The sequence below is a fragment of the Actinoplanes italicus genome (assembly GCF_003001815.1).
In the GTDB taxonomy this organism is placed as follows: domain Bacteria; phylum Actinomycetota; class Actinomycetes; order Mycobacteriales; family Micromonosporaceae; genus Actinoplanes; species Actinoplanes italicus.
This window is the reverse complement of record NZ_PVMZ01000013.1, coordinates 115,343-171,652: the sequence shown is the minus strand read 5'-3', so window position 1 is coordinate 171,652 and position 56,310 is coordinate 115,343. Positions and strand designations below refer to the sequence as shown.

The 56,310-nt window shown below is 71.0% G+C and carries 53 protein-coding genes and 1 tRNA gene (1 of these 54 running past the window's edge); 23 read left to right on the top strand and 31 right to left on the bottom strand.

What is annotated here, in order from left to right:
• Window positions 1-1,785, top strand: the 3' portion of a protein-coding gene (rph, locus tag CLV67_RS29135) for a rifamycin-inactivating phosphotransferase (RefSeq protein WP_106324001.1). 624 nt of this gene lie to the left of the window's left edge; 1,785 of the gene's 2,409 nt are visible here — the last part of the coding sequence; its start codon lies off the left edge, out of view; its stop codon occupies window positions 1,783-1,785.
• A gap of 28 nt (window positions 1,786-1,813) precedes the next feature.
• Here rph and CLV67_RS29130 read toward each other — a convergent pair whose 3' ends face one another.
• Together CLV67_RS29130 and CLV67_RS29125 are read right to left on the bottom strand one after the other, a co-directional pair.
• Complete coding sequence (locus CLV67_RS29130; protein WP_170154044.1) at window positions 1,814-2,263, bottom strand: hypothetical protein; 450 nt, start codon at window positions 2,261-2,263, stop codon at window positions 1,814-1,816.
• A gap of 19 nt (window positions 2,264-2,282) precedes the next feature.
• Window positions 2,283-2,876 (bottom strand): DUF6461 domain-containing protein, encoded by a 594-nt coding sequence (locus tag CLV67_RS29125; RefSeq protein WP_106323997.1) that lies wholly within the window; start codon window positions 2,874-2,876, stop codon window positions 2,283-2,285.
• 141 nt (window positions 2,877-3,017) lie between these two features.
• On the opposite strand from CLV67_RS29125, the gene sigK reads away from it, so the two are divergent.
• From sigK to CLV67_RS53615, 4 genes are all read left to right on the top strand, one after another.
• Window positions 3,018-3,632: an ECF RNA polymerase sigma factor SigK gene (gene sigK / locus CLV67_RS29120; protein WP_106323995.1), complete on the top strand. Its 615-nt coding sequence runs from the start codon at window positions 3,018-3,020 to the stop codon at window positions 3,630-3,632.
• Window positions 3,632-4,366: an anti-sigma factor gene (locus CLV67_RS29115; RefSeq protein WP_106323993.1), complete on the top strand. Its 735-nt coding sequence runs from the start codon at window positions 3,632-3,634 to the stop codon at window positions 4,364-4,366. Before sigK ends, CLV67_RS29115 begins: the two co-directional genes overlap by 1 nt.
• 62 nt (window positions 4,367-4,428) lie before the next feature.
• Entirely contained in the window at window positions 4,429-5,817 is a 1,389-nt protein-coding gene (locus tag CLV67_RS29110) for a serine/threonine-protein kinase (protein WP_106323991.1), read from the top strand.
• On the top strand, window positions 5,814-7,133 hold the full coding sequence (locus CLV67_RS53615) for a class F sortase (RefSeq protein ID WP_239166562.1): 1,320 nt from the start codon (window positions 5,814-5,816) through the stop codon (window positions 7,131-7,133). Before CLV67_RS29110 ends, CLV67_RS53615 begins: the two co-directional genes overlap by 4 nt.
• Here the strand turns inward: CLV67_RS53615 and CLV67_RS29100 are convergent.
• The 5 genes from CLV67_RS29100 to rpmB form a co-directional block, all read right to left on the bottom strand.
• A complete protein-coding gene (locus CLV67_RS29100) occupies window positions 7,094-8,032 on the bottom strand; it encodes an Imm1 family immunity protein (protein ID WP_106323989.1) in 939 nt (312 codons plus the stop codon). The two genes, CLV67_RS53615 and CLV67_RS29100, sit on opposite strands and share 40 nt — an antisense overlap.
• Entirely contained in the window at window positions 8,022-8,153 is a 132-nt protein-coding gene (locus CLV67_RS54335; RefSeq protein ID WP_275414925.1) for a hypothetical protein, read from the bottom strand. The genes CLV67_RS29100 and CLV67_RS54335 overlap by 11 nt, the downstream gene beginning before the upstream one ends.
• A 195-nt stretch (window positions 8,154-8,348) precedes the next feature.
• On the bottom strand, window positions 8,349-10,058 hold the full coding sequence (locus CLV67_RS29090) for a galactose-binding domain-containing protein (protein WP_106323985.1): 1,710 nt from the start codon (window positions 10,056-10,058) through the stop codon (window positions 8,349-8,351).
• Between the two features lie 264 nt (window positions 10,059-10,322).
• A complete protein-coding gene (rpmG, locus tag CLV67_RS29085) occupies window positions 10,323-10,490 on the bottom strand; it encodes a 50S ribosomal protein L33 (RefSeq protein ID WP_106323983.1) in 168 nt (55 codons plus the stop codon).
• Window positions 10,490-10,717, bottom strand: a complete 228-nt coding sequence (gene rpmB / locus CLV67_RS29080) for a 50S ribosomal protein L28 (protein WP_106323981.1) — start codon at window positions 10,715-10,717, stop codon at window positions 10,490-10,492. Before rpmB ends, rpmG begins: the two co-directional genes overlap by 1 nt.
• Before the next feature lie 44 nt (window positions 10,718-10,761).
• Here rpmB and CLV67_RS29075 point away from each other — a divergent pair, with 44 nt between their 5' ends.
• Window positions 10,762-12,000, top strand: a complete 1,239-nt coding sequence (locus CLV67_RS29075) for a CobW family GTP-binding protein (protein ID WP_106323979.1) — start codon at window positions 10,762-10,764, stop codon at window positions 11,998-12,000.
• A gap of 111 nt (window positions 12,001-12,111) precedes the next feature.
• On the opposite strand, the gene CLV67_RS29070 is transcribed toward CLV67_RS29075, so the two are convergent.
• Together CLV67_RS29070 and CLV67_RS29065 are read right to left on the bottom strand one after the other, a co-directional pair.
• Window positions 12,112-12,933, bottom strand: coding sequence for a hypothetical protein (locus CLV67_RS29070; protein ID WP_106323977.1), 822 nt, complete (start codon window positions 12,931-12,933; stop codon window positions 12,112-12,114).
• The gene (locus CLV67_RS29065) at window positions 12,930-13,427 is read right to left on the bottom strand and encodes a SigE family RNA polymerase sigma factor (protein ID WP_106323975.1); all 498 of its coding nucleotides are present in this window, start codon (window positions 13,425-13,427) and stop codon (window positions 12,930-12,932) included. Before CLV67_RS29065 ends, CLV67_RS29070 begins: the two co-directional genes overlap by 4 nt.
• A 198-nt stretch (window positions 13,428-13,625) precedes the next feature.
• Between CLV67_RS29065 and CLV67_RS29060 the strand changes: the two genes are divergently transcribed.
• Window positions 13,626-14,600 (top strand): glycosyltransferase family 2 protein, encoded by a 975-nt coding sequence (locus tag CLV67_RS29060; protein ID WP_106323973.1) that lies wholly within the window; start codon window positions 13,626-13,628, stop codon window positions 14,598-14,600.
• Window positions 14,588-15,784: a mannosyltransferase family protein gene (locus CLV67_RS29055; RefSeq protein ID WP_106323971.1), complete on the top strand. Its 1,197-nt coding sequence runs from the start codon at window positions 14,588-14,590 to the stop codon at window positions 15,782-15,784. The genes CLV67_RS29060 and CLV67_RS29055 overlap by 13 nt, the downstream gene beginning before the upstream one ends.
• Window positions 15,785-15,789: 5 nt before the next feature.
• Here the strand turns inward: CLV67_RS29055 and CLV67_RS29050 are convergent, their stop codons facing one another.
• Window positions 15,790-16,725, bottom strand: coding sequence for a DUF1295 domain-containing protein (locus CLV67_RS29050; RefSeq protein ID WP_106323969.1), 936 nt, complete (start codon window positions 16,723-16,725; stop codon window positions 15,790-15,792).
• Between the two features lie 151 nt (window positions 16,726-16,876).
• Here CLV67_RS29050 and CLV67_RS29045 point away from each other — a divergent pair, with 151 nt between their 5' ends.
• Window positions 16,877-17,212, top strand: coding sequence for a hypothetical protein (locus tag CLV67_RS29045; protein WP_106323967.1), 336 nt, complete (start codon window positions 16,877-16,879; stop codon window positions 17,210-17,212).
• Between the two features lie 14 nt (window positions 17,213-17,226).
• Here the strand turns inward: CLV67_RS29045 and CLV67_RS29040 are convergent, their stop codons facing one another.
• Complete coding sequence (locus CLV67_RS29040; protein ID WP_146169333.1) at window positions 17,227-17,751, bottom strand: hypothetical protein; 525 nt, start codon at window positions 17,749-17,751, stop codon at window positions 17,227-17,229.
• A complete protein-coding gene (locus CLV67_RS29035; RefSeq protein WP_106323963.1) occupies window positions 17,748-18,683 on the bottom strand; it encodes a helix-turn-helix transcriptional regulator in 936 nt (311 codons plus the stop codon). The genes CLV67_RS29040 and CLV67_RS29035 overlap by 4 nt, the downstream gene beginning before the upstream one ends.
• A gap of 62 nt (window positions 18,684-18,745) precedes the next feature.
• Between CLV67_RS29035 and CLV67_RS29030 the strand changes: the two genes are divergently transcribed.
• Window positions 18,746-19,168, top strand: coding sequence for a VOC family protein (locus CLV67_RS29030; protein WP_106323961.1), 423 nt, complete (start codon window positions 18,746-18,748; stop codon window positions 19,166-19,168).
• Here the strand turns inward: CLV67_RS29030 and CLV67_RS29025 are convergent.
• From CLV67_RS29025 to CLV67_RS29015, 3 genes are all read right to left on the bottom strand, one after another.
• On the bottom strand, window positions 19,158-19,949 hold the full coding sequence (locus CLV67_RS29025) for a sigma 54 modulation/S30EA ribosomal C-terminal domain-containing protein (protein WP_106323959.1): 792 nt from the start codon (window positions 19,947-19,949) through the stop codon (window positions 19,158-19,160). The genes CLV67_RS29030 and CLV67_RS29025 overlap by 11 nt on opposite strands.
• A 138-nt stretch (window positions 19,950-20,087) precedes the next feature.
• Window positions 20,088-22,367, bottom strand: coding sequence for a putative bifunctional diguanylate cyclase/phosphodiesterase (locus CLV67_RS29020; protein ID WP_106323957.1), 2,280 nt, complete (start codon window positions 22,365-22,367; stop codon window positions 20,088-20,090).
• Window positions 22,364-23,248, bottom strand: coding sequence for an alpha/beta fold hydrolase (locus CLV67_RS29015; protein ID WP_239166561.1), 885 nt, complete (start codon window positions 23,246-23,248; stop codon window positions 22,364-22,366). The genes CLV67_RS29020 and CLV67_RS29015 overlap by 4 nt, the downstream gene beginning before the upstream one ends.
• A gap of 36 nt (window positions 23,249-23,284) precedes the next feature.
• Here CLV67_RS29015 and CLV67_RS29010 point away from each other — a divergent pair, with 36 nt between their 5' ends.
• Complete coding sequence (locus CLV67_RS29010; protein WP_106324245.1) at window positions 23,285-24,532, top strand: low temperature requirement protein A; 1,248 nt, start codon at window positions 23,285-23,287, stop codon at window positions 24,530-24,532.
• Here CLV67_RS29010 and CLV67_RS29005 read toward each other — a convergent pair whose 3' ends face one another.
• Both CLV67_RS29005 and CLV67_RS29000 read right to left on the bottom strand, forming a co-directional pair.
• A complete protein-coding gene (locus CLV67_RS29005) occupies window positions 24,533-25,015 on the bottom strand; it encodes a GNAT family N-acetyltransferase (protein ID WP_106323955.1) in 483 nt (160 codons plus the stop codon).
• 126 nt (window positions 25,016-25,141) lie between these two features.
• Window positions 25,142-25,966 (bottom strand): helix-turn-helix transcriptional regulator, encoded by an 825-nt coding sequence (locus tag CLV67_RS29000; protein WP_106323953.1) that lies wholly within the window; start codon window positions 25,964-25,966, stop codon window positions 25,142-25,144.
• Window positions 25,967-26,071: 105 nt separating this feature from the next.
• Between CLV67_RS29000 and CLV67_RS28995 the strand changes: the two genes are divergently transcribed.
• Genes CLV67_RS28995 through CLV67_RS28985 form a run of 3 tightly spaced genes read left to right on the top strand, consistent with a single transcriptional unit; the run spans window position 26,072 to window position 28,313 of the window.
• Window positions 26,072-27,100: an SDR family oxidoreductase gene (locus CLV67_RS28995; RefSeq protein ID WP_106323951.1), complete on the top strand. Its 1,029-nt coding sequence runs from the start codon at window positions 26,072-26,074 to the stop codon at window positions 27,098-27,100.
• Window positions 27,101-27,135: 35 nt separating this feature from the next.
• A complete protein-coding gene (locus CLV67_RS28990) occupies window positions 27,136-27,714 on the top strand; it encodes a dihydrofolate reductase family protein (protein ID WP_106323949.1) in 579 nt (192 codons plus the stop codon).
• Window positions 27,711-28,313, top strand: a complete 603-nt coding sequence (locus tag CLV67_RS28985; RefSeq protein WP_203737335.1) for a GNAT family N-acetyltransferase — start codon at window positions 27,711-27,713, stop codon at window positions 28,311-28,313. The genes CLV67_RS28990 and CLV67_RS28985 overlap by 4 nt, the downstream gene beginning before the upstream one ends.
• A 394-nt stretch (window positions 28,314-28,707) precedes the next feature.
• On the opposite strand, the gene CLV67_RS28980 is transcribed toward CLV67_RS28985, so the two are convergent.
• Complete coding sequence (locus CLV67_RS28980; RefSeq protein ID WP_170154043.1) at window positions 28,708-28,926, bottom strand: hypothetical protein; 219 nt, start codon at window positions 28,924-28,926, stop codon at window positions 28,708-28,710.
• 2,394 nt (window positions 28,927-31,320) lie between these two features.
• On the opposite strand from CLV67_RS28980, the gene CLV67_RS28975 reads away from it, so the two are divergent.
• The 6 genes from CLV67_RS28975 (at window position 31,321) to CLV67_RS28945 (ending at window position 39,131) form a co-directional block, all read left to right on the top strand.
• Window positions 31,321-32,490, top strand: a complete 1,170-nt coding sequence (locus CLV67_RS28975; RefSeq protein WP_146169331.1) for a sensor histidine kinase — start codon at window positions 31,321-31,323, stop codon at window positions 32,488-32,490.
• Window positions 32,487-33,146, top strand: a complete 660-nt coding sequence (locus tag CLV67_RS28970; protein WP_106323941.1) for a response regulator — start codon at window positions 32,487-32,489, stop codon at window positions 33,144-33,146. The genes CLV67_RS28975 and CLV67_RS28970 overlap by 4 nt, the downstream gene beginning before the upstream one ends.
• Window positions 33,147-33,229: 83 nt before the next feature.
• The gene (locus CLV67_RS28965) at window positions 33,230-33,631 is read left to right on the top strand and encodes a hypothetical protein (protein ID WP_106323939.1); all 402 of its coding nucleotides are present in this window, start codon (window positions 33,230-33,232) and stop codon (window positions 33,629-33,631) included.
• Entirely contained in the window at window positions 33,631-34,353 is a 723-nt protein-coding gene (locus CLV67_RS28960; RefSeq protein ID WP_106323937.1) for an ABC transporter ATP-binding protein, read from the top strand. Before CLV67_RS28965 ends, CLV67_RS28960 begins: the two co-directional genes overlap by 1 nt.
• An 8-nt stretch (window positions 34,354-34,361) precedes the next feature.
• Complete coding sequence (locus CLV67_RS28955; RefSeq protein ID WP_239166560.1) at window positions 34,362-36,965, top strand: ABC transporter permease; 2,604 nt, start codon at window positions 34,362-34,364, stop codon at window positions 36,963-36,965.
• 753 nt (window positions 36,966-37,718) lie between these two features.
• On the top strand, window positions 37,719-39,131 hold the full coding sequence (locus CLV67_RS28945) for a phenylacetate--CoA ligase family protein (RefSeq protein ID WP_106323933.1): 1,413 nt from the start codon (window positions 37,719-37,721) through the stop codon (window positions 39,129-39,131).
• On the opposite strand, the gene CLV67_RS28940 is transcribed toward CLV67_RS28945, so the two are convergent.
• The 5 genes from CLV67_RS28940 to CLV67_RS28925 all read right to left on the bottom strand — a co-directional run bounded on the left by CLV67_RS28940 (window position 39,128) and on the right by CLV67_RS28925 (window position 44,312).
• Complete coding sequence (locus CLV67_RS28940; protein WP_106323931.1) at window positions 39,128-40,654, bottom strand: class I SAM-dependent methyltransferase; 1,527 nt, start codon at window positions 40,652-40,654, stop codon at window positions 39,128-39,130. The two genes, CLV67_RS28945 and CLV67_RS28940, sit on opposite strands and share 4 nt — an antisense overlap.
• 72 nt (window positions 40,655-40,726) lie before the next feature.
• Window positions 40,727-40,936 carry a dodecin gene (locus tag CLV67_RS28935; protein ID WP_106323929.1) on the bottom strand — a complete coding sequence of 70 codons (210 nt, stop codon included), beginning with the start codon at window positions 40,934-40,936 and terminating at the stop codon, window positions 40,727-40,729.
• Between the two features lie 47 nt (window positions 40,937-40,983).
• Window positions 40,984-43,122 (bottom strand): TerD family protein, encoded by a 2,139-nt coding sequence (locus tag CLV67_RS28930; protein WP_106323927.1) that lies wholly within the window; start codon window positions 43,120-43,122, stop codon window positions 40,984-40,986.
• Window positions 43,123-43,146: 24 nt separating this feature from the next.
• Window positions 43,147-43,277 (bottom strand) — tRNA-OTHER (locus tag CLV67_RS52110).
• A 654-nt stretch (window positions 43,278-43,931) separates the two neighbouring features.
• Window positions 43,932-44,312, bottom strand: coding sequence for a hypothetical protein (locus CLV67_RS28925; protein WP_146169330.1), 381 nt, complete (start codon window positions 44,310-44,312; stop codon window positions 43,932-43,934).
• A 452-nt stretch (window positions 44,313-44,764) separates the two neighbouring features.
• Here CLV67_RS28925 and CLV67_RS28920 point away from each other — a divergent pair, with 452 nt between their 5' ends.
• Window positions 44,765-45,475 (top strand): SDR family oxidoreductase, encoded by a 711-nt coding sequence (locus CLV67_RS28920; RefSeq protein WP_106323923.1) that lies wholly within the window; start codon window positions 44,765-44,767, stop codon window positions 45,473-45,475.
• Window positions 45,476-45,523: 48 nt separating this feature from the next.
• On the opposite strand, the gene CLV67_RS28915 is transcribed toward CLV67_RS28920, so the two are convergent.
• Window positions 45,524-46,321, bottom strand: coding sequence for a calcium-binding protein (locus CLV67_RS28915; protein WP_106323921.1), 798 nt, complete (start codon window positions 46,319-46,321; stop codon window positions 45,524-45,526).
• 211 nt (window positions 46,322-46,532) lie between these two features.
• On the opposite strand from CLV67_RS28915, the gene CLV67_RS28910 reads away from it, so the two are divergent.
• Window positions 46,533-49,664 carry an AfsR/SARP family transcriptional regulator gene (locus CLV67_RS28910; RefSeq protein WP_106323919.1) on the top strand — a complete coding sequence of 1,044 codons (3,132 nt, stop codon included), beginning with the start codon at window positions 46,533-46,535 and terminating at the stop codon, window positions 49,662-49,664.
• 40 nt (window positions 49,665-49,704) lie between these two features.
• On the opposite strand, the gene CLV67_RS28905 is transcribed toward CLV67_RS28910, so the two are convergent.
• The 5 genes from CLV67_RS28905 to CLV67_RS28885 all read right to left on the bottom strand — a co-directional run bounded on the left by CLV67_RS28905 (window position 49,705) and on the right by CLV67_RS28885 (window position 54,215).
• A complete protein-coding gene (locus CLV67_RS28905; protein ID WP_170154042.1) occupies window positions 49,705-50,202 on the bottom strand; it encodes a calcium-binding protein in 498 nt (165 codons plus the stop codon).
• Between the two features lie 168 nt (window positions 50,203-50,370).
• The gene (locus tag CLV67_RS28900; RefSeq protein ID WP_146169328.1) at window positions 50,371-50,811 is read right to left on the bottom strand and encodes a hypothetical protein; all 441 of its coding nucleotides are present in this window, start codon (window positions 50,809-50,811) and stop codon (window positions 50,371-50,373) included.
• Window positions 50,812-51,202: 391 nt separating this feature from the next.
• Window positions 51,203-52,516, bottom strand: coding sequence for a lipase family protein (locus tag CLV67_RS28895; RefSeq protein WP_106323913.1), 1,314 nt, complete (start codon window positions 52,514-52,516; stop codon window positions 51,203-51,205).
• Between the two features lie 124 nt (window positions 52,517-52,640).
• Window positions 52,641-52,832, bottom strand: coding sequence for a hypothetical protein (locus CLV67_RS28890; RefSeq protein WP_106323911.1), 192 nt, complete (start codon window positions 52,830-52,832; stop codon window positions 52,641-52,643).
• Between the two features lie 117 nt (window positions 52,833-52,949).
• The gene (locus tag CLV67_RS28885) at window positions 52,950-54,215 is read right to left on the bottom strand and encodes a glycosyltransferase family 39 protein (protein WP_239166559.1); all 1,266 of its coding nucleotides are present in this window, start codon (window positions 54,213-54,215) and stop codon (window positions 52,950-52,952) included.
• 171 nt (window positions 54,216-54,386) lie between these two features.
• Here CLV67_RS28885 and CLV67_RS28880 point away from each other — a divergent pair, with 171 nt between their 5' ends.
• Window positions 54,387-55,643: a multidrug effflux MFS transporter gene (locus CLV67_RS28880; RefSeq protein ID WP_106324241.1), complete on the top strand. Its 1,257-nt coding sequence runs from the start codon at window positions 54,387-54,389 to the stop codon at window positions 55,641-55,643.
• Here CLV67_RS28880 and CLV67_RS28875 read toward each other — a convergent pair.
• Both CLV67_RS28875 and CLV67_RS28870 read right to left on the bottom strand, forming a co-directional pair.
• On the bottom strand, window positions 55,617-55,919 hold the full coding sequence (locus CLV67_RS28875) for a hypothetical protein (protein WP_146169327.1): 303 nt from the start codon (window positions 55,917-55,919) through the stop codon (window positions 55,617-55,619). The genes CLV67_RS28880 and CLV67_RS28875 overlap by 27 nt on opposite strands.
• Window positions 55,920-55,970: 51 nt before the next feature.
• The gene (locus CLV67_RS28870) at window positions 55,971-56,279 is read right to left on the bottom strand and encodes a hypothetical protein (RefSeq protein WP_106323907.1); all 309 of its coding nucleotides are present in this window, start codon (window positions 56,277-56,279) and stop codon (window positions 55,971-55,973) included.
• Window positions 56,280-56,310: the final 31 nt, after the last annotated feature.

Here is a 56,310-nt window from a genome sequence, read left to right as displayed (position 1 = left end):
GACGAGCAGGTGGTACGCCTCGTCGCGCTCGGCCGGCGCATCGAGGAGCACTTCGGCCGCCCGCAGGACATCGAGTGGTGCCTGACCGGCGACGATTTCCAGATCGTGCAGAGCCGGCCGATCACCACGCTGTACCCGGTCCCGGCGGCGGCGGGCGACGGCGGGAACCACGTCTACGTCTCGGTCGGCCATCAGCAGATGATGACCGACGCCATGAGGCCGCTCGGCTGGTCGATGTGGCAGCTCACCGCCATGGCTCCGATGATCGAGGCCGGTGGGCGGCTGTGGGTCGACGCCACCCGGAATCTGACGAACCCGGCGATCAGGGACGGGTTCCTGGAGATGCTCGGCAAGGCCGAACCGCTGGTCCGGGACGCGCTGGAGACCCTGCTGGACCGGGACGGGTATCTGCCCGCCGGCCCGGCGGTCGGTCCCGGCAAACCACCGCCCGGGTGGCAGCCGCCCGTCCCGCTCGAGACGGACCCGGCCATCGTCACCGGTCTGATCGAAAGCAGTCAGGCGTCGATCGAACAACTGCGGCAGGACATCAGCGGGAAGACCGGGACCGATCTGTTCGGCTTCCTCCTCGAAGCGTTCGAGGAACACAAGCGCATGCTGCGGGACCCGGTCAGCATTCAGGCGATCATGGCGGGGATGGACGCCACCTGGTGGCTCAACGAGAAGCTGCTCGACTGGCTGGGCGAGAAGAACGCGGCCGACACGCTCACCCTCTCCGCACCCGGCAACATCACCTCGGAGATGGGGCTCGCGCTGCTCGATGTCGCCGACGTGATCCGGCCCCACCCGGAGGTCGTCGCGTTCCTGCGGGGCGTGGACGGTGACTTCCTGGACGAGCTCGGGAAACTGCCGGGCGGAGCCGAGGCGCGCGAGGCGATCACCGGATACCTCGACAGGTACGGCATGCGCTGCGTCGGGGAGATCGACATCACCCGGCCGCGGTGGAGCGAGCAGCCCGCCACGCTCGTACCGCTGATCCTCGACAACGTCCGGATGTTCGAGCCGGGCGCGGGCGTCCGGCGCTTCGAACAGGGCCGGCAGACCGCCCTCGCCAAACGGGACGAGCTGCTGCAACGACTGCGGGAGCAGCCGGACGGCGAGGAGCGCGCCGCCGAGACCGAGCGGATGATCGACCGGGTCCGGACGTTCATCGGTTACCGGGAGTACCCGAAGTACGCGATCATCTGCCGCTACTTCCTCTACAAGCAGGCGCTGACGGGCGAGGCCGGGCGACTCGTCCGGGCCGGAGTGCTCGAGACGGCGGAGGACGCCTACTACCTGACCTTTCAAGAGCTTCACGATGTCGTACGCACGGAGCGGCTCGACAGCGGCCTGATCCGGCAGCGCCGTGAACAGTTCCGGACATACCAGGCCCTCACGCCGCCGCGGGTGCTCACCTCCGACGGCGAGGCGCTCGACGGGGCCTACCGGCGTGACGACGCACCGGCCGGGGCGCTGGTCGGATTGCCGGTCTCCGCCGGAACGGTCGAGGGCCGTGCCCGCGTCATCCTCGACATGGCCGACGCCGACCTCGAACCCGGCGACATCCTGGTCACCGCCTTCACCGATCCGAGCTGGTCACCGCTGTTCGTGGCGATCGCGGGCCTGGTCACCGAGGTGGGTGGCCTGATGACGCACGGCGCCGTGATCGCCCGCGAGTACGGTCTGCCGGCCGTGGTCGGGGTGGTCGGCGCCACCCGGACGATCGCTGACGGGCAGCGGATCCGGGTGAACGCCACCGACGGTCACGTCGAGCTGCTGTCCTGACCGGCCGGGTGGTTCTGAGCCGGACGGCTCAGAACTCGTCGACACGGCCACGCTGCTCGAAGCAGGTGGTGTCGATCGCCAGCTTGACCAGCTCACGCGCGGTGACGTGATCGGTCGCCTCGGCGTCGAGCGTGCCCAGGGTGCGGGTCACGTCGACGATGGCGTCCGCGCTCTTCTTCGAGGCCAGGCCGTCGCAGGCGGTGTCGGCGATCGCCTGCAGGTCGGTGTCGGTGCGGCCCTCGGCGATCTCCGGCAGCTTGTCGCGGACGATGCGGGGGAACTCGCTCATCCGCGTCGAGGTCGCCGTCGCGGTCGCCGTGGGCTTGACGGTCACCTTCGTGGTCTTGGCGGGTGTCGCCTTCCTCGTCGTGGTCGTCTTGCCGGATGTGGAGGACGACGCGGACGATCCGGACGACGTGCAGCCGGCCAATCCGCACACAACGGCCACGAGGGCCACAACCGGCCACTTCTTCGACATCTATACGCCTTTCAGCTGGTCAACAGCCCATGAGGTTAGCGGGCATGCGCACCAACGCGAATTCATTTCCGGTCATGACGCTTTCGGTCAGCCGCATTCCCGTCAGGTGCTCCACCAGCGTGAACGCCCGAGCGGACGCGTCCTCGTCGTAAGAGAAGTCCAAACCGTCCGGATCGTCCTCGGTGAGGTTGAACCCGAGTGTCGTCAACACGTCAATCAGAGCGTCGGGGTCGCTGCCCTCCCGGTACCACGCGTTGCCGTAGTCGAAGTCCGACCTGATCTCACCGTCGACCGCCCAGATGAAGCGCGCGTCGTTGGCCTGCGAGTGGTACACGGTCGCGACGGCGGCGCCGCCCGCGGACAGCGCCCCGCCGGTCTTCTTCTTCAGGCCGAGCGTGCTGTACGCCTCGGCGATCAGAACACCGCCGTCGAGCTCGGTCACCGCCGTGATGTCGAACATCGCGTGTTCGTACATATCCGAGATGCCCTTGATTCTCCCGATGGTTTCGCCGCCGAGAATCCGCATCACCGCATCGACGTCGCGGCCCCTGACGAACGTCAGGCAGGAGTCCAGCGCCGCACCGTGATCCTCGAACCATCCGTAGTCGTCCACGAGAGCGGATCTTGCACGATCGCCGGTGCTGGCCACGAGCGGCCGGACGGGTGAAAAATGAGCCGTGGGAATCACCCATCCGCGACCGGCACGGCTCCGAAACCCAGCCGGACTTTCTCGACGCGCAGTGGATGGAGAGCGATGGCGGAGCATGGCATCGGTGACCGGCCGGAGTACCTGACTCCGGTGCCGGCCCAGGAGACGGTGCCGGATGCCGGTTTGCTGCTGGCCGCGGTGGCCCGCGGCGAGGAGAAGGCGTTCGGCCGGCTGTACGACCTGGTCGCCCCACGCGTGTACGGCCTGGTCCGCCGCGTGCTGAGGAATCCCGCGCAGGCCGAGGAGGTCGCGCAGGAGGTCCTCGTCGAGGTGTGGCGCACGGCGACCCGGTGGGATCCGCAGCGCGGCTCGGCGACCGCCTGGATCTTCATGATCGCGCACCGCCGGGCCGTCGACCGGGTGCGCGCCGAGCAGGCCGCCGGCGACCGCACGGTCCGGGCCGGGGTCGCCTCGGTGGACACGCCCTACGACGAGGTCGCCGACGAGGTGGCGGTGCGCCTGGAACGCCAGCAGGTGCGGCACTGCCTCGACGTGCTGACCGAGGTGCAGCGCCAGGCCGTGACACTCGCCTTCTATCAGGGCCACTCCTATCCACAGGTGTCCGAGCTGCTCAGAGTTCCGTTACCCACGATCAAGAGCCGGATGAGGGACGGCTTGATCCGCCTGCGCGACTGCCTCACGCCGGAGGTGGCGGCCTGATGACCGATGACGTGCACTCCCTGATCGGCGCCTATGTGCTCGACGCGCTCGACGACATCGACCGGGCCGCGTTCGACAGGCATCTGCGTGACTGCGACGTCTGCCGGCTGGAGGCCGACGAACTGTTCGAGGTGACCGCCCGGCTCGCCGACGGCGCCTGGTCCGTGCCGCCGCCGAGACTTCGCGACAACGTGATGGCCGAGATCACCAACACCCGCCAGCTTCCGCCGGCGATCCCGCCACGCCCGCAGCAGAGGAGCCGGCGCGGTCTGCGCCTGGTCGCCGCGGCCGCCGCGGTGGTCACCGCGGCCGGAGCGGCCGGGGTGGTCTATCAGATTCAGGATCAGCGGGTACGCGAGACGCAGTCCCGCCTCGAGGCCGCGCGAGCGAGCGAGGCCCGCGTGCGGTCGATCCTCGGCGCACCGGACGTGCAGACGCGCTCGGAGCAGCTCAAGAGCGGCGGTCAGGTCACGGTCGCCAGTTCCCGCCTGCAGAACGCCGGTGTGATCCTGCTGGCGGCCGACAGCGCACCCGGCCCCGGACGGGTCTACCAGATGTGGACCATCCAGGCCGGCGCACCGGCCTCGGCGGGCGCGCTCGGCGTGGGCCAGGCCGCGGCCGTGCAGGTCGTCGAGGGTCTACCGGGCATGTCGAACGTGGGCGTCACCATCGAGAACGCGCCCAGTTCCGCCACACCGACCGCACCGCTGGACGCGCTCGTGAATCTCGCCTGATCCTCCACCCATCCGCGGGCCCGGCCGCTCCGAACCCCCTGTGACGTGAAGGGGGTCCGGGGATGGCCGGGGAGCTGGGTGGCCGCTATCGGTTGCTCGAGGTGATCGGGGCCGGCGGCATGGGCCGGGTCTGGCGGGCCGACGACACGCTGCTGCAACGCACAGTCGCGATCAAGGAACTCATCACACCGACCAGCCCGGTACGCGAGGCGCGTGCCGCCGCCCGCCTCGACCATCCGGGTGTGGTGAAGGTCTACGACGTTCTCACCACCGAGGAGCGCGCGTGGATCGTGATGGAGTACGTGCCGTCCCGGTCCCTGCACCGGGTCGTGACCGAGGACGGCCCGCTGGCACCGGCCGACGTGGCCCGGCTCGGGCTGCGGATGCTGGCGGCGCTGCGGTCGGCACACGGGGCCGGGGTCCTGCACCGCGACGTCAAACCGGACAACGTGCTGCTCACCACGGACGGACGGGCGGTGCTGACCGATTTCGGACTGGCCACCATCCGGGGTACGGACGGCCCCGATCCGCGGCTCGGATCGCCCAGCTACATCGCCCCGGAGCGGCTGCTCGCGCGCGAGGCCGGGGTGCCCGGGGATCTGTGGTCGCTCGGCGCGACGCTGTACTTCGCGGTGGAGGGGCGGCCGCCGTACACGCGCGGCGACGGCGGGGCCGCGCTGCGGGCGCTGATCAGTGAGCCGCCGGACCCGCTGGTGCTGGCCGGGCCGCTGTCATCGTTGCTGCTCGGGCTGCTCGGCAAGGATCCGGCGCGGCGGCCGGCCCTCGACGATACCGAGGCCCGCCTGCGGGAGATCCTCAAGCCGCCGTCCCGGTCTCCTCTCCGGGCGCGGCTGGCCCTGGCCGGTGGCGCGGTCCTGCTGGCGGTCACCTCCGGCGCGGCGCTGGCCGCGGTGAACGCGTCGTCGCGTCCGGCCGTACTGGTGCAGCCGTCGAGCCGGCCGCCCGCGGCGCTGATGTCCTTCTCCGTGGACGCCTGCGGGCTCGGGGCCGTGTCGGAGCCGGTCACGGCCGCCACCGACGACGTGCCGGCCGGTCTGCCGGACGGCTGGGTGTGGTTCCGGGACGCGACCGGGTTCGCGCTGGCCCTGCCCTCCGGCTGGCGGCGGTCGATCAGCGGCAACGTGGCGCCGATCGTCACCGCCCGGCCGCTCGACTACTGGCAGGGCAGGGAGAGGGCCTCGCTGTCACGCGGCGACCTGCCCGGTTACCAGCGGATCAGCATGGGCCTGCTGCTGCTCGACCGTGGCGGCGCCGACTGGGAGTACACGTGGCGACCCGGATCGGACTCGGTGCGCCACGAGCGCCGGGTGCTGGTCGCGGTCGACGACAAGCGGTCCTACCTGCTGCGGTGGACGGTCGCCGACACCGGCTGGGCCGCGAGCACCGGCCTTCAGAGACAACTCGTCGAACTGTTCGGATCCCGGAGATGACCATGAGAATGCGCTGGGTACTGGCCGTGGCCGCAATGGCGCTGGCGGTCGCGCCGTCGCCCGCGTACGCCGACGAGAGCGTCCACGTGCGGCTGCTCGAACTCAACTCCTCGGGAGCGTCCGGGACCGCGGTGCTGACCGCTCTGCCCGGCGGTGACCTGCGGATCCGGGTCACCGCCTCCGGGCTCGTCCCGGGCGTGGTGCACGTTCAGCACCTGCACGGGTCGGTGGACGGGATGAACTTCCACTGCCCGCCGCCGTCGGCCGACCGGGACGCCGACGGCTGGATCAGCACCGAGGAGGGGCTGCCCTCGTACGGGGCGATCTTCGTGGCGCTGACCACCTGGGGCGACGTCTCGCGGGCGAGCGGGCTCGCGATGGACCGGATGCCGGTGGCCGACGCGTCGGGGACGGTTCGCTTCGACCGTACGATCGCGGCCGCCGACCTGCCGCCCGGAACCGTCGAACACCTGAAGGACCTGCACGTCGTCCAGCACGGTGTCGACGCGAACGGCAACGGGAAGTACGACCTGGGCACACTCGGTGAGTCGACGCTCGCGAAGTCGGCGGGGTTGAGCGGCATCCCGCAGGAGGCGACCCATCCGGCGACCTGCGGCATGATCGCGGGCGCGGCGGCCGGTTCGGTGCCGGTCGGCGGGGTGGCGACCGGTGACGGCAGCAGCCTGGCCTCGGTCTCGCCGTGGCCGACGTTCGGTGCGCTCGCGCTGGTGGGCGTCCCGGTCGCCTGTCTTGTCGCGGTCGCCGTCGCCCTTCGCCCGGCCGCGGAGCCGCCCTCTCCCCCGGCCCCTGCGAGCGCCGGAGCCCCGGCGGCTCCTCCGGCCACCCCGGCGCTCACCCGTGGTGGCCTCCTGCCCGCCTCGCCGCCGACGCGGTTGACGATCTCCGCCTTGAACATCGACGTGCCGTTGACCGGCCTCGGCCTCCGTCCGGGCGGCGCCATGGAGGTACCGGACGACGCCAGAACCGTCGGCTGGTTCACCGGGGCACCGACGCCCGGGTCGCTGGGTCCGGCGATCCTGGCCGGTCATGTCGATTTCAAGGGCACCGCCGGGACGTTCGCCCGGCTGTCCGCACTGCGCCCCGGCGACGAGGTACGGGTGTCCCGCCGCGACGGCACGGCAGCGGTCTTCGCCGTCACCGAGGTGGGCCGCTACCCGAAGGACCGCTTCCCGACCGAGAAGGTGTACGGCCCGATCGACCACGCCGGACTACGGCTCATCACGTGCGGCGGAGACTTCGACCGTCGCACCGGCCACTACGAGGACAACGTCGTCGTGTTCGGCGCGGCGGCCTGAACCCGCACCCGCCGGAACACCTTACGCGGATCCGCACCGGACAGCAGCGCCCGCAGCTCCATCAGCCGCGCGGCCTCCTCCGCGTCGCGCATCTCGCGAGCCAGGTCCCAGGCGCGCTCCTCGGGTTCGAGGCCGGACTTCAGGACGGCCTGGTGCGCCACCGACCAGAAGGCACAGGTTCCGAAGTCGACCGAACGAAACAGGGCGTCGGGATCGTCCTCGCGGGCCAGGTCCAACGCCACCTGCACCGCTGCCATCAGGGTGTACTCGGTGCAGTCGAGCCGCTGGAGCGTACGCACCGGGCCGTCGAGCGGCCGATCCGCTCCGCCGCCGCGTACCTCGCAGATCCCGGTGATGGCTGCGGCCGGGGACCCGTCGGACGTGGGGAGCAGCGGCACCATCCGCAGGACCCGCAACGCTCCGAGGACCCGCAGCCGGACCGGGTCGGTCACCATGGCCAGGCGCAACGCCTCGTTGGTGTCGCCGTGGAACCGGTCGGTCGCCTCGTCGTCGCGCCGGCCGTCCAGGTTCCCGGGAACCCAGCCCACGCACCGGGGACGGGCACCGGTGCGGCAGAACTCGGCCACCGCGGCGCGGACCTCCGTGACCGGCAGCAGGCTGCGGGGGTCGAACGTGGAGGGGGCATCGTTCGCGATGACCATCGGATCGAAGTCCGGTGGATCCGAGGCGTCGGAGATCCAGCACGGCGGGCTGTCCGCGGTTGCGTGCGACTCGTACCAGATCAGGCCGCCGTAACCGGTGAAGGTGTTGACGTGCACCTCGAGTCGGCTGTCGCCGGTGAGCAGGACCCGGTCTCCCGCGCCGAAGCCGGGGAACCAGTGGGTCTGCCGTCGCAGCATCCGGTCGAAGAGGTCGAGGCCGCCGGGCTCAGGCGTCATCGGCGAACCGGTCCCGTGCGGACGTGTACATCCGGGAGATCATCCGGTTCGCCGGGCCGTGGTGCGTCAGGAACAGCAGCGCCCGATGCCCGGGCCGGCCGCCGGTGTTGGTCCAGGTCACGTGCGGCAGGCTACCGCCGCCGGCCGGCCGTCGGCCGTGCCCCCCCCCCCCCCCCCCCCCCCCCCCCCCCCCCCCCCCAGCCACCTCATCTGCGGCGGATTCGGTGCCCGGGGTACGGCCGACGGCCGGAGGTGAGGCGCCCGGCCGCCGAGCCGGGCGCCTCTGCCTCAGATCACCGGAGGACGGAGCCGGGTCTCACTGGTAGACGCGGACGTAGTCGACCAGCATCTGGCTGGGGAACGGGGTGGTGGCGTCGATCGGGCCGGGGAAGTCGCCGCCGACGGCCAGGTTGAGGATCAGATAGAACTTGTGGTCGAAGATCCACGGGCCGCGGGTGTTCTCCACGGTCTCCTTGGCGGCGTCGAAGACCTGCCTGCCGTCGAGGAAGAAGCGGATGCCCTTGCTGTCCCATTCGGCGGCCCACACGTGGTAGTCCTGGGACAGGTCGACCGTGGCGTACTTCTGGCCGTATCCGCCGGCTCCGTTGTAGGCCGGGGCGTGCAGCGTCGAGTAGGCCTCGCTGGTGTTGCGGCCGAGGACCTCCATGATGTCGATCTCACCGTTGTACGGCCACGGGCGGCCCTGCAGGAAGTCGTCGCCCATCAGCCAGAACGCGGGCCACAGGCCGTTACCCTTCGGGACCTTGACGCGGGCCTCGATGCGGCCGTACTGCACGCTGAACTTGTTGCCGGTGTTCATCCGGTGCGAGGTGTACTGGCGGCCCTGGTAGTCCTGCCGCCGCGCCTCGATGACGAGCGAGCCCGAGCCGTTCATGGACGCGTTCTCGCTGTTGGGGGTGTAGTACTGGATCTCGCCGTTCTGCGGGACGCCCGGGTCGTACGTCCACTTGGTGGTGTCGGGTTTGCTGCCCGCCGGTCCGTTGAACTCGTCGGAGAAGACCAGCCGGGTGGCGGGGAAGGCCGGGTCGGCGGGCTTCGCGGGCGGGGTGGTCGGGTTGCCACCGGTGCCGTAGACGCTGAACTCCCAGAGTGAGTAGCCGTAGGCGCTGCTGCGGGCGGTGCCGTACATCCGCACGTACCGTCCGGTGCCGGTGGCGTTGATGACGTCCTTGAGACCGTCACCGGTGGTGGTGCTGTAGATGCTCGTCCAGTTCACGTTGTCCGGGGAGAGCTGGATCTGGTACGAGCGGGCGTACGCCGGGTCCCACTGCAGGACGACCTGACTGATCTGGGCGGTGGCGCCCAGGTCGACGGAGATCCAGCCGGGGTCGACCCAGCCGTTGGTGGAGCTGGTGGCCCAGCGGCTGGCCGGGTCGTTGTCGAACGCCTTGTCCGGGCTGCACGGGTTGCAGTTGACGTCGTTCTGCCAGGTGGAGGCGGCGCCCGGCTTGCCGTAGGAGAGCAGGCGCGTGGTGCCGGTCGGCGGTGCGTCGCCGGCGTAGACCTGGAACTCCCAGAACGAGTAGCCGTACGCCTCGAGGGCTCGCTGGGTGAGGTTGATCCGCACGTAGCGTGCCGTGCCGGAGACCGCGATGCTCTGCTGGCCGCCGGTGCCGGTCGTGGTGGCGTACGCCTGGGTGAAGGTCGTGCCGTTGGTGGAGAACTGGATGTTGAAGCCGCGCGCGTAGGCGGCCTCCCAGTTGATCGCGATCCGGCTGACCGCGGTCGCCGCGCCGAGGTCGACCTGGAACCACTGGGAGCCTGAGAACTGGCTGGCCCAGCGGGTGCCGGTGTTGCCGTCGACGGCCTCGGGCGCGAGGAAGGCGCCGGCCGCCTCGGTGGACGAGGCGGTGGCGGCCTTGCCCTGGGAGACGAGAACCTCGGCGGCCGCGGCCGGTCCGGTGGTCACCGCGAGGAAGCCGGCCATCAGGCCGGCGAGGCTCGCGGCAAGAGCGATTCTTCTGGTACGGCCGGAGAGTGGCCGTTTTCGAGCAGGAGTGATCATGGGACGGGACTCCTCGAGGTGTGTCGAACCTGTTTCCAGTCGGGGAACGAACTGTGAAACCGCTCTCTTGCCCGCCACTGTGGTCCCGCGCATGAAGAGTGTCAATGGTTCGCGGAACCGGTTCCGGCACCGGTTCCGCGAAATCGCAGCTCACGGGTGGGTCAGCGAAGAAGTTCCGGAACTCGAGCCGGCCCTCGGCAGTTCACCGTGACGGCTCGGGAGCCGTCCGGATAACGTCTTTTGGTGAAGCGCTTTCACGGATTGTCAGCGGTCCTCCCGGAAGTCGACGTGGCGGCGCACGACCGGGTCGTACTTGCGCAGGACCAGGCGGTCGGGAGTGGTCCGGCGGTTCTTGCGGGTGACGTAGGTGAAGCCGGTGCCGGCGGTGCTGCGCAGTTTGACGACGGGCCGGATGTCGGTGCTCCCGGCCATCAGATCGCACCTCTCCGAACGCGGGCCAGCACCGCGTTCACGCCGTCCCGGTCGATGATCCTCAACCCGGTGGTGCTGACGTTCAGGCGGACGGTGCGGCCGTCGGCGAGGCGGAACCGGCGGCGCTGGACGTTGGGGTTCCAGCGGCGACGGGTGCGGCGATGGGAGTGCGACACGGCGTTGCCGAAGCCGGGCTTCGCGCCGGTCACGTCACAGATGTTGGACATGGTGGCGACTTTACAATGAAAACCATTTCCAACAAGATGGGGGCGTGAGCGCCAATCCGATCACCTCCGCCCTGCCCGCCCCGGCGGACAGCCGGCCCGCCGTCACCGTGCTGTCCGGCTTCTCCCCCGGCGCCGTCCACGCCGCCGCCCGCGCCCTGCTGATCGCCGACGACCGGCTGCTCGTCGTCAGCCACGACCTGACCGGCATCCGCGACGGCCTCGTCCGGCGCACCGTGCGGACCGCGGACCGGCTGCTGGAGCAGACCACCGTCGAGCTGGTGCACGGCTGCGTGTCCTGCACCCTGCGCGAGGACGTGCTGCCCACCCTGGCCCGGCTCGCGCACACCCGGCCCGGCGACGACATCGTGCTGGTCCTGCCGCCCAGCGTGGAACCCGAAGCGGTCGCCTCGGCGTGCGCGCACTGCCGGGTCGACGGGGTGCCGGTCACCGAGACGGTACGGTTCGACTCGTACGTCACCGTGGTCGACGCCGACCGCTTCCTCGACGATCTGACCAGCAGCGACGACCTGCGCCACCGTGACCTGCACGCCGCCGACGACGACCACCGGGCGGTCGCCGAGGTCGTCGTGCACCAGGTCGAGTTCAGCGACACCGTCGTGCTGTGGAGCCGCCCCGGCACCGACACCCTGGAGCTCAGCCGGATCGGCACGCTCGTGCACCGCCTCGCGCCGTGGGCTGTCCAGGTCCCGGTGGGCACCAGCCGCAGCCTCGACTGCACCGGTCTCACCACGCTGGTACGCCGTACCGGCCGGCACAACCCGGAGCGGCCCGGCCTGCTCGGCCTCGCCCTGGAAGGCCGCCCCATCGCCGTGCACGACACCGGCTCCTCCGAGGTGGTGTCCCTGCTGTTCGAGTCACGCAGGCCGTTCCACCCGCAACGGCTGCACGACGCCCTCGATGAACTGACCGGCGAGGCGCTGCGCGGCCGCGGCCAGCTGTGGATCGCCAGCCAGCCGGACACCGTCGTCGCCTTCGAGTCCGCCGGCGGCGGCGTGAGGATGGGCGGCCTCGGCTACTGGCTGGCCGCGCTACCGCCCGAACGCTGGACCGAGACGAGCATCGGCCGCCGCATCGCCGCCGACCTGACCTGGGACCCCTACTACGGCGACCGCCGGACCGTGATTGCCCTGATCGGCCTGCACCTGAACCACGCCACGACCACCGCCCTGCTCGAGTCCTGCCTGTTGACCGACGCCGAACTGGCCGGCGGCACGGAAACCTGGCACGCCCTCCCCGACCCGTTCGCCGGCTGCTTCCCCTGACATGACGCCCTCCTGCCCTTGCGCGCGGCCCACCCGCCGGCCCCGGCCCGCAGCGCCTGCTCGACACCGCCGGCCGGATGACAGGGCTCCGGGCCGCGCGCCCGGCGGGGCTCAGCCGGTGACCTGCTCGGCGATCGTGGTGGCGATGGCGGCGAGCTGCGCCCGGGTGAAGACCGGCGCCGGGGCGACCGCCGGGCTGCCGTCGCCGCCGAAGTAGTTGACCGCACTCAGGTTCAGCGCGTACCGGCCGCCGGGGAGTTCGACGTCGACGTCGTAGAACAGCCACTTCCCGCCGGGCCGGTCGACGTAACGGACGATCGTGAGGCCCGACGGCGTGGTGTCCGTCTGGCAGTCGGACACCCCGCGCTCGCACTCGTACAGCGGCTGGCACGGCTCGCCCGCCGCACAGTCGATCGGCCGCAGCCTGAGGTAGAAGCCTCCCTTGCGGCCGTCACGGGTGATGCCGGAGCGGCCCCGGAGCGTGTCGTCGGCGACGGTGTACAGCAGGATCGGGCGTCCGTCCGGCGTGCGCGATTCACCGGGCACGTCCGGCATGTAGATCCACTTCGTGCCGGGGGCGTGTTTCACGGCCGCCTCCTCCAGTGCCGTGCGCAGCCAGTCGAGGGCGCGTTCCTGGCCGGCCCTGGTGGAGGTGTCCAGGACGAACCCGGCCGGCGGCGGGCTCACGCTGGGGCTCGGCGGCGCCGGGACGGACGCGGCGACCGGCGGCGGGATCACCTCCGATGGCCGGCCGGAGCCGTTGATCAGGGCGGCGCCCACCGCGATCGCGGCGACGACGGCCGTGGCCGTGGAGCCGCCGGCCAGAGCCCGGCGGACCCGGCGGCGTCGCCGGGTGCGGCGGATGACGCCGGGCACGTCGACGGTGGACGGGGGCGCGATGCCGATGAGCTGGTCGAGTGTCTCCTGATTCACTGTGGGCTCCCCGTTTCCTGCGTCAGCGCGCGCAACGCCTCGAGCGCCCGCGCCGATTGGCTCTTGACCGTTCCGACGGAGATGCCGAGCAGCTCCGCGGTCTCCTCGACCGACCTGTCGAAGTAGAAGCGCAGCACGATCACGGCCCGCTGCTTGCGGCCCAGCTGCGACAGCAGGCCGATCAGGTCGGCCCGGTCACCGACCCGGTCGGCCTGTGTCCAGCCGCGGTCGGGCAACGCGTCGGCCGGATGCTCACGCCGCCACGGACGGCGGCGCTCGTCGATCCAGGCCCTGGTCAGGACGCGTTGGGCGTACGCATCCGGATTGTCCGCGGCGGAGACCCGCCGCCAGTGCTCGTAAAGCTTGGCCACGACGATCCCGACCAGGTCGTCGGCGGTGTGCCAGTCATGGCACAGCAGGTAGGCCGCCCGCCGCCAGCGTTCCATCCGAACACGGATGAACGTCAGGAACTCGTCCTCCTCGGACCTCTGCAAGGTCGTCCTCCCCGATGCGCTTCTCCCGGCACGACGGATGAACCCACCCCTGAGGTTGCATCCGGGGACCAAAATCGGGATCGGTCATCTCACACCGGCGGACACTCCCCAGAAAGTGCCACGCCCCCAGAGCCTCAACTGGTCACTTCGCCGATTCGGCCAGCATTCCCCGCCGTGAAGATCACGAGGGGAGCTCACATGGATGGCGAGGCGCCGCGACTGAGCGTTGTCGTACCGGTCTTCAACGAGGAGGACGTGCTGCCACTGTTCGCGGAGAGGATGCGGCCGGTACTCGACGGCCTGCGGGTGCCCTACGAGGTGATCACCGTCGACGACGGCAGCCGCGATGCCACCCCCGTGGTGCTCGAACTGATGTGCCGCCGCTGGCCGCAACTGCGGGTCGTCCGGTTACGGCGCAACAGTGGGCACCAGAACGCGCTGACCGCAGGACTGCACCGGGCCCAGGGCGAGTACGTGGTCAGCATCGACGTCGACCTGCAGGATCCGCCCGAGACGATCGGTGAGATGTTACGGCTCGCCGAGAGCGCGAACCTGGACGTCGTTCACGGGGTACGCACCGACCGCAGCTCCGACAGCCGGTTCAAGCGGTGGACCGCGGACGTGTACTACCGGCTGATCCGCAGGCTGGTCGGCCGCACGGTGCCGCACAACGCGGGCGACTTCCGGCTGCTCAGCCGCACCGCCGTCGACGCGCTGACCGCGATGCCCGAGCATCTGCCGGTCTACCGGCTGCTCGTGCCATGGCTGGACCTGCCCAGCGGGGAGGTCGCCTACACGCGGGAACAGCGGGCGGCGGGACATTCGAAGTACCCCATCGCCAAGATGATCCGGCTGGCGCTGGACAGCGTCGTCGGGTTCTCGGCCGCGCCTCTGCGGGTCGCGACGTGGCTCGGCCTGATCGGCATGGTCCTCTGTGCCGTGCTGGCGGGCGCGGGCGGAGCCGCCTACCTGTCCGGCAACGTGGTACCCGGCTGGACGTCGTTGATCGTGGCGGTGCTGTTCCTGGGCGCGCTGCAGCTGCTCTGCCTGGGGCTGCTCGGCGAGTACGTGGCCCGGATCTTCACCTCGCTGCAGGGACGACCGTCCTACGTCGTCGCGTTCGACTCCGCCGACGATCGTCGCCCGTCCGAGGACGCGCTGTGCAGTCTCTGACCGAGAGCACGACCTTCGCCGCCGCACCGGAGACGCCCGCCCGCCGGCCCTGGCATGCCGCGCTGCGCACGGCGGTGACGGTCTGGGTGGTCTTCACCGTCGCACACCTCGCGGTGAGCGCGCTGGCGTGGCTGCCGCGCGCCGGTGCGGGGGCGGCGTCGCCGGACCTGTGGACGATGGTCCTCGGCTGGAACAACTGGGACGCCGGCCACTACGTGCGCATCGCGGAGAGCGGCTACCACCTGGGTCCGGGCTTTCCCGCCTTCTTCCCGCTGTTCCCACTGCTGATCCATGTCGTGAACGCGGTGGCGCCGGGCGACGGCCTGGTGGCCGCGCTACTGGTCGCCAACGCCGCCGCGATCGGCGCCTTCGCGGTGCTGCACCGGCTGGCCGAGCACGAGTTCGGGCCACCGGCCGCCAGGCGTGCCACCTGGTACCTGGCGGCGTTCCCGATGGGCTTCTTCCTGTTCATCGGCTACAACGAGTCGTTGTTCCTGCTCCTGGCCGTCGGCGCGCTGTACGCCGGCCGGCGCGGCCACTGGTGGCTGGCGGGCGCTCTCGGCGCGCTGGCGTCCGCGACCCGGCTCTTCGGACTGTTGCTGATGCTGCCGCTGGCGATCGAGTACCTGCGCCAGATCGACTGGCAGCCGAGACGGATCCGCGCCGAGGTCCTCGCCCTGGCACTGGTGCCGCTGGGGGTGGTGGCCTACAGCGTGTACTGCGCGGTGGAGCTGGGCGATCCGCTGGCCTTCAGCGTCGCGCAGGACGAGTGGGGCCGGCGGTACACGTTCCCGGGCGGCGCCTGGGTGACCGCCGTGCAGCAGATCGACGGCGACGACCTGCTGGGGAAGGCGACGCTGGGCGCGCTCGTGGACGCGGGCACGACCCTGCTGGCCCTGGTGCTGCTGGCGCTCACGGTGGCCGGGCCGTGGAAGTTCCGGCGCGACCAGATGTACCTGGTCGTGCAGGCCGGGCTGACCCTGCTGCTGCTGATGTCCACGGAGGTCGGCGGGCGGTCGATGCAGTCGGCGGCGCGGTACGCGATGGAGGCGGTGGCGATCCTGCTGGTGCTGGCACGGATCGGGGCCGACCGGACCGCCGACCGCGTCGTGCTGGTGACCGGGGTGTCACTGCACGCCGTGTTCCTGGCAGTGTTCATGGCGGGAACGTTCCTGGTGGCGTGAACCGGTCAGTCGTCGCGGGGAGGGCGGGGGAACAACGCGGGCACGTGGCGCATGTGCCGGGCGTACCCGGGCCGGCGGGCCGCGGATCGGCGATCCATCATCGGCACGCTGACGAACACGAACAGCAGCACCATGGTGATCGGGCCGATCACCGTCCACCACCAGTCCGGTGCCGCGGCCAGGCCGAACAGCCACAGCCCCCACCAGAACAGGATCTCGCCGAGATAGTTGGGGTGCCGCGAGTACCGCCACAGGCCCACGTCGACGATCCGGCCGCGGTTGACGGGGTCGCCGGCGAACCGGTGCAGTTGCCGGTCCGACACCGCCTCGAGCAGGATGGCGCCGCCGGTCACCAGGACGGCGGCCACGTCCAGCGGGCCCCACGGGCGGCTGGTCACCGAAACCGCGGGCCAGACGGCGAGCAGGCCGGCGAAGACCACGAGCGTCGGCATCATCTGGATCCCGGCCAGGTTGACCAGCCACCAGGGCACACCGGACGGGCGTTGTTCGCGCAGCTGCACGTACCTCCAGTCCTCATGGCTCAGACCGCGCCACGACACCGCCCAGTTGGCGGTCAGCCGGATCGCCCAGACGAGCATCAGCAGCAGCACCGCCCACTGCCGGCCGGTGGCGGCACCGAGGTCGCCACCGGCGCTCCACACCACCCAGCCGGCCGCGATCACCGGCGGGGCGACGCTCCAGTACGGGTCGTAGAGGCTCGCGTTGGCCACCGCCATGCTCGCCGCGAACACCACGAGTGTGGCGATGACGTCGGCCCAGAACGCGACGAGCAACGGATGCCCGACCCGCAGCGCGGCCACCACCGCCGCGGCGGCCAGGCCGGCCGCGACGTAGGTGAGTGCGACGAGGGTGAAGCCGGTCGCCCGGGAGCTCTCGGCCAGGGCCCCGCCGATCCGGTGAATGTCACGGTCCGCCGCCATAGCAAGAGGGTAGGCGTCCATCGATCAAGCGCAATGCCGCGATGTGATCTGAACCACATCATGCACAGTTTGCTGTGAAGTGGCTGAATGGTCGCGATCTTGGTGTCACCCCCGGCGGCTAAGGTGTGCCGTCACTACGGGGAGGAAGATCATGAATCTGCTTTTCACCATCGCCAAGAACCGCTGGGCTGCGCTTTTCATCGGCCTCGCGCTGATCCCTCTGGGCCTGTTCTACGCCAACTCGCAGGGTGAGGTCACCTGTGGCGGACAGGTGATGCAGGAGGGCGATATCTGCCAGACGACCAAGCGTGGCTCGACGCGGGAGCAGACCCTCGACGAGGTGAAGGACGGCAACGTCACCGCCGGCTACGTCATCGCCGGGGTCGGCGGGGTGCTGGTGCTCGTCGGGGCGACCCAGTTCGTGCTGCGTGCCCGCCGCCGCTCCACCGACGCCGCGAGCACCGACACCGCGACCACCGCCGCCTGAACTCCGTACCGCCGCTATCGGGTTTTCAGGTTCTCGAGGGCCTCGTTGAGGACGGCGGCCAGCACGGGCGCCCGCGCCGTGACATCGGCCTCGGTCCTGACCGGCTCGGGCCCGGTCACCTTGGCGTAGAGGATCGCGTTGCGGGAGACCGTCTCACCGTGCACGACGGTGGCCGGCTGCAAGCGTCCCGCCGGGTCGGCGACGACCATCGCGTCGTCGCCGACACCGGCCAGCGGCAGCACCAGCAGCCCGGTCTCGCGGGCCGACTTCGCACTGGTCTCGAAGTCGGCGGCACTGCTGCCGGTCTCCCGATCGATCATCACGCTGAGCGGCAGATCGGTCCCGTCGGCGGCGGTGTACTCGCACAGGAGCCGGTAGTTCTCCGCGGTGTCGAGTGCCCGCGGATCGCCCTTGGACCGGTATCCGCCGAGTGCCGGGCACCCGGCGCCGAACGAGTGCCACGGCTCGGCGCCCACCGCCGGCACCGTCGTGCAGCCGGCCGTCAGGGTGAGCGCCGCCACGGCGAGAACGATCTTCATGCCGCAGCAGCGTAGCGCTGCGCCAGCCGGGCGAAGGCCTGCTTGAGCTCGACCGGCCCGACGACCTCGATGGCGGTGTCGAAGCGGCCGAGCGACGCGGCAAGCCCGTTCCAGGACCAGGAGCCGGTGATCAGCCGGCTCCGGCCGGGGGCTACCTCCTCGACGACACCGTCACCGATCCAGCCGGCGATCTCGGCGGCCGGCCGATCGAGGATCACCTCACCGCGGCACGGCCACTCGCCGGTCTCCGTGTTGCCCCGGAACCGGGCGGTCACGAACGTGGCGACGTCGGTGGCCGGGAGCGGCCGCGGTGTGAATCGCGGGCCCGGCGGGGTGCGCGGGGTGATGCGGTCCGCGCGGAAGGTCCGCCAGTCGGTGCGATCGAGGTCCCAGGCGACCAGGTACCAGCGGCCGTTCCAGGTGACCAGGTGGTGCGGCTCGGCCCGGCGGGGCGGCGTGTCGCCCGGCGGGTAGTCGAAGCGCAGCGTCTCGCGGGACTGCACGGCCGCGCCGATGACGGCCAGGACCGCCGGGTCAGCCGGGTGTTCCGGCCGATCGACGGCGGTGACGCGAAGGGCGTCGATGCGGTGTCGAAGCCGGCTGGGCATGACCTGCCGGATCGTGTTCAGCGCTCGGGCCGCGCCCTCCCGGACGCCCGCGCCGGCGACCGTCTGGAGTGCGACGGCGATGGCCACGGCCTGCTCGTCGTCGAAGAGCAGCGGCGGCATGTGCGCACCGGCGTCGAGGCGGTACCCGCCGTCCGGGCCCTTGAAAGTGCGGATCGGATAGCCGAGTTCCCGGAGCCGGTCGACGTCGCGCCGGACCGTGCGCGGGCTGACCTCCAGACGTTCGGCCAGCAGACCGCCCGGCCAGTCACGGCGGGACTGGAGGAGGGAGAGCAGCGACAGCAGCCGCGCGGACGTCTTCTGCATGAATCACATTCTTCCCCGAGTAGAGGCCACACCCTGTCCTCTACCGCTGCGATCGTTCGCTCATGAGCATCGACACCACCACTCACGTCAACCTGCGCGGCGACGCGCGGGCCGCCCTCGAGTTCTACCGGTCCGTGTTCGGCGGGGACCTGGTCGCGGTCACCTACGCCGACGCGCACGCCGCGCAGCGCCCCGAGGAGGCCGACCAGATCATGTGGGGTCAGGTGACCTCCCCGGACGGCTTCCGGATCATGGCGTACGACGTGCCGTCGTCCCGTCCGTGGAGCCGGGGCGACAGCCCGTACTTCGTCTCGGTCCGCGGCGCCGACGCCGACGAGGTGAGCGGCTACTGGAAGCGGCTCAGCGCTGATGACCGCTCCACGGTCGTGGTCGACCTCGCGCCGTCCGGATGGGCGCCGCTCTACGGCATGGTCACCGACCCGTTCGGCGTCACCTGGGTCCTCGACGTGGCCGTCACCAGATAGGCGCGAGCAACCCCAGCTGACCGTCGAAGCGGCGGTACAGCACGCGGCCCCGGCGGCTGCGGGGATCGGTGAAGAACAGGTACGGCCGGTCCGGTGCCGCGTTGAGCAGGTCGACCGCCCGCGTGATCGGCATCGGCACGGCCGGCCAGCTCTGGATCGTCAGCGGCACGGTGAAGTCGCTGGGAGCCGGCACGACGGCCGACCGGTGCAGGCGGTACCCGGTCGGTCCACCGCGGTGGACCAGGGCGTCCACCCCCGTGCTGTCGTCCACGAACAGGTGGAACGGATAGTCGCGCAGGTCCATGGCGAAGGCCGCCGAGTCGGGGCTCTGCACGGCGAGATGACAGTCCTTCATCCGTACGAGCCGGCCCGCCTCCACCGGCGGGCCGGTCAGTCCGACCGGGTTCTGCGGGTACGGCGAGGCCCAGTCCGCGGCCGTGAAACCGACGTCGCCGGTCCATTCGGCGGTCAGGTGCCGGTCGAGGCGCTGCAGCCGCTGCAGCAGGGCCTCACCGGCCTGGTCGACCGCCTCGGGCAGGTTCGGCGCGGCCGCCTGCACACGGATCATCCGGGCCTGGACCGTCACGTTGACCTGCGCGATCACCACCGCCGCCCGGCCGTCGTGCCCGCCGTGCCGGCTCAGGCGCAACCGGAGCCGTTCGACGCGCTGCGTGACGGTACTGAGCACGCCGTCGATGACCATCCGCGTGTGCGCCGCTTCGGCATCGCTGATCGGGCCGAGCACGGGCGCGGGGCGCTCGGCGTCACGGGTGTCCGGCATGAGCCGTCGTCCTCCGGGTTTGTGGGCGGCGGGGCGTTCACGCCCGGTGACCAACCGATCGCAGCGTATGGACGTTCCGCCGTGCCAGGGAAGGGCCGATCGGCCCCACCCTTCCGGGTGACACCTCGGGGCCAGCCGCTATCCGGCGACCGTGAGCTGCGTGAACGCGGCGTGCTGCTCGACTGCGGGCAGGGGTTTGCCGTACAACCAGCCCTGCCCGAAGTCACATCCGTTGGACCTCAGCCAGTCCCTCTGGGTGGCCGTCTCCACTCCTTCGGCGACAACCCGGTGCCCCAGCGCGTGCGCCATCGCGAGGACCGCGCGCACGATCGACTCGTTGGGACCGCCGTCGCCGACCCCGGCCACGAACGCCCTGTCGATCTTGACGATGGCCACGGGGAGGCGCTGCAGATAGCTGAGCGAGGAGTAGCCGGTGCCGAAATCGTCGATGCACAGCGTGATGCCGAGACTCTCCAGGTCGTGCAGGGTCCGCAGGCAGGTGTCCGGGTCCTCCATGAAGCCGGACTCGGTGACCTCCAGCCACAGCCCCTCGGGCGGCAGCCCGGTCCTCGCCAGGATCTGCCGGACACACTCGGCAAGACCGGGTTCCCTCAGCTGCCGTACGGCCAGATTCACCGACACGTGCAACGGACCCCGCCCCGGATTCGCGGCCCGCCAGGCCTGCGCCTGGGCGGCGGACTCCTCCAGCAGCCACGCCCCCGCCGTGACGATCATGTCGGTGTCCTCGGCCACCGGGATGAACTCGACCGGCGACACCGCACCGAGTTCGGGATGGGTCCAGCGCATGAGTGCCTCGAACCCGTCGACCCGCTCGGTCGCCAGGTGCACCAGCGGCTGATAGTGCACGGCCAGCTGGCCCCGGTCGAGGGCGCCGCGGAAGGCCTGCTCGATGGTGAACCGCCGCTGCAGCTGCTCGCGCAGCCGCGGGTCGAAGACGGTCCAGCCGTTGCGGCCGGAGTCCTTCGCCCGGTACATCGCGACGTCGGCGTCCCGGAGCAGCGAGACCGCGGTGCTGTCGTGCTCGGCGTGGGCGATGCCGATCGAGGTGGTGACGTCGACCGCCCCGACCGACAGCGGGAGCGGCTCGGCCACGACCGCTCGCAACCGCTCGGCCAGCTGCTCGGCGACCGGCTCGTCGTCCGGGGCGCTCAGGGCCACCGCGAACTCGTCGCCGCCGACCCGGCAAACCAGGTCCTCGGCGCGGGTCGCGGTGGTGATCCGGGCCGCGACCGCGCACAGCAGCTCGTCGCCGGTCTCGTGACCCCAGTGGTCGTTGATCAGTTTGAACCGGTCCAGGTCGAGCAGCAGCACACTGACCCGGGACTGGGCACCGCCGCGGGCCGTCCAGCGGGTGACGGTGGCGGCGAGCATCTCACGGTTCGGCAGCCGGGTGAGCGGATCATGCTGGGCACGCCAGCGGGTCTCCTGCTCGGCGCGGGCGCGGGAGTTGTTGGCCCGGACCACTCGCGCGATCACGACGCCGATGAGTGCCAGCGAGAGCGCGGCCCGTACCAGAGAGAAGGTCTGACTCTGGGGAGGGGCGGCCACGCCGAGCACCGTCGGGACGCACAGGGACGCGGTGATCATGGCGGTGCGGCCTTTGTTGAGCAGCCGGGAGCGGCCCTGCACCGGCTGGCCGAGGACGATGACCGTCGGGTGCAGCGCACAGGCGGCGATGCCGATGTACGCGAGCAGCATCGCACCGCCGACGACGTGCAACGGCATGCTTTCCGGGCCGGGCGCGAACCAGCCGCGCGTGGCCAGCATCATGTTGGCTGCCAGCAGCGCGACACCGCTGGTCACGAAGAACCACAGGGCGGGCGCGCGGGTCCGGCCCAGCAGCAGCATCGGCAGGGCGAACGCGAACAGCAGCACCCCGATCAGCGGCATCAGAGCGGCGAGCAGGTTCTGCCAGCGCGGGTCGGGCCCGGCGATCCACGGCTCGATCCACAGCGACCACACCAGCAGGGCCGATCCGACGAAGATCAGCACGGTGTCGACGCGGGCCGGGTCGTCGTCGGCGGCCCGGCTACGTCTCAGCAGGTCGAGGACGCCGGCGCCGAGCAGCAGATAGCTGGGAATCATCACCAGGGCCGGAATCACGGCGAGCGCCGTGTGCGCGAGTGGCTCGACCACGCGCAGCAGAAGGCGGGTGCACTCCCCCACCAGCGACACGCACAACGTGGCCAGGATCAGCAGCCAAGGCCGCCGATGTTCGCGTGGGAGGTTGGCGCGGATGCCGACAGTCGCGGCTACGACGGCGGCGATGACGCCGACGACGTACGCGGCCGTCGCGATCGTGGCCTCGGCGGCGGCGACGAACACGGCGACGGGCACACCGGCGCCCAGGAGGACCCAGGACGAGACGGCCCGCCGCTGGGCGTCCTCACCGCTCACAACCTCCGTATCGGCGCATCGAGTGCAGGACTTAGCCGCCCCGCGAAGGTGATCGCCCTCGCGGCGACCGATGGCCCGGCGGTGGTCACCGCGTTGTGGGCGGCCCGGGGCACGGTGCCGGCGTGGCCGTCCGGGGCCAGGGCCGCGGCCTCGGCGGCCCATCGCGGCGGCGCGATCGGGTCGTGTTCACCACGCAGCACCAGGACGGGCGCGGTGACCAGAGGTAGTCGCCGGGCCATCGGATGGCGGGTGCTGTGCCGCAGAGTCCGCAGGATGCGCAGCGGGCCGGCATCCCGGATGTCGCGGGCGATGATGCGTGCCTGCCGCGGGTCCTCGCGGGCCAGATCGCGCAGCCAGCGGAAAGCCTGCCCGGCCGAGGTCGGCGCGGACGGGTCGACCGTCGGGCCGACGAGCACCAGTGCCGACACCAGATCAGGCCGGCGAACGGCGAGTTCGACCGCGACCTGGCATCCGAAGGAGTTGGCCACCACGCTGACGCCGGACAGCGACTCGGCGTCCATCCAAGCGGCCGTCACCGCGGCGTGCTCGACCACGTCGTAGGCATGGCCGGGACGCTCGGACAATCCGAATCCCGGCAGATCCGGCACGTGGACGTCCCCGCGCAGGGCCAGGGCGGTCGGCATCAGATAGCGATGTGACACCGCCAGACCGTGCAGCAGCATCCACACCGTCGGTGCGGACCGGTCGGTGCGGGTGCGCACGTGCAGGCGCAGTCCTCGGACGGATCGATGACGGCTCACGAACCCGTACGCCGGGCCGGGGGCCGCCATGGCCGCACGGAATCGGGCCGGACCCATCCGGGCGATGTCGCGAATCTGCATGACCGGCCAATACCCGCCCACCGCCACTTCGACCGTCATGGTTGGGAGTGGACGTCTTCCGGGTAGGCCGTGACCGTGTCGACAGAGCAGAGCACCGAAACCGGCGGCCCGTCACCCGAGGATCGCGCCCGTCTCGACGAGGAGGACCGGGAGGAACGTGAGCTCGTCCGCGAACCGGACGTCAACCAGGAGACGAACCGGTCGGCGACCCGGCTCGAGCTCTTCTTCGACCTGGCGTTCGTGCTGTTCGTGGCCGGGTGCGCGGACGTCCTGTCGAAGGACGAGACGATCATCGGCGGGGTACGGTTCGCCGCCGTGCTCGCGGTCGGCTGGTGGGCGTGGGCGAGCACCACGCTGTACGCGAACCGGTTCGACACCGACGACGCGATCTTCCGGCTGCTCACCCTGATCGGGATGGGCGGTGTGATCGCGATGGCCGCGTCCGCCGACCAGGTCGACGGCGCGGCGTGGCGGTGGTTCGTGCTCGGCTACGTGACATTGCGGCTCGTGCTCGTGGCGGGCTATCTGCGGGTCTGGCGGAACCTGCCGGAGACCCGGCGCGGGATCCGGCCCTATCTGTACGGGCACGCCGCCGGGGCCGCGTTCTGGCTGGTGTCGCTGATGGTGGCGGCGCCCGGCCGGTACGTGCTGTGGGCGGTCGGCGTACTGGTGGACGTGCTCGGCCCGGCGCTGGCGGCCCGGGTGCCGGACGCTCCGCCGCTGCACATGGAGCATCTGCCGGAGCGCTTCGGCCTGTTCGTGATCCTGCTGCTCGGCGAGTCGGTCGCCGCGACCGTGCACGGTCTGCACGACGGCAAGTGGACCGGCGGGGCGGTGGCCACCGCGACCGCCGCGTTCCTGCTGGCGGCGGCCCTGTGGTGGTCCTACTTCGACCTGTCCGGCGGCGCCGCGAAACGGCGTCTGGTCCAGGAGGGCGGCGAGCGGGTCCGGGAGGGGGTCCACGACTTCTACGTGTACGCCCACCTGCCGGTCGCGATCAGCCTGGCCGCGGTGGCCGTCGGACTGGAACAGGCGATCAAGCACGGTGCCGACGGTCATCTCGGTACCGGCGCCCGTGTGATCCTGGGCGCCGGGGTGGCCGGCTATCTGCTCAGCACCGCCGTCATCCAGGGCGTGCTGTCCCAGCGGTACCGGCCCGCCCTGATCTGGCCGGGCCTCGGCATCCCGGCCGTCGTCGTGATCGCGACCCTCGATCTCGCCCCACCGGTGCTGGTCGGGCTCTGCGCCGCCGTGGTGGTCATCGGCGTCGTCGTCGGCATCCGCCAGCACCGGCACGGCGAGATCAAGGTCGCGAAGGTGTGACTACAACTCGCGGTAGTAGGTCACGACCGGGAACGGGGTGCAGCCCAGGCTCTCGTACAGCCTGCGGGCCGGGGCGTGGAAGTCGTCGCCGCCGGTGCCGATCGTGACGACCTGGGCGCCGGCCCGTCTGAGCTCGGCGAAGGCGTGCTCGCACAGGGCCGTCCCGGCGCCTGCCCCGCGATGCGCGGCCGACACCGCGACATGCGTGATCTCGCCGTTCCGGGCCGCTGGAGAGACGGTCCAGGCGACGAAACCGGCGATGGCTCCGCCGGCCTCGGCGATCGCCATCCGACGATGCTCGGCCGGGGCGTGCAGGTCCGGGATCTGCCGGGCGTAGTCGGCACGCCAGTCGGCGTCCTGGTTGGCGAAGATCACCTCGCCGACCACGGGGCGGAAGGACTTCTCGTGGAACGGGCCGAAGACGTCGACGGCCAGGGCGACGACCGCGGTCAGATCGGATTCATCGAACGTACGAATGAGCATGCGTCTGCCTCTCGAGGAGTTGATACCGGAAAGCGGGCATCAACCGGTCGCGACGCAGTGAACGGTGTCGCGACCGGTCAGACGAGACGGGTGCGATCAGCGGCGAAGATACTCATGCGCGGCACTTTACCGGACCGGCATCGACGCCGATGCGAGCAACGCCAGCCTGTCGGCGTCGGCGGTGCCGGGATCCGGGTGATAGATCACGAGCATGATCCCGTCCGTACCGCTGATGTGCAGCTTCTCCCGGTTGAGGCGCAGCTCGCCGACCTGGGGATGCAGGAACGGGATGACCGTCGCACCGACCCGCGGCCGCACGTCGTGACGGGCCCACAGGGTGCGGAACAGCGGGCTGGCCAGCGACAGCTCGCCGACGAGCTCGATGAACCGCGGGTCGTCGGTGTCGGCGCCGACCGCGCCCCGGAAGGACGCGACGAGCATGGCGGCCGCCATCTCCCAGTCCGGCCACATGGCCTGCTCACCCGGGTCGAGGAAGACGTCACGCAGCCGGTTGCCGCCCGCGACCAGACGCGGAGACAGCGCGGTGGCCAGCGGGTTCGCGGCCAGGACGTCGAGACAGCGCCCTTCGATGAAGGCCGGGAACGGCATCGTCGCGACCAGCTGCGCGGTGCTGGACGGCGCCGTCTCCCGGCGCGGACGCCTGCGCCGGGGCTTGGCGGCGGCCAGCCCGAGCAGGTACTCGCGGGATGTGTCGTCCAGGTGCAGCACACGCGCCAGCGATTCGAGGACCTGCACCGACGGGCTGCGGTCGCGGCCACGCTCCAGCCGCAGGTAGTAGTCGGCGCTGATGCCGGCCAGCATGGCGACCTCCTCACGGCGCAGCCCCGGCACCCGCCGGACGCCGACGACCGGAACGCCGGCCTGCTCCGGAGTGACGAGCTCGCGGCGGGCGCGGAGGAAGGCGCCGAGAAGGTTCGATTCCCCGGTCATGGAACCCACGGTAGGCGCGTGCCGGGGCTGACGAGGGGGCCCTGCCAGGACCCCGGCTGATCGGGGCTCTGCCTGCCCCGGAACCGGCCACCGATCGTTGATCCCATGACACAGAAACTCGTCCTCGTCACCGGCGGCTCCGGGTTCATCGCCGGCCACGTCATCCTCCAGCTGCTCGGACAGGGCTACCGGGTACGCACCACGGTGCGGTCGCTGCAGCGCGAGGCGGCGGTACGGGCGGTCCTGACCGAGGCCGGCATGTCCGGCGGGGACTCGCTGAGCTTCGTGGCGGCGGACCTGCTCGGCGACGCCGGATGGGCGGACGCGGTCGCGGGCTGCGACTACGTGATGCACGTGGCCTCGCCGGTGCACCCGGGCAAGGTCGCGAACGAGGACGACGTCATCGTCCCCGCCCGGGAGGGCACGGTGCGGGTGCTGCGCGCCGCCCGGGACGCGGGGGTGAAGCGGGTGGTGCTGACCTCGGCGTTCCACGCGGTGAGCTGGGGTCATCCGCATCGCGAGCACGCGTTCACCGAGGAGGACTGGACGATCCTGGACGGGCCGGGCGTGGACGCGTACGGCCGGAGCAAGACCCTCGCCGAGCGGGACGCCTGGGACTTCGTGGCCGCCGAGGGCCGGGGCATGGAGCTGGTCGCGCTCTGCCCGGTCGCCGTGGTCGGGCCGCTCATGGGCCGGGAGGTCTCCGGGACGAACCACCTGGTGCAGCGTGTCCTCGACGGCGGCATGCCCGGCTACCCGAACCTGTTCATCCCGTTCGTCGACGTGCGGGACGTCGCGTCGGCGCACGTGCTGGCGATGACCGCGCCCGGTGCGGCCGGTCAGCGGTTCCTGCTGGCCGACGGCCCGGCCATCGCGATGAGGCAGGTCGGCGAACTGCTGCGGGCGAACCTCGGCGATGCGGCGGGCCGGGTTCCGACCCGGAAGATCCCAGACTTCGTCGTACGGGTGGGCGCGCTCTTCAACCCCGAGTTGCGGTCGCTCGTCCCGGACCTCGGCTACGTGAAGAAGCCGTCGAACGCCAAGGCCCGCCGGGTGCTGGGCTGGCAGCCCCGCCCGGCCGCCGACGCCATCGTCGCCGCCGCCGAGTCGATGATCAGAACCCCTCTAAGGTGACGGTGAGCAGTAGACCGCGACGATGGGGAGGGCTCGTGCCGGGCCGGTTCGTGTACTGGATGAATGTGTCCCTCGACCTGAGAATCGAGCACGCCGAGAACGAGCAGGGCGGCGGTTCGTGGATGCGCATCGGCGAGGCCCTGCACCAGGAGTTCAACTCGCGGGCGCGAGCGCTGTCGCTCATGGTCCAGGGACGCACGATCTACGAGACGATGGAGGGATTCTGGCCGGAGGCGCGCGACGACGCCTCGTTGCCCGGCTTCCTTCGCGAGTACGGTCAGATCTGGATCTCGATGCCGAAGGTGCTGGTGTCGCGGACCCGTACCAGCGCCGGGCACAACACCCGGGTGGTCAGCGACGTCGCCGCGCTCGCGGACGTGCGCGAGCAGACCGAGGGCGACATCGGCGTCGGGGGCGCCACTGTGGCCACCGCTTTGCTCCGGGCGGGGCTGCTGGACGAGCTGCTGCTCTTCGTCCACCCCGTCGTCCTCGGCGCCGGCCGGCCTCTGTTCGACGGTCACGACGAGCCACTGGAGCTGGACCTGCTCGAACAGGCGCGTTTCGAACAGGGCGTCAGCCTCCATCGGTACGCCGTCCGGAAGGCGCGCGCATGAGCATGAACACCGGACTCGCCGCCCTCACCTGGCCGGCACACACCGACCGTCTGACGCTGCGGCCCGCGACCGCGGACGACGCCGACGCCACCTGGCAGTTCCGTCGCCGCGAGGACGTGAGCCGCTGGATCACCCGCGCCCCCGCCACCCCGGACGAGCACCGATCCTGGTTCCAGAACCCCGACAGCCTGGCCAGGACCCTCGTGCTCGAGCACGGCGGCACGATCATCGGCGACCTGATGGTGAAGATCGAGGACGCCTGGGCGCAGGCGGAGATCGCCGAACTCGCCCGGGGCATGCAGGCGGAGCTGGGATGGGTCCTCGATCCCGGGCACGCCGGCCACGGATACGCCACCGAGGCTGTCCGGGAACTGCTCCGGCTCTGCTTCGAGGAGCTCGGACTGCACCGGGTGACGGCCACCTGCTTCGCCGCCAACGAGCCATCGTGGCGACTCATGGAACGTGTCGGGATGCGCCGCGAGTTCTACACCGTGCGGGACTCCCTGCACCGATCCGGCGAATGGCTCGACTGCGTCGGCTACGCCCTGCTCTCCGACGAGTGGAGCGGTACGGCATCGCCGGCGGCCCGATCGTCATGATCCGTCCCTGCTGACCGCACGGCCCGCGGCGGCCGGCGAACACCCGGCCCAGGGCAGCCAGCGAACACCCGGCCCAGGGCGCCCGGCGACCACCGACAGGACGGCCACCGACCAGGTCGGCCCGGTGCCCGCCCGCCAGCCCGGTCCCCGCCCGCCAGTCCTGTCCCCGCCCGCCGACCCGGTGCCCGCCCGCCAGTCCTGTCCCCGCCCGCCAGTCCTGTCCCCGCCCGCCAGTCCTGTCCCCGCCCGCCAACCCGATCCCCGCCCGCCAACCCGGTCCCCGCCCGCCAGTCCTGTCCCCGCCCGCGGGCGGCTCCGCTCTCCTGTGAGAGCGCCGCTGGCACAGGCGTTCAGAGCACGGCCGCACGCCATGCCGGGGTTACGCACAGCTCGTTCACGGTCCAGCGGCCGGCGTGTTCACCGGCACGCAGCAGCCGCTGGACCGCTGCCGGGTCCGCCGTGGGCGGGATGTCGAGGACGACGAGCCCGACATGCCGCCACCGGTGATCCGCAGCGGGGCGAACTCGGCCAGGACGAGGTCCTCGAAGTGTTCGAGGTCCCCGCCATCGGTCATCCAGACCCGGACAGCGCAGTAGCCCGAAGCCGTGGCCATCTCCCTGCCCCCAATTGCCGTCCTGATGCTCGATGCGGAGCATCTCGTCCTCCGCGGCATCGAACGGCCCCCAGGCCGCCGCCGGCAGCCGCACGCGGTCCGGGGCGACCTACTGCGCGCCCACGCCCAGGCTTGTCGCGTTGCTGCGCGGCGGCATGGGAAACCAGACCTCCAGCCACGTATCCGGAGAGCTGAACATCGAGACCTCCTGAAGCTCCAGACCTGACGCTCCAGACCTGCCCCTCCCGGCCCAACGCCCCAGACCTGCCCCTCCCGGCCCAACGCCCCAGACCTGACCCTCCAGACCTGACGCCCCAGACCTGACCCTCCAGACCTGACGCCCCAGACCTGACCCTCCAGACCTGACGCCCCAGACCTGACCCTCCCGGCCCAACGCCCCAGACCTGGCCCTCCAGACCTGACGCCCCGGACCGACGCTTCCGGCAGCTTCCGACACGCACTAACGAGCCGTCACGTCGAGATGTTCGATCAACGAAGGTAGCCGATGCCTTGAACTGCTGAATCGGGTGAGTTGACCATTCGGTCCGTCCTGCTGAACCGAGAGAATGCCTGCCACCGCCCAACCCATGGCCGATAGTGCTGGATGTCGCCGCCGGCGACTGAAACTCACGGTATGCGGATATGCGTTTCCGACCTTCCGTTGGTGCGCGGACATCTCCCACCTGTTCTGGGGTCGGCAAACGTCGCGCAACGACCCGGCCGGATTGCGGGTGGCGCCGATACGCCTTTCTTACGACATACGTGTAATGGCTCGGCGGGAATTGGTGGTGCCGGGTGGCATCGGGTGCAGTCTGGATGGATTCGACCGTCGATAGGACCGCGTCCGCCGCCGGGGCCGCGAATGCTCGTGGAATCGATGTCGATGGCCATGTCAAGAACAGCGACAAGAAGCCGGGCCTCCCGGGCGGCCCACAGAACGCATCGTCCACTGCGGCATTCCCTGCTACGGCGACGAAGGCAGTCGCCGTAGCCGACCCGAACGCGGGAGCTGGCCCGGCTGCGGCGGTGAGCTCTACAGCGGCCAGTTCAGCGGTGACCGACCCAGCGGCGGCAGGCCCAGCAGGGAACGACCCCGCGACCACCGGCCCAACGGCCGCAGGCCCAGCAAAGAACCACTCCGCGACCACCGGCCCAACGGCCGCAGGCCCAGCAAAGAACCACCCCGCGACCACCGCCCCAACGGCCGCAGGCTCAACAAGGAACGGCTCACTGGCGGCCATTTCAGCGGTGATCGGCTCAGCACCGGACGACTCACCAGCGGACCGCTCAGCAGCGATGATGGGCTCGCCTGCGGCAACAAGTTCAGCTGCGCCGACAAGGCCGGCCGTAGGAACAGGTCGAACCGCTGTAGCGGGGTGGACTGTGATGGCCGGCTCAGGTGTCGTGACGGGTTCGGCTGCGGGGGATGGCTCGTGTGGCGTGGGAGTGCGCTGCGCGGAAGGACTCGGAGAGAGAGCTTGTGCGGTTCGGCTGCGGGGGATGGCTCGTGCCGGCGGGCGTGTCGGGCCGGCACCGGCGGGCAAGGCGACACCGGCAGGCGAGGCGACACCGGCAGGCAAGGCGACACCGGCAGGCAAGGCGACACCGGCGGGGCGCGGGCGGCGAAGCTTTTCGGCGTGGCGGTGCCGGAGGCCGAAAGCTCGGCGCCGCTGGTGCTCGCGGCGGAATTCGTCACGCGACGGCGAATGGTTGCGCGCCGAGGCCGGATCGCGCATCTCAGCGATTTGCGCCCTGCTGAACAACGACCCCTGTCCCATGCATTAATTCTTCCGCGCTCCAACGAAGAAGTGTAAGAAGTTGATCATGCCAATCCAGATTTTTTCCACCCGCCAGTGCATCACTTGAATCCCGCCGGAGCGACGGGCAAACTTCGCCGGATCGGAGCCGATCTTGGGAATTTGGCTCTCATGTCGACCCGAACTGGCTCTCATATCAACCCGGGGGAACGGACCAGAAGCGCGGAAACCCAAAGATCACAGATCTGGGCCGCCACCGATCGAGATGTAGCGATGCAGTGCGCCCTCGATGTGCACAGGGACTAAACAGACTGATCTGCCAGCAGCAACGAGTATCTCCGCTGCCGGCGAACCGCGATGAAGGTCTGCGCCACGAAGGCCGGCACGGCAGGCGCGACGAAAGCCGACGGCACAGGCGCGGTGAGGCCAGCACGCAAGCGCGGTGAGGCCAGCACGCGGGCGCGGTGAGGCCAGCACGCAAGCGCGGTGAAGCCAGCACGCAAGCGCGGTGAAGCCGCCACGGTAGGCAGGACGAAGGCCGGCACGGTGGGCACGACCTTCGAGTCGTGCCCCGCATCATCGTCGGCGGGATCTCGGCGTTCCGCCGGTGGTGATCGGGGCCGTCTATGGTGGCGGGATGTTCCATCGGTGGGCCCCGCAGCTGCTCCTCCTGTGGGATCTGATCATCGCCACGGTGGTGGCGACCGTCGCCGTGCAGTACCGCGACTACTCGGTCTGGGACGTGGTCATCGGCGTCGGCATGGCCGCCGCTCTGATCGCCCGGCGCTACGCGCCGATCCGGGTCTTCGCGGTGGTCACCGTTCTCTGTGCGGTGCAGCTGGTGGCCGCTTCGGCGATTCCGGCGGGGTACGACGTCGCGCTGCTCGTGGCGATGCTGGCGGTGGTGACCCACTCCCCCGACCAGGGGGCGGTGTACCTGTCCGGCCTCGTGGTCGCGGCCGGAGCCCTCGTCGCCACCGCTGTCCAGATCGAGACCGAGTGGCCGGGGTCGATCCTCGACTACCCGTACCTCGCGGAGCAGGCGGTCATCCTGGCCGTCAGCGGAGCGCTGTGGCTGGTCGCCTACGTGCTGCGGACGAACCGCGAACGCGGCCTGGTGCTGACCGAGCGGGCCGCCACCGCGGAGCGCGAGCGCGACCAGCTGGCCCGTCTGGCGGCCGCGGACGAGCGGGCGTTCATCGCCCGTGAGCTGCACGACGTGGTGGCGCACAGCCTGGCCGTGATGATCGCGCAGGCCGACGGGGCCCGGTACGTGCTCGACACCGACGCCGAGCGGGCGAGGGAGGCGATGTGCACGGTCGCCGGCACCGGCCGGGAGGCGCTGGACGACATGCACCGGATCGTGGCGGTACTGCGCGGCACCGGCGGCGAGGAGGACCCCGAGGACCGCCGCCGTCGCGGTCTCGGGCAGCTCGGCACTGTGGTGCAGCGGGCCCGGGCGGCGGGCCTCGACGTCGCGTCACGGATCGACGGAGACGTGGAGAGGCTGTCCGCGGCCGAGGAGCTGACCGTGTTCCGGATCGCGCAGGAGTCGCTGACGAATGCGCTGCGGCACGCCGGACCGGGCACCCGCGTGACGGTCGGCCTGGTCGTCGAGCCCAGCCGGGCCGTGCTGGAGGTCCGCGACGACGGCACGGGCGAGGCACCCACCGCCACGGGCGGCGGCAACGGGCTGATCGGCATGCGTGAGCGGGTGGCCGTGCACGGCGGGGAGCTGTCGGCCGGGCCGGCCCCGGACGGCGGATGGCTGGTCCGTGCCATGATCCCGATCAAGGAGGATTCATGAGCATCAGGGTCGTGCTTGTCGACGACCAGGCGCTGGTCCGCGCCGGGTTCGGGATGGTGCTGTCCGCGCAGGCCGACATGGAGGTGGTCGGCGAGGCCGGGGACGGCGCCGAGGCGCTCGCCCTGCTGGCCCGCACGAGTGCCGACGTGGTGGTGATGGACATCCGGATGCCGGTGATGGACGGCGTGGAGGCGACCCGGCGGATCTGTACCGGGGCTGACGGTCCGCGGGTGCTGGTGCTGACCACGTTCGACACCGACGAGGACGCGTTCGCGGCGCTGCAGGCCGGGGCGAGCGGGTTCCTGCTGAAGAACGCGCCGCCCGAGCAACTGCTCGACGCGATCCGGGTGTTCGCGGCCGGTGAGTCGGTGGTGGCGCCACGGGTGACCCGGGCGCTGCTGGACAGGTTCTCCGGGCAGCTGACCCTGCCGGGGCGCGCCGACGAGCGGCTGGCGTCGCTGACCGAACGGGAACGCGAGGTTCTGGAGCTGGTCGCGTCCGGGCTGTCGAACGGCGAGATCGCCGCCCGGCTGTTCGTGGCCGAGGGCACGGTGAAGACTCATTTCGGTCGCATCCTGGCTAAACTGGAATTACGCGACCGCGTGCAGGCCGTCGTGTTCGCGTACGAGATAGGCCTGGTCAAGCCAGGGGTGTAAGACCTGAGTCGTACATCGGGCAGCCTTTGAATCTGATCTGGCGTCAATGCGCCGGAGCCTCCGCACGCCGAAGAATCGTCACCGTGAACAGCAGACACGTCACCTTCGGGATCCTGACCGCGATCGTCCTCGCCGGTGTCGCCTTCGGGGTGAACTACCTGTGGGACAAGCGCTTCGGCCCGACCGCCGCGTCGGCCGCCGACTGCAGGCTCGCCCAGGAGCTGATCGACAAGGCGCAGACCCCGCCCGCCGACGCCGCCGAGGCCGAGAAGTGGGAGCAGCAGATCCGGCAGGTCCGCTACACCCGGCTGGAGAACGACGGGATCAGCACGGAGGTCGGCCGCTACGTCCGCTGGCAGAAGGCCAGGGCGACCGGCGAGTCCGTACGCCCGGACGTCGGTGAACTCGACGAGATCTACGAGCTGGCCGCCGGGCACTGCGAGGACAGCGGCGTGAGGCTGCGCATCCCGAAGATCGCGCTCTGATGGCCGCCGTCACCGCCACCGACCTGGTCAAGGTCTACGGGGCCGGCCACGGCGCGGTTCGCGCCCTCGACGGGGTGTCGGCCACCTTCGCCCGCGGCCGGTTCACCGCGATCATGGGCCCGTCGGGATCCGGCAAGTCGACCTTCATGCACTGCCTGGCCGGGCTCGACTCGGTCACCAGTGGCCGGATCAGCATCGGCGACACCGAGGTGACCGGGCTGTCCGACAGGGCGCTGACCGCGGTGCGCCGCGACCGGATCGGATTCGTGTTCCAGGCGTTCAACCTGCTGCCGCAGCTCACCGCGCGGCAGAACATCACGCTGCCGGCCGAGTTGGCCGGCCGGGCCGTGGACTCCGACCTGTTCGAGCACGTCGTCGGTGTTCTGGGCATCGGCGACCGGCTCGGGCACCGGCCGTCCGAGCTCTCCGGCGGCCAGCAGCAGCGGGTCGCCCTCGCCCGGGCGCTGAGCACCCGCCCGGACGTGATCTTCGCCGACGAGCCGACCGGCAACCTCGACTCGAAGTCGGGCGCCGAGGTGCTCGGTTTCCTGCGCGACTCGGTGCACCGGCTCGGCCAGACCGTCGTCATGGTGACCCACGACCCGGAGGCCGCCGGGTACGCCGACCGCGTGCTCGTGCTGGCCGACGGCCGTATCGTCCAGGACACCGCCCCGCACACTGTTCTTTCCTCAGTCCCTCCCTCCGCCGGCGGCTTCTCATGAGCGGGGGCGTGCTGCGTACCCAACTCAGCGGGGTGTGGCGCCGACCCGGACGGCTGCTGCTGACCGGCCTGTCGGTGCTGGTGGCGGCGTTCGTGGTGTTCGGCACGGTGCTGGCCTACTCGGTCGTCACCCGGACCACGCTCGACACGTTCAGCGAGACCCCGGAAGCGGTCGACCTGGTCGTCTACGCGGCCGGCGGGGAACCGCTCAACCCCGAACAGATCACCGAGATCAAGACCACCGCGGGCGTACGGGAGTCAGCCGGCCGGACGACCGCCTGGTTCACGGTCGGCGACGCGGCGGCCGGCACCGACCTGGAACTGCTCGCCGACCCGGGCACCGGCCCGCTGTCCCGGCTCACCCTGATCGCGGGCACCTACCCCACCGGGGGCCGGCAGATCGCGATGGACCGCCGGGCCGCGGCGCGACTCGGCACGACCGTGGGCGGCACGCTGCGCCTGCACTCTGGCGACCACGACGCGAAACCGGTGACGGTGACCGTGACGGGGGTGGTCGACGGGCCGCAGGACAGCGCCGAACGGGCCTGGGCACCGGACGACGTGGTCACCAGGATCAGTGGCGAACCCGGTTTCTCGCGGGTCGACGTGCTGGTCGCGGACGGCGCCGACGTGTCGGCCATGATGGACGGGCTGTCCGAGCGGCTGCTCCGGGATCCGCAGGCCTACATCAGCATCACCACGGGCGAGGCCATGCGGGTACGGGAGGCACGCGCCGCCGTACGCCAGTTCGATCAGATCTTCGCTCTGGTGGCGATGTTCGTGGCGATCGCCGTGGTGGCCGCCGCCCTGGTCGCCACCTCCACGTTCCGGATCGTGTTCGCCCAGCGTCTGCGGCAGTTGGCGCTGCTGCGGGCGATCGGCGCCCAGCGCGGTCAACTGGTCGTGGCGCTGGCCGTCGAGGGCGCGGTGACCGGGCTGGTCACCGGCACGGCAGGTGTGGTCCTCGCCCAGCTCGCGGGCTTGTCAGCGCCTGCGGTCGCGGGCGCGTTCGGGCGTACCCTGACCGGTCCTGATCCTTCCCTTGCCGCGGCCGTGGCGGTGGTGATCGGAGCCACGCTGCTGACCGCCGGCGCCGTTCTCGCCCCGGCGTTCGCCGCTGCCGGAGTCTCCCCGTTGCAGGCGCTGCGGTCGGCGAGCACGCTGGCCGCAGAGCCGGGCATCGCCACGCCACGCCTGGTGGGAGGCTTGCTGCTGCTCGCCGCGACCGGCGGTATGGGGTGGCTGACCGCCCGCTCGACGGGATCCTCTGAGGTGCTGCTCTACCTGGTCGGGGTGGGTGCGCTGGCCTTCGGCGCCCTGATCGTGCTCGGACCGATGCTGATCCGCCCGGTCCTGGCAGTGGCCGGGTGGCCGCTGCGCCGGCTCGGCGCGACCGGGAGGCTCGCGGTCAGCGGTATCGGCGGCGCCCCCAAACGGGCCGCCGCGGTGTCGGTGGTCGTGGCGCTGGGCGTGACCATGCTCGCCGGCACGGTCGTCGGAATCAGCAGCCTGCAGTTGTGGACCGACCGTACGATGGCCGCGCGCACACCGGCTGACCTGGCCATGATCGCCGAGTCGCCGACCGGTTTCGATCAGCTGGTGTCCGGTGTGCGGGCCGATCCGCGGTTCCGGGACGTCACACCGTTCCGGATGGCCGACTTCAGTTCCTCCTCCGGCGGGTACTCGCACGGCGCCATCGCGATCGACATGACGGCGATGCCGGCGCTGCGGACCCTCTCGGCGGCTGCCGGGGACATCGCCGCCCTGGGTCCCGGCAGGGTGATCCTGTCGTCGGTGGCCGCCGAGGATCTCGGGGCCGGGGTCGGTGACGTGGTGACCCTGTCGCCGACTGCCGCGCCGGGCGCGCCGGGCGGCGGTGACGCGACGACCATCCGCGTGACGGTGGTGGCGGTGCTGACCGGTGAGGGTCCGCTGCGGTCAGGTGCGGTACTGAGCGACGGCGATCTGGTGGCCCTCGGCGGATCGTCGGCCGGTCTGCTGGCCGACATCGACGCCGGCGCCGGCTCCAACTCCGGTGCCGGCTCCAACGCTGGCGCTGGCTCCGACGCTGGCTCCAGCACCAACTCCAGCTTCGACGCCGACTCCGGCTCTGGCACGCGCGACGAGGCGCTGGCCGCCTTCCGGCGGATCGGCGCCCCGGCCGGCGCGGAGGTGGCGGTCCTCGCCGACGAGCGGGACAAGGCCGACGGCGAGGTGTCGTCGCTGTTCGCGGCCGCCCTCGGACTTCTCGGGCTGACCGTGCTGATCGCCGTGGTCGGGGTCGGCACCACGACCGGTCTGTCGGTGCTGGAACGCACCCGCGAGTTCGGGCTGGCCCGCGCGCTGGGTCTGACCAGGGCCCGGCTGCGGACGATGGTCGGCATGGAGGCGGGGCTGTACGGTCTGATCGGCGCTGTCCTCGGCATTGCGCTGGGCGTGCCGATGGCCTGGCTGACGCTGGAGTCGCTACGCCTGGACCTGCCGCTGACCTTCCCGGCCGCGCAGCTCGCCGCGATCGCAGTGGCGATAGCCGCGATCACCGTCCTGACCGGCCTGCTCCCGGCCCGCCGCGCGGCCCGAGTCAGCCCGGTCGCGGCCCTGGCCGTCGACTGAGGCTCCGGCGGGTCTCGTGCCCGGGGCCTACCGCTGCCGCCGGCCGGGGGTGCCGAGCGTGAGTTCCAGGCCGTTCGGCTTCCACCGTCCCGAACGTCACGACGCCCACCCCGCGAACCGCGGGTCACTGCGTTCCCCAACACGGCGACCCGCGGTTCGCGGCCACCCCCAGACCGTGGTGAACCACGCCCACCGGCGAGCCACAAGTCACCACACACACCAGCCACCCCCACACCGTGGTGACTCACGCCCACCCGCGAGCCACAAATCACCACGCCAGCGGACGTGACCAGCGGACGTTGCCCTGCCGCCGAGCGCCTCGGCGGACGGAATGGGGCGCACCGAACGATCGCGGCAAGGCAGCAAGCGGGTAGGGGCGCGGCGATGCGGCCGCGTTCGAGCTTGCCGTAGTACTCGACGCTCACGCCGGACAGGGCCGCGACCTCGCCGCGTCGCAGCCCGGGAACGCAGGCCGGGCTCCCGGCCGGCAGCCCGGCCTGCTCCGGGTGATCCGGCCGCGCCGTGAGACGAGGAAGGCGCGCACCTGGTCACGGTTGTTCATCTCCCGGCCGTACGCGCGGCCCGCGGCCGTGACGATGCACTGCCGGTACACCCTTCAGCGCCTCCTCGCAGTGCGGGAGGCCGTCGGCGGGTACGGCGCGTTGGACGAGCGCCGCGCGGTAAGGGTCCGTTCGCGGCCCTTATCCGGTAAGACGGTATCCGGGAGTCTCACTTCGAGAACGGGAGCACCGGATGCACGAGCCCAGCGGCCCGGAGCCACTGTCGGTCCTCGCACTGTTCCGCGACGCGGCCGGGAACGTTCCCGCCTATGCGCGTTTTCTGCGGGAGCTGGGAGTGGATCCGGGCGCGGTCGGCGATCCGTCGTGGATCCCGTTGACGACCAAGATCAACTACCATCAGCGGTACGGGTTGAGCGAGCGCTGCCGTGGCGGGCGCCTCGACACGGCGGCCATGGTGGCGGTGTCGTCCGGATCGTCGGGCCGTCCGACGGTGTGGCCGCGGACGGTCGAGGACGAGCGGCCGGTCACGGCCCGCTTCGAGCAGGTGTTCCGGGACGGGTTCCGGGCCGCCGAGCGCAGCACCCTGGCCGTGGTGTGCTTCGCGCTCGGCAACTGGGTCGGCGGCATGTACACGGTCGCGGCGTGCCGGCAGCTGGCGGCCGGCGGCTATCCGATCACGGTGGCCGCGCCCGGCAACGACGTCGAGGAGATCCTGCGGGTGGTCGGGGAGCTCGGGCCGCTGTTCGAGCAGACCGTGCTGCTGGGCTATCCGCCGTTCGTCAAGAACGTCGTCGACGCCGGGGTGGCCCGAGGCGTGGACTGGCCGTCCATGCAGGTCAAGCTGGTGCTGGCAGGCGAGGTGTTCAGCGAGCAGTGGCGTGACCTGATGGCCGGGCGGGCCGGCATCGCCGATCCGGAGTCCGGGGTCGCGTCGCTCTACGGCACGGCCGACGCGGGGGTGCTCGGCAACGAGACGGCGCTGAGCGTGCGCATCCGCCGTTTCCTCGCCGGGCACCCGGAGGTGGCGTCGGCGCTGTTCGGCGACTCACGGCTACCGACGCTGGTGCAGTACGACCCGGCGGCGCGCCTGTTCGAGACGGCCGAGGACGGGACGCTGGTGTTCAGCGCCGACGGCACGGTACCCCTGGTCCGGTATCACATCGCCGACGAGGGCGGGCTCCTGTCGTACGCCGAAATGATCCTGTTCTGCCGAAGGCATGGTTTCGAGCCGGGCGAGGGGCCGCCGCTGCCGTTCGTCTACGTGTTCGGGCGTTCGCTGTTCACGGTGTCGTTCTTCGGCGCCAACGTGTACCCGGAGAACGTCACGGTCGGTCTGGAACGGCCGGCGGTCAGCGGGTGGACGACCGGGCGGTTCGTGCTGCGCACGGTCGAGGACGCCGACCGGGACCGCTGGCTGTCCGTGGTGGTCGAGCTGGCGCCCGGCGCCGAGGCCACACCGGAACGCGAGCGACTCGCCGCCGAGTCGATCCGCACCGAGCTGGTACGGCTCAACAGCGAGTTCGCCCACTACGTGCCGGCCGAGCAGCAGACACCGCTGGTGGAACTCCGGGCCGCGGACGACCCGGAGTACTTCCCGAAGGGCGTGAAGCACCGCTGGACCCGCCCCGAGGACGGGGCGGCCTAGCTGTTGCGGGGGCGGCGGGCCACCACGAGCAGGTGCGTGCTGGGCCAGGCCAGCGGGCGGCCGTCGAGTTCGGTGAGCGACGCGACCGGGGCGATCCGGTTGTCGATCACCCAGTCGTTGCGGATCGGGGCCGAGGCCGCGTCGAGCTCGAAACCGGCCTCGGCCAGCAGGTCGGACCACTCGGCGAAGGACAGGCCGCAGAACTGCTCCTTCGTCTCCGACAGCCAGTTGTCGACGTAGTCCTTGCGGGTCAGGAAGTCCATGGCGGCGCCCAGTTCGAGGCGCACCGTGCCCTCGCCGGCCGGCTCGAACGCGAACGGGAACGCGAAGTCCACCGCGAACTGGTCGAGCCGGGCCCGCGTCGACAGACCGGCGACATACTGGTTGACCTCGCCGGACGACAGCTCGGCGAGATCGGTCCGCGGCTGCTCCGGGTTGGCGCCGTCGTCGGTGGCCAGGTCCAGCAGGACCTCGCGGCGGCGGTCGTCGGGGCCGCACACGTCGCTGTTGATCCAGACACCGCCGGGGACGGTGTGGTCGAAGATGCGGCTGGCGAACTGGAGCAGCGACTCGCGTTGCCTGCCGTACGACCAGATCTCGTGGGTCAGCGCGAACGTCAGCGTGGTGTCCACCGACCGGTCCGCGAAGATCGCACCGCCGAGGACGTTGCGCTGATAGAAGTACACGTTCGCGTTCCGGAAGACGCCCTGCGCCTTCTTGTGCACGCACTCGGTGTAAAGGTGCCGGGCGACCTCGACGCCGATCAGGTCGCTCTCGTGCAGGCCGGGCTCGCGGTCGGCCAGCTCCAGCAGCGAACCGGCGCCACAGCCGATGTCCACGATCCGGCCCGGCCGCACGTACTGCCGCACCGCCGACCACTTGCGCTCCGCCGCGTCGGCGAACGCCTCCACGTACGTCCGGTAGTCGCGGGTGGCGGTGAGCCCGCCCTCGTCGCCGACCAGCGGATCCTCCACGACGGTCCGGACCGTCTCGGCCAGCCGGTAGCGCTCGAACACGTCGATGGTCGCCGGGTGGGCCAGCTTGCGCCACTCCTCGTCGCCGGCGGCCAGGCGCAGCAGCACGTCCCACGGGCGCTCGGGGGTCGTACGCAACTCGGGGTCGGCCTCTACCAGCGCGATCGGGAAGCCGATCCGCTCGTAGAGTTTCGCCACCTCCGGCGTGGAGCAGGCCACCACCGTGTCGTCCGGGGTCAGGTCGATGCCGGTGGCGACCGCGATGCTCTTGAGGGTGACCTCGGCGAACGCGTCGGTGGGTGCCGTGTCGAAGATCGGCACGACCAGCGAACGCAGGCCGCTGAGCAGGCTGAACCGCTCGATCGCGGCCTCCCGCCGGTGGTACGGGACCGGGTTGCGCCGGGTGTTGTCGTGGTTGGCCGACGTCACCGCCCACACGATCGTGGCTTCACTCTCCGAGGCGAGCCGGTGCAGATAGTCGGCCTGGAAGCGCGTCAGGAGGTGATGGCGGCCGGGAAACAGCACGTAGCGCGGCTTCTGGTCGATCAAGCTTCCCCCAGGGCGTACCGGTCCGGACGGCGATCAAGGAGCATACCGCGCGCCCGGACCCGACACCGGCGATCAGTCCTCGACGCGGAAACCGAGCTTCACGAGGACCTGGTAGTGAGCCACTTCCCCGTCGACCACCTGTCCACGGATCTCCTTCGCCTCGAACCACTCGATGTTGCGTACCGTCTCCGAAGCCTTCTTGACCGCGGTGCGGATCGCGTCGTCGACGCTGGTCGGGCTGCTGCCGACGACCTCGGTGAGCCGATACACGTGGTGTGACACGGAGAACCCCCTTCTGTTTCAGGAACTGCCTTCGCGAGTACCCAGTCTCACCCGGGGATCAACTCGGTGAGCCGGTCCAGCGTGATCGTGTCCGAGCCCGCCGGCAGGCCCTCCGGGGCCTCCAGGCCGATGAACGTGACCGGCTCGTCCGGCAGCCGCCCGTTCCACGTCGTCACCTCGGTCCGGGCCCGCCAGAGATCGACGAGGTAGGACACCGTGAGGTAGCGCCGCTCGACCAGCGCGCGCACCCGGTCGGCGGTGTTGAACTGGTTCTCCTCGACCTGGTTGAACGACGGATGACCGGTCAGGTACAGGTGCAGCCAGATGGCCTCCCAGCCGCGCTCGCCGTTGGCGAAGACCATCGGCAGCGCGACCCGCCCGCCGCCGCGCATCTGCGAGCGGGCCCGTACGGTCCGCGCGTCGAACGGTGCGCCGCGCTGGTCCAGGGTGCGGGTCTGGTACCCGAACATCGACTCGGCGACCTCGTCGAACGACTCCCCCGCGTAGATGTTGACCTGCGGGACCACGTAGCGCCCGGCGATCGTCAGCGGCACGTCGATGAACTCGGTGGCGCCGTTCTTCGCCTCGGTGAGGTCGCCGGAGTGCACGGCGCCGTCGTGGTGGTAGTTCGTGAACGACACCTGACCCGTGGAGTGGAACCGCTCGTCGAGCAGCAGCACCGACAGGTCGTAGTCGGTCCGGTTCCGGGTCTGACGCCAGTACGTGAAGAACCGCAGCAGCTCACCGGTGACCGGCGCCCTCGAGCCGCGCGGCAGCACCGCGAAGCCGCCCTCGGCCGCCTTGCCGGACAGCGGCAGGGCGACGTCGAGCACGTCCGGATCGACCAGCAGCGGACGCCCCGGGTCCGGCAGCCGGGCACCGATCTCGGTGTCGAGCAGCGCCGACAGCTCGGCGACCAGGTCCGCCGGCAGCGGCGACCGCTCGTCCCGGCCGATCCACGAACGGCGCGACCGGCCGACGTACATCCGGGCGCTCGCGGGCGTCAGCCGGTTGGCGACGTGCTCCCGCAGCGAGAGCAGCACCCGGCCGGACGCCGAACCCAGCGCACGGCCCACCGCGTCGACCACGACGGCCCGTTCCTCGTCGGCGGCCGACCGCAGCAGCCGGTCGGCGGCACGCAGCAGCTGACCCGGCGCGGCGGACAGCACCGACGCGGCCCGTCCCACCGAACCGGCCTGGAAGGCCTGTTCGGCCCGCCCGGCGAGGCTGTGCGCCTTGCGCTCGCCGCGGGCGACCGCGAACACCGCCTGGGCGTGCGGCCACTGGGCGTACTCGTGCGGGTGCAGCCGCTCACCGAGCCGCTTCCACGGCTCCGCGAAGCGGGCGACGTCACCGAGTTTGGCCGGGTTCGCGCCGACGACCCGGTCCAGCGCCTCCAGCAGCACCCGCCGCTCCACGCGCCGGAACGCGCGGAACCGGGTGCGGGCCGCCAGCGACACGTCACCGCCGGAGACCTGGCAGGCCAGGCGCAGCACGTCGGTCGTGGTGTCGACGGCGACCAGCGGACGGCCGAGGACCAGGCGGACGCCGTTGAGGACGGCACGGTTCTCCCGTACGGGAATCGCGTCGGGCTGTTCGCCGTCCGCGCAGAGCAGCGCCAGCTCGCTGAGGATCGCGAGATCGGCCTCGCCGAGCGGCGTGACACCACCGGCGAGGGCCAGGTAGAGCCGCTGCGCCTCCACCTCCGCGGTGTCGCCGAGGCGCAGGACGGTCAGCCGGTCACCGGCGGACGCGATGAGCTCGTCGTGGGCGGCCAGCAGGTCGGCGTACGTGTGCTGGTAGCTGCCGTAGCCCGGCAGCGCGAGCAGGTTGAGCCCGCCCATGCCGACCGCCGCGTCGCCGCCGCCGGTGAGCACGGCCGCCTGCAGCCGCTCCAGCCAGAACTCGACGGTGTCCGGCACGTCGTGCGGGAACCCGATGAAGTAGGCGTTGTGCCGGACGAGGTCGCCGACCAGCTCACGCACCGCGGACACGACGGTGGCCGCGAGGTCCATGGCCGGCTCCGGCGCGAGGCCGCCGACATGCTCCAGCAGCTCCCGCGACGCCGAGAACCCGACGTCGAGCAGCGCGGCGTCCAGCTGCCGCGCCACCGCGGAACCGTCACCGGCCGTACCGGCGCTCGCCGGCACGCGCAGCGTCTTCTGAATGATCGTCTTCTCGAGCACGTGTTCCCCCGTTCCGCGGCAAAGTGGGTCGCCGGGGAGTCGAACCCCGATCCTCTCGGTCCAGAAAGGAAGAAGGAAGCACACCCATTACCGCGCGAGACGGAGAGCGGACGTGCTGACCAAGCCGAGCGCTCTAGCCGTTGAGCTAGCGACCCGCCGCAGATCATCACATCACTCGTCCGGGCCGGCCAACGAGTTTCCCTGCCCGGACGAGTGGCCGCGCCCGCAACCTGCTCGGCAACCCGATCCGCGGCATCTCGCCCAATGGCTGATCCCGATCGCCGAAGATGGCATGACGCCCGCCAACCACCAAGCGGAGATTCACCAATCGGCGCCTTTATGGCGCGGCCGGTGAACCACATGATCAGTCGCATCGATGATGCTTTAGCGTTTGAGGCGTGCAGGGAGCGCCAGACTGTCGCAATCTTTCTGACTCCCGTTGGAGCTCCAGATTCACCGAGCGGACCAGGAGGCGGCAAAGGCGTCGACGATGCCGCTGGTTGCAGGCTTCATCAACCAGGTGGACAGGAGACAACTGCAGCAGAAATGGTCTGGCGATGCCAGGGCGTACGAAGCTGAGTTATGGCGCCGCAGGAATTCTGGGAACAAACGCCGACGGACCATTCTTGCCTGTGTCGCCTTCTGGATCCTGCTGATGGCGCTTGGTGGTGTCACCGTGGGCGGCACGGCGGTCGCCATCCTGCTCCATGGCGGACTGGGTCTTGCCCTGCTCGCATGGGGAGTGTTCACGTTCGCAACCTGGCTCAGCGACTGGCGGCAAGAGACCGACGCCGCCTGCCGACGCGCAACTAGCGCAGACCCTCCAGGATGCGCCGCAACCCGGCTCCCTTCTGGTTCACGATGAGCCTGCCCCGGCTTGCCGTCAGCACGCGCTCGGGGCCGTCGCTCCACTCGATCTCCCAGGAGTGGTCGGCCAGCAGGAGTTCCTCGTCGGTTGCCGCGCGTACGCCGCTGTACGAGGCGGTCGTGTCCTGTTGGAGCGTGTACCAGCCGTACTCGATCGAACCGTCGTCGCGCAGCCGCAGCGAATGGCCCTCCTTCACCTTCGTGTAGGGCTCCTTGAGGAACTCGCCCGAGGTGAACCGCTGGCACAGATGCCTGAACGCCGGCTGTGGCTGCGGCGGGCTGGAGAAGAACGCGCGCCACCACGATACGCGGGGTGCCGGCATGGCGGGAAAGATCCGGGCAGCGGTCGTTTTGGCGAGGCCGCGCAGCGCGGCTGCATTCAGTGTTGTGTTCTCGTATGTCATCAGCGGGCTAACCGTTGATGCTGCGCCATTTGCGTAGCGCATCCTGTTCGGATTCCCGGTCGGTATACCAGGAGACTGTGATGCGATTACACATGATGCACCTCTCGCCCTGGGACGGTTGCTGCTGGCGGCGGCAATTGCCGCAGAAGTAAACCTCGTTCATACCCTGGATCTCCTCGATCGCTGACCCGGCAACAGGAAAGGTATACCAATCGACGCCTTCGCTCGGAAGCCGTTATGCCTCCTATCCGGACAGATCTGCCCGGTCGATAGCACGAGCCGCCGGAAGTACGACCGCGTCCGGCTGCGACATGGTGACCTGGCTCGCATCGCTTGCCTCTGACATCAACGTCAGGTCTTAGCGTCGCAGCATGCAGATCAACGGAACAAAAGCCCTCGTCACCGGCGCCAACCGAGGCCTCGGCAAGGCGTTCGCCGAGGCTCTCCTCGCTCGCGGCGCCACCACCGTCTACGCCACCGCGCGCCGCCCCGAGAGCATCGACATTCCCGGCGTCGTACCCCTGCGGCTGGACGTCACCGACCAGGCGTCCATCGACGCCGCCGCGGCCGAGGTCGGCGAGCTCGACATCCTCGTGAACAACGCCGGCATCTCCACGGACGCCCCGCTGCTCGGCGCCTCCACCGAGAACATCCGCCGAGAGTTCGACACCAACTTCTGGGGCACCCTCAACGTCACCCGTGCCTTCGCGCCCAAGCTCGCCGGCGGCGCCATCCTCAACGTCATCTCGGCGCTGAGCTGGTACGCCTTCGCGCCCTCCAGCAACGGCTACGCCGCCTCCAAGGCCGCGGAATGGTCACTCACCAACGGCATCCGGCTCGAGCTGGCCGACCAGAAGACCCAGGTCACCGCCCTGGCGCTGGCCATCGCCGACACCGACATGATGGCCGGGTACGACATCCCCAAGCTCCCGCCGCACGAGGTGATCGCCACGGCCCTGGACGGTCTGGAGGCCGGCGCACTCGAGGTGATCGCCGACCGGCCCACCGCCAACGTCAAGGCCTCGTTGTCAGGCGACCCGGCCCTCTTCTACGCCGACATCCCGGCCGCCCTCTTCGGCTGATCCACCGGCGGGCCCCGGCCCGATCGCCGGGAGCCCGCCGGCGGCCTGTCAGCAGCTGACCTGGATCTCCGTGCTCGGGGAGCACACGTCGAGCAGGCCGGGACCACCGTCACCGAGGTCGCCGGATCCGGCCTGACCGGACAGAGCGTCGTTGCCGTTGCCGCCGAGCATGGTGTCGTCGCCGGGGCCGCCGAAGAGGTCGTCGGGGCCGTCGCCACCGGTGAGGGTGTCCTCGTCCTCGTTGCCGTACAACTGGTCCGTGTCCTCGGCCCCCTCGATCGTGTCCTTGCCGGGCTCTCCGTACACGGTGTCGAGGCCCGGTCCAGCGTTGACGATGTCGTTCTCGGTGCCGGCGCAGATCAGGTCGTCCTCGTTGTCCCCGCTGATCACGTCGATACCGCCACCGCCGAGGATCCGGTCGCCGCCGCTGCCGCCGTTGACGGTGTCGGCATCCGGGCCGGCGATGATCGTGTCGCCGTCGTTGCCACCGTCGACGGCATCGGCCCCGGACCCGGCATCGATCCCGTCCTGCCCGGCGCCGCCGAACAGCAGGTCGTCGCCGGCACCCCCGATGATGACGTCGTCGTCACCGAGCCCGAAGATCCTGTCGTTGCCGGCGAGACCGTCGATCACGTCCACGGCCGGGGTACCGAAGATCACGTCGTCGCTGTTGGTGCCCATGATCGTGATCGGGGACGGATTGACGGCGAACTGGCAGGCCGGGATGGCGGGCTCGTCAGCCGCGGCGGTGGTCCCGGAGCCGGCGAGCAGCACTCCGGTCGTGAGGAGAGCCGCGCCGGTCAGCGCCGGCACGCGGAACCGCGTCCGAACCTCGGTGAGTCTCATGCTGTCTCCCTGTCTTCCTGTCTCCCGCGGCATCGCGGAGGATCGCTCGGCGCGACCGGCCCGTCGCGCGGCCACCCTCGCTGGGTGGCGGACTCACCGTCCGCTCCGGCGTCACTGCTGCGTCAGGATCGCGTCAGCATGACCTCACGCCAGCTGTCGCGTTTCTCCCACTCGCCTGGCCCGCCGGACATCGCTGGGTGACCATTGCCCCATGGCGTCATCACGGCGTACGCGAGGTTGCCGGCTGTTCGTCGCGGCGGCGGGATATGGCAAGACGACAGCGCTGCAGGCGGCCTTCGCGGACGGACCGGTCGCGTACTACACGGCCGACGCCATGGTGGAGTGGCTGGCCGGACCCGGAACGACTCCGCTCAACGCGGACAGGGCCGGGATCGAGGCCGCCCATGTCGTGGTGGACGACGTGGGTGAGCTCCCGGCGCCCGCATTACGGCAGCTCTCACGCCATCTGACCGAACTGGACGACGGAGTGGCCGTGTCGCTCGGTTCCCGTCGGCCCCTGGCCGCGTCCGTGCTCACCGCGCTGCCCGGGCGGGTCATCGAACACGGTCCCGCGCAACTCGCCCTGGCCTCCGACGAGGTGGCCCGCGTCCTGCGAGACGAGCACGACGTCGTCGACGCTGACGTCGCCGCCCTGGTGTACGACCTGACCGCCGGATGGCCGGCCCTGGTGCAGTTCGCCGGCGACGCGGCGGCGCGCCACGGAGCCGACCGGCAGACTCTGCTGGACGCGTTGACCGAACCCGGCACGGCGGGCGCGACCTGGCTGTCGGAGAGCGCGCTGGCGGGCCTGCCCGTGCGGCCCGCCGCGCTGCTGGACGCGGTCGCCGAACTGGACCCGATCACCGCATCGCTGTGTCTCGACATCGCGACGTACGAGGCGCCCTCACCCGGTGCCCGGATCGCCGACACTCTCGACTGGCTGGCCCGCACCGGATTCCTGGTGCCGCTCCCTCAGCCCTCCCATGGACCGCACGAGCGGGCCTACCGCGTCGTACCGGTGGTGGGCGCCATGCTCGGCCGGCACCGGGTCGCCACGGCGCCGGCGTCGGCCGTGACCGCCAGGCAGGACCGGTTGCGTACGGCGGCCGCCTGGTACGGCGCGCACGGGTACCCGCTCGCCGCGGCCCGGACCCTGCGGCGGAGCGGGGACCGGGAGGGCTGGTCGACGCTGATCCACACCCGGGCCGACGACATCCTCGCGGCCGGTGGCGCTGCCGAGCTGGCCCAGGCGATCCGGTGTGTGCCGACGGCCGAACGATCGGTCCGCCTGCAGCTCGTGCTCGGCGACGCCTTGCGGATGACAGGGCGCACCGCAGAAGCGCTGCGGGCGTTCGAGCCGCTGGTCGCACGGGCGGATCGGACCGGTGTCTGGCCGGCCGCCCTGGTCTGGCGAGTGGCCATGGTGGAGTACATGCGCTGCGACTATCCGGCGGCATTGCGCCTCTGTGACCGTGTGACCCCACCCGAGGGCCAGGGCGCCGACGCCGCCTTCCTGGAGGCCTGCCGTGCCAGCGTTCTGGCCAGGCTGGGCCGGTCGGAGGACGCGGGCACGAGCGCGACTCACGCTCTGAGGCTGGCGACGGCGAGCGGTTGCGACCGCGCGCTCGCGGCAGCACACATCGCGGTGGCGTTCACCTCGGTCGGGGCTCGCCGCGAGGAGCATCTCGTCGAGGCCCTGAGCACCGCCGAACGCGCGGCCGATGTCGTCCAGCTCGCTCGGGTGCTGGTCAACCAGGTGGTCGGCCTGCTGCGGCAGGCCCGTTACTCGTCGGCGCTCGACATCGCGTTGCAGGCGGTCAGGGCGGCCGAGCTGGGGAGCCCACCCGGGCTCGTCGCGGTGGCGCTGTCCAACGCCGGTGAGGTGCTGCTGCGGCTGGGCTCTTTCGACGACGCCGCTCTGTTCTTCGAACGTACCGTGTTGATCTCGCGGCGGGCCGGCCTCAACCGCGCCGCGATGGGGCTGTCCGGCCTTGGGGAGATCGATCGCCTGCGAGGCCGCCGGGAGCAGAGCCGCACCGCCTTCGAGGAGGCTGTCGAACTGGCCCGGGAGACGGCCGACAACCAGGTGCTCGTGCCGGTGCTGGCCCGGCTCACCCGCGTCCTGCTGGACGGGCCCACCGGCGACCTGCCCGCGGCTCGCCGGGCCGCCGACGAGGCCGAGGCGGTCGCGCCCGCGCTGCTGCTGGCACACGCCCACGTCGCCCGCGGATGGGTCGCACTTGCCGACGGCGACCTCGCTCTGGCACAACAGCGCGCCGAAGTGGCCGTCCGGTCGGCCCGGAGCAGCCGTCGGGCAGACGCTCTCGCCGAGTCGCTGGAGCTGGCGGGGGCCGTCGATCCCGACCGGGCCGCAGCGCGGGCGGCGTTGCAGGAAGCCGAATCGATCTGGCGGCGGGCCGGCGCGCTCCCGGCCGCCGATCAGATGCTGGTGTTGCTGGGCCATCTGCCCGGCAGCGACACCGATCAGCGTTCCGCGGCGAAACTGGCCGCCGAGAGGCTGCGGTCATGGGGAATCCGGGCGGCCGCCGGCTCCACACCGCTCCCGGCGCGCGGGGTCTCCGCCCCGGTCCGCGTGCGATTGCTCGGCACCTTCGACGTCCTCGTCAACGGTCGATCAGTGCCGCTGACGGCCTGGCGCTCCCGGCAGGCCAGGTCACTGCTCAAGATCCTGCTCGCCCGGCGGGGCAGGCCGATCGCCCGAACCGAACTGGCTGAGCTGCTGTGGCCCGACGACGACGCGGAACGCACCGGGCACAGGCTCTCGGTTCTGCTGTCCATCGTCCGTATGGTGCTCGACCCGACCAAGGCATGGCCGTCCGATCGGTACATCCGGGCGGACATGGTGGGGATTTCGCTCGACATCGGAAACATATCCATCGACGTCGAAGATCTCATGAGTGACGCTGTGCACGCGGCACAGCTCGAACGCTGCGGCAAGATCGAACAGGCCCGCGAGGTCCTGGCCGACGTCGACGCCGCCTACGGCGGCGACGCGTTCAGCGACGAGCCGTACGAGGACTGGGCTCGCGGGCTGCGCGAGGAGGCGCGCGCGGTATGGCTGCGCGCGCTCCGCAGATTCGCCGAACTGAGCCGCACGGCCGGGGACGGCGATCAGGCGGTGGCCAGCCTGGTGCGACTGCTGGCCGCCGACCCCTATGACGAGCCGGCGCACCACGCGCTGGTCGAGGTCCTGGTGAACACCGGACGCCACGGCGAGGCCCGCCGGGCCTTCGCCCGGTGGGTCCACGCCATGCGAGCCATCGGCGCCCCGAGTCCGGATCGAGGCCTCCTACGCCCGTCGGTGGCCGTGAGCCGCCGGTGAGCCTGGGCCCGAACCGTTCCCGGTCAGGTGCGCCGCGCGTTCACCGGGGTTCGTTGCAATCCGGGCCGTAGTACTCGTAGGCCGGGCCGAAGTACTCGTAGGCGCCGAGCACCGGATGCGCGGGCACCATCTCCTCCACCACGCAGTGGTTGTTCCCGGGTCCGACGTAAACGACGTCGTCACCGTCGTCACCCGCCAGGTAGTCGTCACCGTCCTCACCGGTGAGGAGATCGGCGCCGGGGCCACCCATCAGCATGTCGGTACAGTCACCGCCGAAGAGCACGTCGTCCCCGCCGCCTCCGTAGATCGTGTCGTTGCCACCCATCCCGAAGATCTTGTCGCTTCCACCGAGGCCCTTGATCGTGTCGTCCATCTCGGTACCCAAGATCACGTCATCGCCCGAGGTGCCGAGAATGGTGGATCCGGTTGCCGGGCGGCACGCGGGCGCGGCACTGGCCGGGGCCACCACCACGAAGGCCGTGCCCGCGGACGCCAGCACGGTCACCGACAGAACCGCGACTCTGCTACGCCATGTCATCGTCAGACTCCTCTGTCCCGGGCCGTCGGCACGGCCGCGCGAGCAGGGTGGCATCCGCACGTCATCGTGGCGTCACAACGGCGGGAGGATGGGGCCCGCAGCCGGCATCCCGTGGGAAGCCCTCGCCGCGCCCGGCGCCGAGGGCTTCCCTGCCGACGGGAGCCGGCCTCAGCTCACCGAGTACGTCAGGTCATAGATCGAGTCGTTGTCGCTGAACGTACGGACCGCGTTGGTGACCGTCGTACAGCTGAAGGTCTCCCTCTCGACCGTGTGGTTCGCCGGGAACTTGTCCAGCACCAGCTTGACGTCCATGCTGCCGACGTACCCCATGGTGGGGTTGCCGAAGTTCGACGCCTGGCGAACATCGTTGAGCTGGAACGCGACGCCGTTGTTGCCGGCCGGGAACCACGTCGTGTCCACCTTCAGGAAGACATAGTCCGTGCCGCCGTCCTTGTCGAGGTTGCGGGCCTTGAGCGAGACCATGGTGAAATCGCAGCCGACGGCGGCGAGCGCCGGTGTGGCCACCGTGCCGGCCGAGCCGACGGCCGCCACCATGAGGCCGGCGAGGAGCAGCCACCGCGACCGTGATCGCCTTCGTGGGTCGTTCATCAGAACCTCCATGACGCCCCCTCCAGACCCTCCGGAGCGGACGAGGTCCACTCTGGGCAGCCGGATCATCGCCGCCTCACGACGACGTCACAACGGTCGGCCCGCGGGGCCTGGTGCCCATGTCCGCACGAGGCGGTGAGGGGAACAGCTGTCCGCCAAGAGCCACACGCACGGGTTTCGCGTGTGCTCCCGAGATCGCCAGCAACGACGGCCCGGTCCCACCCAACGAAGCCCTGGACGCCCACCGTCGCCACCGCGACGTCAGAGTCGCGCACAGCAGCTACGTGTGACCTCGCCGCCGCAGCACCGGACCCACCACAACGCCGGCTCTCCGACCCGCCAGGGATCGTCACACCCGTCCATCCCGGCGGGCCGTCGAGTTTCGCGGACGCTACGACAGGGCCGAGCAGTCGGCGTTCGCGGGACTGCCGGCCATCCGGGCGCTGAGCCAGTCCACGGCCGGGCCCTGGTCGGTGAGCAGCGGGCCGAAGTGGTTGAGCAGCTTGCTGGCCGTCTTCGGAAGGTTGACCGGGGCGTACACCACCGCTGCGCCGAGCGCGCACCAGGAGGCGGCCATCAGCTTGGCCTGGGCGTGGGTGACCAGGTTGTCGTTGACGCCGGTGGCCACCCGGACCACCCCGGACGGCTTGCGCGTGCCGATGAGCTGCGAGTCGACGTAGGCGCGCAGGTCCGGTTCGGCGGTGATCACGGTGGCCAGGCTCTCGCCGTTCCTGGTCCACGAGGTGCTGCGCTTTCCGGCGTAGCCGAAGATCGCGTCACCGACGCACATCGTGGACAGGTCGGCGAGGGCGGCGCGCCCCGCGTCGCTGAGGTAGCGGTCGACCAGCGGCCGCAGCGACGGGTTCGCCTGCACGAAACCGTTGACCGACCAGCCCAGCGCCCCGGCGAGTTCACTGCCGTCGATCGCCGCGGTGACGGCGGCCAGGTCGGCGGGAGGGGCGCCGGCATACGTCGCTTTCAGAAGGACGTCGGGGGCGTACGTCGAATGCAGTTCCGCCGCGGCGGCGACCGCCCCGCCGCCCTGGCTGTAGCCGTACAGTCCGACGGCCGAGGCCGCCGTGAGCGAGGTGCCGGGCAGCGCCTTGGCCGCCCGGGCCGCGTCGAGCACGGCGTGGCCGCCGTCGACCCGGTTGACGTAGGTGTGCAGGCGATCGGGCGTACCGAACCCGATGTAGTCCGTGGCGACGACGGCGATCCCTTTGGCGAGCAGCCGGTACATGGCCAGGACCTCGTAGCCGATGGACACGGTGGTCTGGTTGCCGAGGCCCAGGACCAGGCCGCGCTGCAGCGCCAGCGAGGTGGAGCACTGGTCGCCCTGACCCATCGTGCCGGGTGCGAGGACCACCAGCGGCCGCGGCCCGCTCCCCCGCCACCGGGCGGCCGGCTCCACGTAGGCGCCGGTCACGGCCACCGGCTGTCCGCTGGAGTCGGTCGACTTGTACATGATGCGGGTGGCCCGGCCGGGCAGCGGGCCGGTGATGCCGGGCAGCGACAGCGCCAGCGGCAGCCGCTCCTTGCGTATCAGGGCGCCGTCGGCGGCGGGCAGGCCGGCCGGCGGCGTGTAGAAGGCCGGAATGGTCACGCCGCGCGACGTCGCGGCGTGGGCGGGCGTCGCGGTGGCGGCCGCGACGGCGGTGAGCGTGAGGACGGCAAAGACGGAGAACATGCGGGTACGCACGGACATGGACCCCCTCCGATGACTCGATTCCAATCGATCGACGCCGATGGAGCAACCGCGGTTACCGGAAGGTAACCAGCAGAACCGAGACATTCCAGAGGGGCGGATTCTCACTCTTGGGGCGGGGTGATCACTGTCCGGGAATCGCGCCGGTCACCGGGCCGTGCGGGCCGGCCCACGATGGCGGCTCGATGACGATTGCGGACGCGACACCCTCGGCTCGCCAGGAGACGGCCGCCTGCCCGGCCCGTGGTGACCGGCATGCGCCGGCCACCGCGACCAGGCACCCGACAACCGCGGCGACGATACGACGAGTGACCATTGGCACACGATCCATCGGCGCTCGTCATCACGAAATCCCACGGAGGAGGCGGTACGCACATCGGGTAACCGTGGCGTCTGCCGAACGAGTGCCCCGCGTATCACCTGACCGGAGGGCTCAGATCGCCTGCCCGGAGATGAACGGCAGCCACCCCGCGTACCAGCCCGAGAGCAGTGCCAGCACGGCCAGGACGACACCCAGATCGCGGCGGCGGAGCCGGGCCAGGGCGAGCGCCGGGATAAGCAGCAGCGGGAACGCCGGCAGCATGTGCCGCCCGAGCATCGACATGTGCGCGTGCGAGAAGATCGACAGCACGAGCGTGACACCGGCGAAGACGGTCAGCGGCCATGGTGCACGTCCGAGCAGCATCACGAACAGCACGACGAACCCGATCATGAAGATCATCGACAGCACCCGGATCGGCTTCTCGGCGTTGTCGCCGTCCACCCCGATCAGGATGTCGGTCGCCATCGACCAGGTGTTCCGTCCGTAGTCCCAGCGGGCACCGAAGGTCTGATCGTGGATCTCGAAGTACCGCGAGACGCTGCCGAGGCGGTGCGACGCGAACGCGAGATAGGCCAGCAGGCCCGCGGGGGCGAGGACCATGGCGGCGTACGGGCGCCAGCCGCCCCGCCGGGAGAGGGCCGCGATCAGGGCGGCCAGTCCGACGGTGCCGATCAGGGCGGCGGCGGTGGGCCGGCTCAGTCCGCTCAGGCCTGCCAGCACCCCGGCGAGCACCCAGCGCTCCTTGAGCACGGCGTAGAGCGCCCAGGCGGCCAGCGCGGTGAACAGCGACTCGGTGAACGCGCCGTTCTGCGTCATCGCGGCGGGAGCCACGGCCCAGACCGCGACCAGCAGGATCCCGACCTTGTGACCGCGGATGTGCCGGCCGATGGCGTAGAGGCCCCAGGCCGCGGCCACGGACGAGATGAACGAGATGATCAGGCAGGCGGCGACCGGCGAGACGAACGGGAGGTACGTCAGCGGGCGGGCCAGCATCGGGTAGAGCGGGAAGAACATCAGGCGCAGCTCGTACGGCACGCCGTCCTCGTCGACCGCGCCGACCGGGCCACCCAGCCCCTGCGCGGTGATCTTCGTGTACCACCGCGCGTCCCAGGAGACGAGCGCGTCCATGATCCCGGTGAAGCCGCGCCACTCGTTGTTGATCGTGCCGTCCGGGTAGACCTGGCGGCCCGGCGAGCGGAACGCGGCGTGCGACGCCAGGATGTGCATGACCTCGAGGCTGAACAGGCGCAGCATCAGGTAGAGGCCGATCGCGGGAGCCGCCGCGACGGTGGCGGCACGGAACCGCGACCGCCGGTCCGGGCGGTCGTCCTCCGCGTTGTCGGCGCGAGCCAGCGCGACGTCGGAAATGGCGGTCACCCCTCCCTGGACGGGAGCGCTCCCATAACCCTTGCGCCCCGCATGAACTCGACAGCCGCCCGAGGCTATCGCATCGCCGGGAGCGCATTGTGACGACTGTTACCAACTCCGCGGTATCGGAAGAACCCCGACGCGGGACAACTTGTCGAAGAAGTGGCCGTGACCAGCTCCATGCCCCAGTCCCTGTCGCCCGGCGAGCAACTTCCGCTCGGGCGCCGCTTCCGTATCGTCCTCGTGCTCGGCCTGCTCACCGCGCTCGGGCCGCTGACCATCGACATGTACCTCCCGTCGCTCCCGACGATCACCACCGACCTGCTGACGAGCGCCGCGGCCGTGCAGCTCACGCTGACCGGGACCCTGGTCGGACTGGCGTTCGGGCAGCTTCTGGTCGGGCCCCTGTCCGATGCCTTCGGCCGACGCGGGCCACTGCTCGCGGGCATCTCCGTACACGTGCTCGCCTCGGTCTTCTGTGTCATCGCCACCGACGTGGTGACGCTCGGCGTGCTGCGGGTGCTGCAGGGCCTGGGCGCCGCGGCGGCCGCCGTCGTCGCGATGGCGATGGTGCGAGACCTGTTCAGCGATCTGGCCGCGGCCCGGCTGTTCTCCCGGCTGATGCTGGTCGTCGGAGTGGCCCCGATCCTCGCACCGACCATCGGCGGCCTGGTGCTGAACTGGACGTCGTGGCGCGGCGTCTTCGTGGTCCTGACCGTCATCGGCGTCACGATCGCCTCGGTGTCCGCGCTGGTCCTGCCGGAGACCCTGCCCGCCGAGCGGCGCCGCAACGGCGGCGTGCTCGGCACGGTCCGCGACTACGGGCGGCTGCTCACCGACCGGGTCTACGTGGGCCTGACCCTGGTGGCGGGCCTGGCCATGGCGGCACTGTTCGCCTATGTGAGCGGTTCGTCGTACGTCTTCCAGGACGACTACGGCATGTCCGAGCAGCAGTTCGCGCTGATCTTCGCGGGCGGCGCGGTCGGCCTCATCGGCGCCACCCAGTTCAACGTGCGGCTGCTCCGCCGCTGGACGCCCCAGCAGATCATGAGCGGCGCGCTGCTCGCCGGTGTCGCGTTCGGCCTGGTGTTCCTGGTCCTGGCGCTCACCGGGGCCGGTGGCCTGCCCGGCATCCTGATCCCGCTCTGGCTGGTACTGGCCATGGTGGGCCTGGCCATGCCGAATGCCCCCGCCCTGGCGCTGTCCCGGCACGGCGAGGCGGCCGGCACCGCGGCGGCCCTGCTCGGCGCCGTGCAATTCGGCGTCGGCGCCCTGGCCGCGCCGCTGGTGGGCGTGCTCGGTGTCGGCGCGATCGCGATGGCCGTCGTCGTCTTCGGCGGCATGCTGGCAGCGACACTGGTCTACTTCCTCGTGGTGCAGCCGCACCGGCTCGAGGTCAACACGTCCGAGTCACCCGTCGCGGTCGCCGTCCACTAGCAGTTCGGTTCTCAGCAGTGCGCCGGTGACGATGGCGGCGGTCCGCTCCGTCCACTGATCCGGCGTCCAGCCGCAGGCGTCGGCGTACTGCGGGTAGGTCTCGACGTTCATCAGGACGAAGGCGATGTCCCGGGCCTGGTCGGCGTCCAGACCGGGCCTGAGGGCGTCGCGGCCGGCGAGCAGACCCGCCAGCATGCCGTGAGCGCTGCGGGTCTGCTGCTGATTCGTCTCCCACGGGGCGGCCAGTTCCGGATCGGTGCCGGTGGCCCCTCGCATCACCCGCATGAGCGGCGCCACCCGGTCGATGACCAGGCGCCCGTTCGCCCGTCAGAGGCCGATGATCGCATCGAGATCCGCCTGTACGGGGACCGGCGCACCCACCTCAGGAGGCTTCATCATGACGAACCCACCTCTCACGTACTCCGACTCCGGCGGCTCCGACGTCGGCGGGCTCGCGGTCTGTTCACGCCACTGGCCGCCGACCCGGAACTGCGGCGTCTTCGGGTGATCCGCCAGGTCCGCGCCGGTTACACCGACAGCCCCGTGCCGCACGGGCTCACCGTCGCCGACCACGCCGGGCACTCCGCGGAGCTGCTCCGGCGCCTCGATACCGGACCCGCGCACGTGGTCGCCCATTCGTCGGGCAGTGTCGTAGCGCTCCAGCTCG

Coding starts and splice junctions, on each gene's coding strand:
- CLV67_RS29130 (WP_170154044.1), bottom strand. CDS start 2,263: ATGTCGAAGAAGTGGCCGGTTGTGGCCCTCGTGGCCGTTGTGTGCGGA.
- sigK (WP_106323995.1), top strand. CDS start 3,018: ATGGCGGAGCATGGCATCGGTGACCGGCCGGAGTACCTGACTCCGGTG.
- CLV67_RS29115 (WP_106323993.1), top strand. CDS start 3,632: ATGACCGATGACGTGCACTCCCTGATCGGCGCCTATGTGCTCGACGCG.
- CLV67_RS29110 (WP_106323991.1), top strand. CDS start 4,429: ATGGCCGGGGAGCTGGGTGGCCGCTATCGGTTGCTCGAGGTGATCGGG.
- CLV67_RS53615 (WP_239166562.1), top strand. CDS start 5,814: ATGACCATGAGAATGCGCTGGGTACTGGCCGTGGCCGCAATGGCGCTG.
- CLV67_RS29100 (WP_106323989.1), bottom strand. CDS start 8,032: ATGACGCCTGAGCCCGGCGGCCTCGACCTCTTCGACCGGATGCTGCGA.
- CLV67_RS29090 (WP_106323985.1), bottom strand. CDS start 10,058: ATGATCACTCCTGCTCGAAAACGGCCACTCTCCGGCCGTACCAGAAGA.
- rpmG (WP_106323983.1), bottom strand. CDS start 10,490: ATGGCCGGGAGCACCGACATCCGGCCCGTCGTCAAACTGCGCAGCACC.
- rpmB (WP_106323981.1), bottom strand. CDS start 10,717: ATGTCCAACATCTGTGACGTGACCGGCGCGAAGCCCGGCTTCGGCAAC.
- CLV67_RS29060 (WP_106323973.1), top strand. CDS start 13,626: ATGGATGGCGAGGCGCCGCGACTGAGCGTTGTCGTACCGGTCTTCAAC.
- CLV67_RS29050 (WP_106323969.1), bottom strand. CDS start 16,725: ATGGCGGCGGACCGTGACATTCACCGGATCGGCGGGGCCCTGGCCGAG.
- CLV67_RS29045 (WP_106323967.1), top strand. CDS start 16,877: ATGAATCTGCTTTTCACCATCGCCAAGAACCGCTGGGCTGCGCTTTTC.
- CLV67_RS29040 (WP_146169333.1), bottom strand. CDS start 17,751: ATGAAGATCGTTCTCGCCGTGGCGGCGCTCACCCTGACGGCCGGCTGC.
- CLV67_RS29035 (WP_106323963.1), bottom strand. CDS start 18,683: ATGCAGAAGACGTCCGCGCGGCTGCTGTCGCTGCTCTCCCTCCTCCAG.
- CLV67_RS29030 (WP_106323961.1), top strand. CDS start 18,746: ATGAGCATCGACACCACCACTCACGTCAACCTGCGCGGCGACGCGCGG.
- CLV67_RS29025 (WP_106323959.1), bottom strand. CDS start 19,949: ATGCCGGACACCCGTGACGCCGAGCGCCCCGCGCCCGTGCTCGGCCCG.
- CLV67_RS29015 (WP_239166561.1), bottom strand. CDS start 23,248: ATGACGGTCGAAGTGGCGGTGGGCGGGTATTGGCCGGTCATGCAGATT.
- CLV67_RS29005 (WP_106323955.1), bottom strand. CDS start 25,015: ATGCTCATTCGTACGTTCGATGAATCCGATCTGACCGCGGTCGTCGCC.
- CLV67_RS29000 (WP_106323953.1), bottom strand. CDS start 25,966: ATGACCGGGGAATCGAACCTTCTCGGCGCCTTCCTCCGCGCCCGCCGC.
- CLV67_RS28995 (WP_106323951.1), top strand. CDS start 26,072: ATGACACAGAAACTCGTCCTCGTCACCGGCGGCTCCGGGTTCATCGCC.
- CLV67_RS28985 (WP_203737335.1), top strand. CDS start 27,711: ATGAGCATGAACACCGGACTCGCCGCCCTCACCTGGCCGGCACACACC.
- CLV67_RS28980 (WP_170154043.1), bottom strand. CDS start 28,926: ATGGCCACGGCTTCGGGCTACTGCGCTGTCCGGGTCTGGATGACCGAT.
- CLV67_RS28975 (WP_146169331.1), top strand. CDS start 31,321: ATGTTCCATCGGTGGGCCCCGCAGCTGCTCCTCCTGTGGGATCTGATC.
- CLV67_RS28970 (WP_106323941.1), top strand. CDS start 32,487: ATGAGCATCAGGGTCGTGCTTGTCGACGACCAGGCGCTGGTCCGCGCC.
- CLV67_RS28960 (WP_106323937.1), top strand. CDS start 33,631: ATGGCCGCCGTCACCGCCACCGACCTGGTCAAGGTCTACGGGGCCGGC.
- CLV67_RS28945 (WP_106323933.1), top strand. CDS start 37,719: ATGCACGAGCCCAGCGGCCCGGAGCCACTGTCGGTCCTCGCACTGTTC.
- CLV67_RS28925 (WP_146169330.1), bottom strand. CDS start 44,312: ATGCCGGCACCCCGCGTATCGTGGTGGCGCGCGTTCTTCTCCAGCCCG.
- CLV67_RS28920 (WP_106323923.1), top strand. CDS start 44,765: ATGCAGATCAACGGAACAAAAGCCCTCGTCACCGGCGCCAACCGAGGC.
- CLV67_RS28915 (WP_106323921.1), bottom strand. CDS start 46,321: ATGAGACTCACCGAGGTTCGGACGCGGTTCCGCGTGCCGGCGCTGACC.
- CLV67_RS28910 (WP_106323919.1), top strand. CDS start 46,533: ATGGCGTCATCACGGCGTACGCGAGGTTGCCGGCTGTTCGTCGCGGCG.
- CLV67_RS28905 (WP_170154042.1), bottom strand. CDS start 50,202: ATGACATGGCGTAGCAGAGTCGCGGTTCTGTCGGTGACCGTGCTGGCG.
- CLV67_RS28900 (WP_146169328.1), bottom strand. CDS start 50,811: ATGAACGACCCACGAAGGCGATCACGGTCGCGGTGGCTGCTCCTCGCC.
- CLV67_RS28895 (WP_106323913.1), bottom strand. CDS start 52,516: ATGTCCGTGCGTACCCGCATGTTCTCCGTCTTTGCCGTCCTCACGCTC.
- CLV67_RS28890 (WP_106323911.1), bottom strand. CDS start 52,832: ATGGTCACTCGTCGTATCGTCGCCGCGGTTGTCGGGTGCCTGGTCGCG.
- CLV67_RS28880 (WP_106324241.1), top strand. CDS start 54,387: ATGCCCCAGTCCCTGTCGCCCGGCGAGCAACTTCCGCTCGGGCGCCGC.
- CLV67_RS28875 (WP_146169327.1), bottom strand. CDS start 55,919: ATGCGAGGGGCCACCGGCACCGATCCGGAACTGGCCGCCCCGTGGGAG.
- CLV67_RS28870 (WP_106323907.1), bottom strand. CDS start 56,279: ATGGGCGACCACGTGCGCGGGTCCGGTATCGAGGCGCCGGAGCAGCTC.